The following is a 57,671-nucleotide window of genomic DNA, read 5'->3' as shown; positions in this document are numbered from 1 at the left end:
AATTTTGCTTAATAATCATTATCATCTAAATCAATGTTTTGAATATAGACATCACGGGGTTTAGCCCCATTTTGTGGTCCAATTACACCATTTTCTTCTAAAGTATCCATTAAGCGACTAGCGCGATTATAACCAATCGAGAATTTCCGTTGGATTAATGATGTTGAAGCTTTTTGATTTAAAATAACAAAGTTTTTAATTTCTTGATAAAGGGGATCTAATTCACTAGTTAAATCACCATTATTACCCCCATTATGATTATTTTCAATATTTAAGAAATCTTCATCATAACTAGTTTCTTGTTGTGATTGGCAATATTCAACTAAGCGTTCAATTTCATCATCAGAAATATAAGCTCCTTGGGCACGGGTTGGAATATTTTGTCCAGCTGGAGCATATAACATATCACCATACCCAATTAATTTTTCGGCCCCACTTTGATCTAAAATTGTTCGTGAATCAATTGATGATGCAACAGCAAAAGCAATACGAGATGGAATATTTGTTTTAATAACTCCTGTAATAACATCTGTTGAAGGTCGCTGTGTTGCAATAATCATATGAATTCCAGCTGCTCGTGCTAATTGGGTAATACGCATAATCGAATCTTCAATTTCTTTCCCCGCTGTCATCATTAAATCAGCTAATTCATCAATAATAATAACAATATAAGGTAATTTTTCTTCCGGCGCTACTTTCAAGTTAAAAGCTTCAATGTTTCGTACCCCACGCGCTGATAATAAACTATAACGACGTTCCATTTCAGCAATAACTTTTTTCAAAGCTGGATTAGCTAATTTAGTGTCAGAAATAACTGGGGCTAGTAAATGCGGTAAATTATTATATACTGCTAATTCAACTTGTTTTGGGTCAATTAATAATAACTTCACCTCTGATGGTTTTGTTCGTAGTAATAGCGAAGACAGAATTGTGTTAATACATACTGATTTCCCACTCCCCGTTGAACCAGCCACTAATAAATGCGGCATTTTATCTAATTCAACAAAGATAATATCACCATTAACACTACGACCAATTGCCACCAATAATTTTTTATCTTGTTTTTCTAATGGAATTCGTTCCATGATTTCCCGTAAAGTAACTTTATTACTAATTTGGTTAGCAATTTCAATTCCAACCGCTGATTTCCCTTGAATTGGTGCTTCAATTCGAATCGCTTGGGTTGCTAAGGCATATTTTAAATCATTTTCTAGACTCATAATTTTATTAACTTTAACCCCTGGTTGCATTTGAATTTCAAACTTCGTAATTGTTGGGCCAATATTAACCCCTTGGACACTAGCGGCAATATTAAATTGTTGGAATACTTCATTAATTTTTAACGCCTTATTATGGGCTGCCATTTTATTTTGTTCATTATTATTAGCATTATCTTGCTTTTCATTTAATAAGGTTAAATTTGGTAATTTATAATTGGGATTATTAAAGACTGGGGGGCGACTAGTTACGACTGGTTCACGTTTATCAATCACAACGTTCCGACGTGGTTGCTCAAAAATCTCAACTTTTGGCTGTGGTTTTGGGGGAGCTGTTCAAAAATCATTTCCTGGTCTTTCAACCTCAGCAGTTGACTGGATTGGTCCATTATTAATAAATGTTTCTGGTTCTCGCGGTTGATTAAAGTCTTTTACCTCCCCACTTTCATCATAAAGTGATGTTTGTTCAACAGCTGGTGATGGCATTTGTTGACCCTCGCGTTTAATTTTTCCAAACGGAGTAATATCTGCTTGCGAATTTAGTTTATTACGCGCTTCATTTAAGTCGACATTCTGACCAAAAGCTGACGAATAAACTGGTAAATCATTAATATTACGATTATCATCAAAACCAGAATTTAACCCACTACGACGATTACGCGGTTGAATATATTGTTCAGGTTGAGGAACAACTGGTTTTTTAGTCCCTCCTGTGCGGGGATATGAAAAATCTTGGGGCGAAGTAAAATTGTTATCCCGACGTTGTTGGGGTGGTTGATTATTATAGTCATCAAATTTAACATAATTCTGTTTTGTTTTTTTCTTCCCAACAAAATCATCAGCAATTAAATCTTCAATTAACTGTTGGTCATGTAAAGCCGTATATGAAGGCATTTGAATTGTAATATCCGATGATTCTGTTGTATGCATTACTTGTTGAGGGGTAAAAAATTCATCATCTGGAACATTTAACGATTGATAAATTGAGTTATTCCCTGGTTTTTTAATTTTTTTTGCCTTGTTTGATCATAACTTTGTAACACGAATCCCTTTATTAGCTCGGCGTTTTTTTGGTAAAAATAGCCCTCAGAAACTCCCTGTAAAAACTCAACTAAATCAACCAAGATATAAAATTACACACAAAACTACTGATCCAAAGATTGTTAGATAAGAAAAAACTCCAGCTAAAAAGTTTCCAATAATTCCCCCACCGGCTCCTAAGGTAATTCATTGACCATTAAAACCAACAAAAGTAATTGATTTTAAAGCTTCTGGTGAAAAAATTGAAGCATTTTGTCAATTTTTAATATAGGCTTTAATAATCTTTAAAAATGATTGTTGATCAAAAAATGGCATTTGGTTTTGCGAAAATTGGTAAATTAATAAAATTGCACTAACAAGTCAACAAGTTAAAATAATAAAACAAATTGTCATTCAACGAACTCTGCGTTTAATTTTAATTTTAACGCCCAAAAAAATTGTTAAACCAACAATTAAGCAACAAAAATACAATAAATATTTAAACCACCCAAAAAGGAAGGTGAAAATAACATCATCAATAAATTGACCAATTAATGTAATCCGTCCAACTGAAATAATTGTAAAAAAAACTACTAATAACGCTCCAATAACTCAACCAATCGCATCATTACGGCGCGGTTTTTTTTCCACTTTAATAATTGCAGTCGTTTGATTTTGATCATTGAGAGGGTGATCAGTATAAGTTCTTTTCTTCATTTAATAGCCCTCCTAATTAAAATTTTAGCTCTGTAGTTTAAATGACCATACTAAAAAAATAAACTACTTTACACTATAAATATATCACAAAATTAGATTTCATTCACGATTGCTAAAATAATTGGTGTTTTTCCTGTTTCCGTTTTAACAAATGTTGCTAATACCGAACGAATTTCATTTTTAACTTCGTTAATATCATACATTTCTCCAGCAACAGCACGACCATGATGTTTTTCAACAATATCAGTAATAATTTTTTGCATTTTTTTAAAAATATCATTATTTTCTTGAATATAAATAACTCCACGCATTTGAGTATCAATTAAAGAAGCAATTTCCTTTGTTTTGCTATCAACTGAAACACCAACAATGACAACCCCATCAGTTGCTAATTGCTTTCTTTCATTTAAGACTACAGCGCCAATGTCACCAACCCCAATTCCGTCGACATATAAGTCAGCGGTTTTGATTCGATTAGCTTTTTTAGCAAAAACCCCATCAACAAATTCAACATTTTCACCATTATCACATAAAAAGATGTTTTCGGGATTAACCCCCGCTTCAATTGCTGCAGTTTTTGCTCAGACAAAATCTTTGTATAATCCTTTAACCGGAATAAAGTAAGTTGGTTTAACAATTGATGTCATTAATTTAACATCTTCAAAACTAGCATTCATTGTTCAAACTTTTTTTGCTGATAAAGCAATTGTTTTAGCAACTGTTCTTGCTAATTCATCTAAAACATTAGCATGGTTTAACTCACTTCCTGGTGTTGGTGGAGTTGCTAAAATAATCATGTCAGTTTCTTTAATATCTAAAATATCATCATTACCACCAGCAATTTTAATTAAACGACTGTATAAACGTTCTCCTGAACCAGTAACAATAATTAATGATTTTTCTTGGCTAACTGCTTCATGCAATGGAACAAGATTAATACCATCTAAGTTCATTTTTTTATTTTCCCGTAAAACTTTTAAGGCTTCCAATAATGTTTGCCCATAGATTCCAACTGAAATATTATTTTCACGAACTAAATCAAATAATTCACTAATTTTATGTAAATCTTGATCAAAACAAGCTAAAATAATGCGCCCTTTTGCTTCTTTAACTGCTCTTTCGACATAAATATTTATTTTATGATTAGGAGCTGTATAGTCTTGGCGTGAAGCCGCTGTTGCTTCTGATAAAAATAATAAGATTTTTTGTTTAGCAACAATACTTTGCAAATGTTGTAAATCTGTTGAAAAGTTTGTCTCAGCTTTTGCATCAAACATATAATCACCAGTATAAATAATTGTTCCATCTGGGGTATGTAAAGCAAAACCAAAACTATTTGGCATACTTGTTGTTGTTAAAAACACTTCAATTTGGCATTGACCAAAATCAATGATTTGTTTAGCTGAAATTGGGGTAAATAATTCCTCTTTCCCTCTCACTTTAAAACGTTGTAAATGAAAGTTTAAAATGCTACATGCCAAATCACTCCCATAAACTTTTAATGGTAATTCTTTTAAAATATATGTTATTGCTTCTGAACATTCATCAGATGGTTTTGAGATAAAAATCCCTTTAATACGTTGTTTATTGTCCTTTAAGTAATCAAAATTAGGAATAACAACATCAATCCCTAAAATTCCCCGTTCTGGGTTTTTTGTTCCTGCATCAAAAATGAAAATATCTTGGTCCACTTCAACACAGTATAAATTTTTCCCTCGCTCGTCTAGTCCCCCAAGGGCGAAAAAATTAATTTTTGCCATAAAATAATCTCCTTATTATCTATTTCCTCATATTTACAATTTATTATGTTAAATGGTGAACAATTAAATGTTCTATAAATAAATGTAATCTTGTTTTATTATACATTAAGTTATAAAATTATTAAAATAAAATGTAAAAATTAATTTGAAGTTTTATTATGCCAAAATTATAGTGATTTTTGACAAGAAAGGTCCCCAAAATTTTATGAAAGCAATGTTTCCTGGCAGTTTTGATCCAATTCATGATGGCCATCTTAATATTATTAAAAAAGCAATTAAATTATTTCCAACCCTTTATGTTGTTGTTTCAAATAATTTGGAGAAAACAGCCCAAACAGATATTAATTTACGGGCCGCAAAAGTTAACGCAATGTGCGCGGAAATCAGCCCAAATATTACTGTCTTAATTAATGACACAATACTAACTAGTAGCTTGGCCGAACAATTAGGGATTAGCTATATTATTCGTGGTCTGCGCAATAATGACGATTTAAAATATGAGTTAGAACTTTCTTATGCCATGAAAAAATTAAACCCACAATTAGAGACAATTTTCTTAATTGCGGACTATGGGTTAAATGAAATTTCATCAACTTTTTTAAAACAAATTAATAAATTAAAAAAATAAAGGATTGATATCAATCCTTTATTTTTTTCCTAATAGTTTAAACATATTAAGTTTGTAAACTTCAACACCTGGTTGGTCAAAGGGATTAATCCCTAACAAATAAGCAGACATTGCACAGGCTCTCATAAATCAATATGATAAGTAACCGAACATTTTGGCGTCCATTGTTTTGAATTCTAATAAAATCACTGGTACGCCCCCAGTTTCATGATGAGCATTGATAACCCCATCAATCGCAATACTGTTTACTTGATGCAGTGTTTTACCTGCTAAGTAATTTAAGCCATCAAGGTTATCCTGATCAGCTGTTAATGTTAAATCTAATTCTGGTTGATTTACTTTAATTACTGTTTCAAAAAAGATATTTTTCGTTCCGTCTTGAATAAATTGACCTAATGAATGTAAATCAGTTGAAAAAACACAGGATAATGGTAGTAACCCCTTACCATCTTTTCCTTCTGATTCGCCAAATAATTGTTTTCATCATTCAGTAACCATTTGTAGTTGTAACTCATATGTAACTAGCATTTCTGCCAAATAATTTTCGTTGTGATTTAAAAGATAACGGCCAACAGCATATTTATAAGCTTCATTTTTCGTTAAATCATCACTTAGGGTATCTTGGTACGCTTCTTGTGCACCTTGCATCACTAAATTAATATCAATGCCAGCAACAATCATGGCAAAAATCCCAACTGGTGTTAAAACCGAGAAACGTCCCCCAATATCATCAGGAATAACAAAACTAGCATAACCTTCTGTTGTTGCCAACTCTTTTAATGCTCCCCGATGTTGATCAGTAACTGCGACAATTCTTTGTTGGGCAATTGCTTTGCCTTTTTTGGCTTCTAACAGCTCTTTAAATAAGCGAAATGCAATTGCTGGTTCTGTTGTTGTTCCTGATTTTGAAACAACACAAATTCCAAATTCTTTATTTGCCAGGAATTCTAAAACCTGTTTCGTATATGTTGAAGACATTGTGTTTCCAACATAAATTACTTTAACTTTTGGTTCGGAAGATAGGCCATTAATCATTTCAATTGCCGCGCGAGCGCCAAGATAGCTGCCCCCAATCCCAATTACTACTAAGACATCAATTTCAGTTTGTAATGCTTTTCCTAATTTTTCCATTGCCATAAATTCATCATGAGGATAATCCTTTGGTCATTCAACTCACCCTAAAAATTCATTGCCCGGTCCGGTCTTATTATGAATCATTTGATGAATTTTCTTAACTTCTTGGTGATAATTTTCAAGCAGTTTTTCGTCTATTGCCTTTGCTAAATTTACTTTAATCATAATTTAAAAGCATCACTTTCCATTATTTTTATACATCTTTGATATTACTATTTGTCAGTTAATGAACTTAATTTATCACGCAATGGTTGAAATCCTGACCCAGTTTCTTGAATCTGGTTATTGTTCTTTTTCAACAATTCTGGACGACAACTCTTATAACTTAACTTCACTTGTTTTTTATTTGGATCAAAGTCAAGAACTTCAACTTCTACAGAGTCTCCAATATTTACAAAATCTTTAATGTCACGTACAAAAAAGTCTGAAAATTCACTAATGTGGATTAATCCTGAAGCGTTTTGTAATTCACAGAATGCTCCAAAAGGAGTAATGTTAGTTATTTTTGCAGTAACCATTTGTCCTTTATCATACATAGTACTTATCCCCTTTCTAAACTAACCCAATTATATAATTAAAACAATGAAAATAATTTTCATAAAGATAAAATATTTTCTTAAATAATTTTAATGCGATATAATCCGTTTTGATCAGTATTTTCGTTTTCCGCTTCTTGCCCAGCATTATTCTTTGGTTCTTGGTACGAATCAGTGTATTCACAATTTGGATAATTCGTACAAGCTTTAAAACGCTGATAGCGTTTATTAAACTTCAAAATAATTTCCCCAATACCACAATCAGGGCACTGGCCAAATTTTGGCCCAGTTTGATGAATATAACGACATTTTGGAAAACCTGAGCAAGCAATAAATTTACCATACTTTCCATACCGATAAACCAAATCAAGGCCACAATTAGGACAGTCAATCCCAGCTTTTTCAATTGGCACTTCTTCCATTAATTCCATTGCCGCTTCAATTCGTGGTTCAAAGCGTTCCCAAAACTCTTTTAATAATGGCTTTGGGTCTAACTCTCCGTTTGAAATAACATCTAATGATTCTTCAATTGAGGAAGTATAAGTTTCATTAATAATATCATTAAAGAATTCTTGTAGCTTATCACTTGTTAAAATCCCTTTTTCTGTTGCTTTAATACTTTTATTTTCAACAATAATATAGCCACGTTCTTTTAATGTTCGCATAATTGGGGCATAAGTTGAAGGACGACCAACCCCAATTTCTTCTAGCAGTTTAATTAATTTTGCTTCTGAATAACGACTTGGAGGTTTTGTAAAATGACGAAGCCCATATAAGTCATCTAGTTCAATTGTTTTATCAACTTTTAAATTTGGTAATTTGATAATTTCATCGTCACTTTCATCATCAAACGCATAGCATTTTAAAAATCCGCTAAAAGCAACTGTACTTCCTGTCATTTTAAATTCATAACCATTATTTGTTAAGAAAATTGTTTTCCCAATTAATTTTGCACTTGCCATTAAACTTGCTAAACTACGGGCATAAATAATTTTATATAATCGTAATTGATCGCGGGTTAAATAGTCTTTTGCTTGTTCAGGAGTCATTGTTAAATCAGTTGGGCGAATTGCCTCATGGGCATCTTGCACATTTTTCTTTTTTGCACTAGTTTTTACTTCGCCAAGATATTCTTGGCCATAATTAATAGTAATATAATCAAAAGCATCTTGGACAAATTTCTCACTTAAACGAATTGAATCTGTTCGGGGATAAGTAATAAATCCCGTAATATTATCACTAACTTTAATTCCTTCATATAATTGTTGGGCAATTAACGAGGTTTTATTTGAAGCAAAACCTAATTTACTGCTGGCCTCTTGCAACATTGTTGATGTTGTATGGGGATTTGGTGATTTACGTTGACGCTCTTGTTCTTTAATTTCTGTTACAAGGAATTGATTATTAATTTGTTTTTTAATTTTTAGAACTTCCGGTTCTGTTTTTAACTCTAGTTTTTGATTATTATATTTACTTAATTTAACCGCGGCCTTTTTATATGTTCCTTCAATTGTTCAATATTCTTCTGGCACAAAACTTTGTCATTCTTTTTCCCGTTCAACAACTAATTTTAAAGCAACAGATTGCACACGCCCTGCTGATTTTGATCTAATCTTTTTTTGTAATAATTTACTTAAACGGAACCCAATAAAACGGTCTAAAATACGGCGTGCTTCTTGTGATTTTACTAAATTCATATCAATTTCAGTTTGGTTTTCAAATGCCGTTAAAACAGCATCTTTAGTAATTTCATTAAATCGAACGCGCTTTGATTTATCTTGGCAACCTAATACTTCATTTAAATGATAAGCAATTGCCTCTCCTTCACGATCAGGGTCAGTTGCCAGAACAACTAATTGGGCTGTTTTAGCTAACCCTTTTAGTTCTTTAACAAGTTCTTTTTTATTACGTTCCATCTTATATTTTGGTTCAAAAGTATTAATATCAACTCCTAAGCCAAATTCGCCAGTTGTTGCTAAGTTTCGAATATGACCTTCCGATGATAAGACAATAAAACCTTCGCCTAAATATTTTTGCACAGCTTTAGTTTTAGTTGGGGATTCCATAATTACTAATGTGTTTGACATGTCCTTGTCTCCTTGTTAATTTATCAATTACCTAAATATCATTACATATTATACCGAATAATTAAAAAAACAATCATAATTTGATTGTTTTATTTAAATATTGTCTTAAATCATCCTTCAAATAAGTCATGGACACTTGGAACTGTAAAATATAAGATGACAGCAATAGCACATAACAGAATTATAGCTCCTAAAATACCTAAAAAGACATATAAGGCAATTCGTTTTTTGGTTTTATGGGAAGTATTTACATATTCCACATCATCAGCACTGATTTTTTTAGCCGCTTTACCTATATTATAAAAATTATCAATTAATTTATTATATTGTTTTTCGGTAATGCCAAACGTTTCCATTACATCAAACTGACTAATCTTTTGTTCTCCATACTCATCAAACATTTTTTGATAAATCTCACTAGCTGAAATCTTTCCTAAGGCTGTTTTTAGCTCATAATCCTGATAGGTTGGTTGCGCTGGGGCGGAATCAAGGACTTGGCCTTGTAATCCAGATAAATCAATAAAATCAGTTTCAAATTCACTTAGTTCATTGCTATTAGTAAAATCAGAAATGTCAGTTAAAAAATCGGGATTAGTAATTAAATTATCATTGTCTTGAATATTAAAGTCACTCTCAATATCACTTAAATCTAAGAAATTAAAATTATTTTTTGAATCAACCGCTAAGTTTTCTTTGATAATTTCTTTATTAATTTCGCTACTAATTTCCTTATTAATTGCAGTATCATTTGCAATAACTGATTCAGGTAAACCTGGATTAGCAATGACGTTATTAATTGGTGAAACTTCTTGACGGATAGGAGGGTTTAAATCAACAGCTAATTTTTGTTCTTTTTCTACTCCCACTGATTCATTAGGCCTAACTGGTGGTAATAAATCATCAGTTACAACTGGGGTTGTTTTAAAACGTGCTAAGGAAGTTTTAACATTAGTTTGTAATTTTTGATAATCGCGATCATGGCGAGTATGACGGTCACGATTAATAAATTCATCTAAAATATCTGAAATATGAACTGCTCAATTATATTCTTCTTCAACATTAAGTGGTTTTTGTAAATTACGCTGCCCATCAGGACCAAAATTTAAATCTTTTCGCTGATGATCAAAATAATTTCCCCCAGTTCCTAAATTATTATATGGGGGATATACTGGTTGTTGAATAATTGGTTGAATTACTGGCATTATTTGGGGTGGTAATTGTTGTTGGGGATAATATTGCATTGGCATTTGGTACGGATATCCCATATTCATCATTGGTGAATTTTGGGGAATTGAATAGCCCACTAACGGATTATTTTGAACACCTGGTTGTGGATAAGAATAACCTGTTTGAGGAGGATATGGATAATATGAAAAAGGCTGCATTTGATGTTGATGCCCGCGACAGTTATTATCACATTGATGTTTGTAATGCTGTGGATAATTGTTCTTCATTAATATTTCACCCGTACTTTGTATTTTACCCATATATTATAACATAAAAAACGGCAAAATAAAAACGGGAATACCCGTTTTTGGCTAGAGTAGACTATAAAGTCTAATCTCTAATTTCATTATATAATATTATTTTAAAAATTAAAGTCTTTTTAAATAATTACTAACGAAATTTTTTGTTAGATTTACCAGATTTTCCACCACTTTTTCAATTCCCAGGCGCACTCTTTTTAAAGTTAGAATGTCATCCACGATTTGATGAGCGATTTGAATTGTGTGATTTTTCTTGTGGTAACATTGATAAATCAAGGTTATACAATTCAGTTTCTTTTCTTTGGTATTTTTCAATACTTTTTAAATGTAAGAAATCTTTTCTTGTACTAATAATTGAAATAGCAACCCCTTCGGCTCCAGCACGAGCTGTTCTTCCGATACGGTGAGTATAAACTTCTTGTTCTAACGGTAAATCATAGTTATAAACATAGTCAATTCCTTCAACATCAATTCCACGAGCAGCAACATCGGTTGCAATTAAAACTTTAACGTTTCCGGCACGGAATTCTCGCATCGCACGAACACGTTCACCTTGAGTTTTATCCCCATTAATAACTGTATTTTTAATTCCTTGTTCTAACAATAATTTTGACAATTGATTTGTCATTATTTTTGTATTAGCAAAGATAATACTTAATTGTGGATTAGTTGCTTTAATTAAATTAATAAAAGCATCAGTTTTATTGTACCCTTGGGCGTTAACATAATATTGTTTAATATTATTTTGTTCACGATCTTGGTGACTAATTTTAATTTGCACTGGTTCTTTTTGATATTTATCAACAATTTCCAATACCCCTTTTGGCATTGTTGCTGAAAATAATAGCGTTTGATGTTCATTAGGAATATTACTAAAAACTTGGTCAATATCCTTTTTGAATCCCATTTTTAACATTTCATCGGCTTCATCTAAAACAATTGTTTTAATATTGTTTAATCGTAAAGTACGACGGTTTAAGTGATCAATAACTCGCCCTGGTGTTCCCACGACAATGTTACATTTTTTTAACCCATAAATTTGGTTGGCCATATTTGACCCTCCACAAATTAATGTTGCATTAACTCCTTGTAAGAATTGGGAAAACTTACGAATTTGGTTAAGAACTTGAATTGCCAACTCACGAGTTGGACATAAAATAATAGCCTGCGGACGTTTAAATTCTAATTGTAAGTTACTTAAAATTGGTAATAAAAAAGCGGCAGTTTTACCAGTTCCAGTATGACTTTTTCCTAATAAATCTTTATTATCAAAAATCACAGGAATTGATTTAGCTTGAATTTCAGTTGGATTGGTGTATCCTTCTTTTTCAATTGCACGTAGCAATTCTGGTTTTAAATTTAATTGATTAAATTCCATTTTTTCTCCTTTATATAATATTGTAGAGAGAAAATAAAATCTGCGATATTATAAAAAACTTCTTCCTTAATAATTTCTGGTCTAAAACTCCCGACAACTTTTATAATCATATACTATTTGCTTAAAAAGTCAAACAAAATAATTTTAACCTTACCCGAGTCTTATTTAACCTAAATAAAAAAGGAATTTCTTCCTTTTTCTTATAATTTAATTGTTGTTCCAGCTTTACCAGCAATTGCATCTTTTGCTTGCGCTAAATCAGCAATAATTGCTGTTTTATCTTTTCCCAGTTGGGCAAAACGCATTGCAGCCTGGACTTTTGGCAACATACTACCTGGGGCAAATTGATTTTGGCTAATATACTCATTTGCTTGGCTGATTGTCAAATGATCAAGCATTTTTTGCTCTGGTTTACCATAATTAATTGCAACTTGGGGAACAGCTGTTAAGATCATTAAATAATCTGCTTTAACAACTTCTGCTAGTTTGGCACTAGCAAAATCCTTATCAATTACCGCTGGGACACCATGTAAACCGTCGGGTGCATTAATCACTGGGATTCCTCCCCCTCCGACAGTAATAACAATATGACCAGCCGCAAGTAAATCTTCAATAATTTGTTTTTCAACAATTTTTAACGGTTGGGGTGAAGCAATTACTCGTCGTCATCCCCGCCCCGCATCTTCTTTAACGGTAAAATTATTTTTTGCCGCGAGAGCTTTTGCTTCTTGTTCGGAATAAAAAGCTCCAATTGGTTTAGTTGGATTTTGGAAAGCAGGATCTTTGGGATCAACTTCCACTTGCGTCACAACTGTAACAACATTTTTTTTAATTTGACGTTTTGTTAATTCGTTTAGAATCGCATTTTGCAAATGGAAACCAATATATGCTTGTGACATTGCCCCACATTCTGGAAATGGCATTAGCGGGATTTTATTGTTAACTTTTGCTGCTTCTTCAAAAGCATTGTTAATCATTCCAACTTGTGGACCATTTCCATGGGCAATAATTAATTCTTGGCCACTAGCAATAATATCAACCATTGCTTTGGCGGTTTCTTTCACGATTTCTTGTTGTTCAAGAGGAGAATTCCCTAAGGCATTTCCTCCTAAGGCAACGACAATTCGAGCCATAATGTTAATTCCTTTCTCTTATTATTAACTAATAATTAGAATCAAACTCCACCATTTGAAATTGGTAATAATGATCCTGTTGCTAATAAAATAATTGCTAAGCCTACAATTCCAACAATGACTGGTCAAGCGGCTTTTAAGAATTTATCATATGAAACTTTTGAAATTGACAATGCCGCCATTAAGATCGCACTTGTTGGGGAAACTAAATTAATAATTCCGTTGGCAAATGAGAACGCGGTAATTGTTCCTGATGCTAGTCCTGATGTAACACTATTGGCAACTGGTCCTAAAATTGGGAAAACTGCAGTTGCAAATCCTGATGTCGATGGGATAACAAACGAAATAATCAAGAAGAAGAGGAAGGCAACAATAATAAATCCAGTTGTTCCTAATCCTGACATTGGTGATGATAACCCATTAACTAATTTTGTTTGCATTCCGGTATTTTGCATAATATAACCAATACCAGCTGCAAAAGCAATAATTAAACATACTGATAAAATATCAGCAGACCCTCGAACAAAACCATTAACTAATTTTTCTTCCCCTTTTCAGTCAAAAGCAGCAATAACAATTGAAGCAATGAAGAATAAAGCGGCAATTTCTAAGAAATATCATTTTCCCAATGGGACATAGAAATTAGCAATTCATGGTGCATGTTCACTAACTCAATTTGTCATTGAGTCAAAAGCACTGACGCCAAATTGGCTTCAAGCAATTAATGAGAAAATCATTAAAATAAAGGTAATGGTAAATAACCCCATAATTGCTTTACGTTTTTTTGTATACTCTGGTAAGTTTTCAGCAATCGCAAATTCTCCTTCATAGAAGTCTTTACGGCTAAATAATGGTGATTTTGTTGGGTCACGACGAACACGTAACGCATATCACATTACAAAACTAATCCCTCCTGCAGTAAGCAATACTCAAGAAACAATTCTTCAAACAATCCCTGTTGAAGAAGTTAATCCTTCAACTCCGGCATTATCAACGGCAATTTGCACGACAAAAGGGTTTAAAGTTGAACCAATAACTCCTAATCCGGCTCCTAATAGAATTGTCATAATCGCCGTTAGGACATCAAATCCAGCGGCTAATAAAACTGGAATAATAACAGGATACAGGGCAATAGTTTCTTCTCCCATTCCGTAAACTGTTCCTCCAATTGAAAATAACACCATGATAATTGGAATTATTCAAACTTCACGGCCTTTCATTTTCGCAACTAAGCGGCCAATTCCAGCATCAAGGGCTTTAGATTCAATAACGATTCCTAAAAATCCCCCTAAGACTAAAATAAAGACAATGACATCAACTTTATCACGAAAACCATACATTGGCGCTAAGAATAAGTCAAAAATCCCGGCAGCACCACCTTTGTGCACTTCATTATTACTATCTGTTCATGGTCCAGTTGTGTTTGGAATTCATGAAATAATAATAATTAATAACGTAATTCCTAATAAAATTGTAAAGGCAGTCGGTAATTTAAACTTAAACTTCTTTTTATTTTTCGGTTTTAAGTCACTCATAATTAATATTTTTCTCCTTTCTATTAATTAATCGTAATATTAGTATACATTATTATCCGCGAATTGTTGCTAACATTACGGCTTTAATTGTATGTAAACGATTTTCCGCTTCTTCAAAAACATGTGAATAACGTGAATTGAACACTTCATCGGTTACTTCTAATTCTCCTGTTCCCCCAAATTGTTTAATAACATCTTTGGCTGTATCAGTTTTGTCATCATGAAAACTTGGTAAACAATGTAAGAAAATAACATCTTCTTTCCCTTGTTTAATTTTATCCATTGTTACTTGGTATGGCGTTAAATCTTTAATTCGTTGCCCTCAAACAGCAGGGTCTTCTCCCATTGATACTCAGACATCTGTTGCAATTGCATCAGCTCCAATTGCAGCTGTTTTAGGATCATCAGTCATAACAACTGAACCGCCATTTTCTTTTGCAATTGCTTGACATTCTTTTAACAGTTTTTCATTTGGTCATAAGTCTTTTGGGGCACATCCAACAAAATGCATCCCTAATTTAGCACAAACAACCATATAACTATTCGCCATGTTAAAGCGTGAATCACCAAAGTAAACAAATTTTAAGCCTTTAACATTACGAATTCCTTTTGCTTCTTGGATTGTCATAATATCCGCTAACATTTGGGTTGGGTGAAATTCATCGGTTAATCCATTTCACACTGGTACACCAGAATATTTTGCCAAATCTTCTACATCAGCTTGTTTATAACCACGGAATTGAATCCCATCAAACATACGTCCTAAAACTTTTGCCGTATCTTCGATTGATTCTTTTTTTCCCATTTGGCTACCACTTGGGCCTAAATAAACGGGGTGCATTCCTAAATCAAAAGCACCTACTTCAAATGCACAACGAGTTCTTGTTGAGTCTTTTTGAAATAATAAGGCCACTGATTTTCCTGCTAATGGTTTTTGTTCAACCCCAGCATATTTTGCCTCTTTTAATTGTTTTGATAAATCTAATAAATAATAAATTTCTCTTGGGGTGAAGTCTAATAATTTTAGAAAACTTCTTCCTTTTAAATTAACTGCCATTTTCTAAATCTCCTTGTTTTTCATTCTCTTAAATATCTTCTCGCCAGATTGGCATTGACATACAACGAGGTCCACCACGACCACGTGATAATTCTGATGAAGCAATTTCATGCACTTTTACTCCTGCTTTTTTCAAAATTTCCACTGTAATATGATTACGGGAATATGCAATAACTTCTCCTGGTTTAATTGTTAGAACATTTGTTCCATCATTTCATTGTTCTCTCGCTTGTGCAATTGGGTCATCTCCACCACATTTTAAGAACTGAACTGGTTTCCCAACTTGTTCTGATAAATAGTCTTCTAATTTTTTATCAATTTTATTCATTCCAGTTTTTGTAATTTCAAAAATTTGGAATTCATTGATGTTTTCAAAAATTAGCGGGTGAGCAATAAATTTATCATAATCAATGTTTGTGAAAACGGTATCTAAATGCATAAAAGCACGGTTTTTTGTTTTTAAATCTAAAGCAATAACTTTTTCATATGAAATTGAGCTATCAGCAATAATTCTTTCCGCCACTTTTTTAATTGCTTCTAATTCTGTTCGTTGTGAAACCCCAATAATTAAGGCTTTTTCATTTAAAACTAAAATGTCTCCCCCTTCAATACTGTGGTTTTCTTCGCGATCATATCAAAAGTTTACTTGGTCTTTAAAACGGGCGTGATGTTTTAAAACAAGATCAATAAATAAAGTTTCTCGTCTTCTTGTTACGGTAAACATATGGTTAATTGTTGCCCCATTTCCAATTGAGGCAAATGGGTCACGTTGGAATAAAATATTTGGAAGAGGGTCAACAACTAATGGATAACCATCTTTAACTGGTACCCCTAGTTCATGTTTTGTTACTCCCGCAATCATTTTATTTACTAAGTCCTTGTTAGATAATTTTTGTAAATATTTTTTTAATTCTTCTAAATATTCCTTATTTGCTCCAGATTCTGCCAAAAATTTTGTTAATAATTCTTCACGTAAATGTGGATGCTCTGTAATAGTTTCTTCAGTCAACTTTTCAATATATAATACCTCAACACCATTATCTTTTAACGCTTTTGCAAAAGCATCATGTTCTTGTTGCGCTACCACCAAATCAGGGGTGTCATCAAATAACAATCTTTCTAAAAGATCTGGTGACAAATTAGCCAACTCATCACCGGGACGGTGTAATAATACTGTTTTTAAATTTCCTATTTCCGAATATACATTAATAGCGTATTTACCTGCCATAAATACATTCCTCCTTCTAAAACTACCACTAATGCTAAGTTAATATACCTAAATGCTTTAGTTGGTACACAATAAATATTTAAAGAATAAAATTAGGCGCATTAAAAAGTAAATTACATGCGTAATTGTTCCACATCTTTAGTTTTATTTTATAATTTGCCTAACTGTGAGTACAAGTTAGTTTGCTAATACTACGGTTTTATCCTTCTAGTTTTAGAATACTCCTTTTTATTTGTATTTGCAATAATTTTTTTCAAAAAATTCCGAAAATAAAAGGAAAATTTAATAAAAATTTTCCTTTTATTGTTTATCTGAATTGATAATATTAGTTGCGGTTAGAATTGACATTAATAAGTCATGTAAGCACTGAATAATTTGAACTAACGGCAAGACACGATTACGATATTCGCTTGTTTTTTCGACGATTTCGTTACGTTGTTCAGCAGTTAATTTTAAAACAAAATCATGATAAGCTTTAATTTCCCCAACAATTTTTTCTTTATTAAATTCTGGTAATTTTACTTTTCCCGCCTTATAATCTTGCTCAACTTTATCAAGGTTTGCTAGTTGGGCATTTAATTTTTCGGTTTCTTTTGCTTCGGAAAAATTAGCTAAACTGATGTTTCGTTGTAAAAATAGTCCTAATTGATTAATTAAATTTCAAATTTCCAAGGCATCAGTTGATTTATTAATATCTTCCAGACACTTATCAACGGAAGGATCCAAGCCTTTAATACTTTCATCATACATTTTAACCAACTCAGTCACTTCTAATTTCATCATTGCAACAAATAATTGGTTTAGATCAACTGGGCTTGATTTTTTAGCACTTTCCATAAAATCATTTAAAAAACGTGGTAAGGGAATTACTGCATTAAAGAATTTACTTACTTCAATTAAAGTATTTATTTTGTTTTGTTCAACTTGTTCAGGGTTTTTATCATTAAAATAGTCTTTTCTTAACTCATCAAACAAGTTTTTAATTTCACTCTTTGTGTAATTAAATAAATCTTCAAAGCCCTCTTTCTTTGCAATTTCTCCTAAAAAGGCATCAACACGGGGATCTTTTGCCACATTATTGCTGTTATAATTTGTTTTAAAAGCCTCTAAATATTTTGTTAGATATTCTAACATTCCTTTTTCAACATCAGTTCAAAAATTATTTTCTGCCATTATATTAAAATCCTTTCATCTTGTTATAATTTAATTTTACCGCAATTTTAAGATTTAATTAATTAAATTGCGGTTATTTAATTCTTTTTTTAAAATAATTAGATTATTGATTCGAATAATAATACTAATTAAGAAAAAGAGCATAATTGCTAGCGTTACTAAATATAAGATATAGTATTCGGGATGACGAAAATCTTGGAAAAAATATGGGACATAGTAATTAATCCCTTCGGTAAAAGCCCATAACTGACTATCAACGGGTAATATTAATAAAACTGCTTGGCGAATCGCAATTAAAATAGTATATAACATTGGATGCAAATAAAACTTATATAATGTATTGCGATAAAAATTTTTAACATTAACAGTTTGTTTTACAACAAATAAAGCATAATAAAGGATAAAAAGAATCGGGCATAGTCAATGCTGAACAATTGTAAAAAATCAATATAATCCTAAATTACCATTTTTTGGGACAAAATTCACTTTTGTAATAACCCCGACAATGATACTAACAGTAAAAAAGAGCATTGTTAAAATTGCCGCAAATAAGACATAAAGAATAAACCCATAGCTCTGCGCTAATTTACCCTTAATTTTTGGTAAAAAAGCTAGTAAATTAATTAGACCAAATAAAAGAATCACAACATCAGTTTGCACACTTCATCAACTAATAAAATAAAAGAAATAATTTACGACATTTAGCTTATAGCTCAAAACATAATATAAAAATGAAGATAATAAAACAGCAAATTCTAAGCCACAGAATAATACTAAAAATGAAAATTTAGCTTTTTGTTTCATTGTCTTCATCACCTATACTTTTATGATACATATTATATAAAATATTTTTACTAATATCATATTTATTTGCAATAATATCAATTGCTTGCTTAATTCGATAATTATTATTTTTGATTAAAAAATCAACTTCCTCGACAAGTTCGAAATCTCCTGGCCTAGCTTTATTAGTTGCTAAATCATAACCCGCTACAACAATAACATATTCCCCTTGTTCAAGATTTGCTTCTGTTGGTAAGATTGTTAATAATTCAGTAATTGGTCCGCGATAAAACTGCTCATGAATTTTCGTTAATTCTTTGACAACACAACACAACCGATTACCTCATTGTTGCTCAATTAATGCTAAAGTTGCCAATAGCCGGTGCGGACTTTCATAAAAAATCGTTGTGTATGGAAATTCGTGTAAACTAGCCAATTGTTCTTTTTTCTTAACCCCTTGTGCTGCTAAAAAACCATAAAACAAAAAGTGGGTCGGATTTAACCCTGAAGCAACTAAAGCATTTAAAGCCGCATTAGCCCCTGACACCGGGACAATATTACAATTCTGATCAGCAATTAAGTTATTGATAATATAATAGCCAGGATCACTAATTAATGGATAACCAGCATCACTAACAATGGCAATTGAAAGATTATTAGCTAAATCCCCGGCAATCTTCGTATAACGTTCTTTTTCATTATCTTTATTTAATGAAATTAATTCCTTATGAATCCCAAAATGGTTTAAGAGCTTTAGGGTATTGCGCGTATCTTCACAATAAATTTTTGCCACTTGATTTGTTAAAACATCAACAGCCCGCGGTGTCATTTCCCCTAAGTTTCCAATTGGGGTCGCCACTAAATAAACAGTTGGTAATGTACTTTTAAAACTATATTGTTTAACCCTATTTGCCATTATACTCACTCATTAACTTTTCAAAACTAATATTTTGTTCAAGATATTTTCCAACTAATTCGGTTGTTTTAACAAAAACTTCATTTTCTAAAGTTCCTAATTCTTGTGGTGAAAACTTGCCAAGCACTCAATTATGCATCGCAATTAACCTATTATTGCCAATCCCAATTTTAATCCGACAAAATTTTTCTGTCCCTAACTTATTAATTAAATCTTTAATCCCATTATGACCAGCGCTTGATCCTGTTGGTCGTAATTTAATTTTGCCAAATTCAATATCTTTATCATCATAAATAATTAATAAATCACTTGTTGGAATTTTGAAAAAATGTTGCATCGCCCCAACACTTTTCCCACTTAAATTAATATAAGTTTGGGGTTGAAGGAAAAATACTTTTTCCCCATTAATTTTAGTTTCCCAATATAATCCATCAAAACCTTGCTTTGGGCCTTGCGCTTGGTATTTCGCCACTAATCGATCAATCGCTAAAAAGCCGACATTATGGCGCGTCAACTGGTATTCTCCCCCTGGGTTTCCTAATCCGACAATTAATTTCATTTTTTCATCCTTATCCTAATACCCGTTGATAAATTTTATCAACATTTCGTAAAAAGTATTTTATGTCAAACAATTCTTCTAATTTTGCCAATGGGTAATATTTTTCAACACCATTGTTAATTAAAACTGTTTTAAAGTCTTGTTGCTCTGCTTGCGCTAATAACGTACACTTCTGAATAAAATCATAAATTTCTTCGCGTGAATAATTTGTTTCTTTGATAATCGCTGTTAAAATAACTTGGCTAAAATAAATTCCCCGTGCTTGCGTAATATTATTAGCAATCCGTTCTTCATTAACAACAATATTAGTAATAACATTTATCATTCGTTTTACCGTATAGACAACTAAATGATAAGTATCCGGAATAATAATTCGTTCATTACTACTATGAGAAATATCACGTTCATGTCATAATAAATTATTTTCAAAAGTAACTTGCATATTACTACGAATTAATCGTGCTAAACCACAAATGTTTTCGGAACTAATCGGATTTTTTTTATGAGGCATTGAAGATGAACCTTTTTGTTGTTTACTAAATCCTTCTGCTAATTCTCCCACTTCTGTTCGTTGGAAATGACGAAACTCAATTGCCATTTTTTCTAATAAACTAGCAATTTGACCAAAAGCAGTAAATAAACTAACATGGCGATCACGTGAAGTAACTTGGGTCGTAATTGGATCACTGGCCATTCCTAATTTTTTGGCGACAAATTCTTCAACAGCAGGTTCAATATGAGCAAAGTTTCCAACAGAACCAGAAATTTTAACAACAGCAACATTCTTTGCTCCTTGTTTAAATTGGGCTAAACAACGTTGTAATTCCTCATACCATAATAAAAATTTTAAACCTAGTGATGTTGGTTCAGCAAACATCCCATGGGTGCGACCCATAATCAATTGGTGACGATATGCTTCGGCCTTAGTTTTTAAAATATTACTTAACTGTTGTAATTGCTCTAAAACAATTAAGTTTGATTGCATCATTAAATAGTTTTGGCTTGTATCAACAATATCTGTTGAAGTTAAACCAAAATGGATTCAGCGTTTTTCCGCTTCTAATGATTCTGATAACATCCTTGTAAAAGCAACAACATCATGTTTTGTTTCTTCTTCAAGCTCTAACATCCGGGGCAAATCAACTTTTAAGTTAGTTGCCATTTTACCTATATCACTTGCAGGGATTATCCCAAGCGCAGCTCATCCTTCACAAACAAGCAATTCAATTTTGGCTCAAATTGCATATTTATGATCATCATTTCAAATTGCACTAATTTCTGGAACTTGATAACGTTCAATCATTAAAAAATCTCCTCATCTAATAAAATTGTTTGTTTACGATCGGGCCCAACCGAGAATAAACTAATTGTCACTCCAACAATTTCGGCTAATTTATTTAAATATTGTTGCGCGTTAAGTGGCAATTGGCTAAAAGCCGTAACATTTGTAATATCTTCTTTTCATCCAGGCATTGTAATTCAAACTGGTTCACATTTTTCATATTCTTTAATCGTACTTGGAATATAGTCAATTGTTTGACCATTGTATTGATAACCAACACAAATTTTAATTTCTTCAATTGTTGTTAAGACATCTAATAACATAATTGCCATACTTGTATAACCACTAGTACGTAGTGAATGCTTCATTAAAACAGCATCAAATCAGCCAATTCGACGGGGACGGCCCGAAACTGTCCCATATTCTTTTCCAACTTCGCGGATGTAGTCAGCAGTTTCCCCAAAAATTTCAGATGGAAAAGCTCCTGTTCCAACACGAGTATTATAAGCTTTTACAATCCCAATTACATTATTAATATAGCGCGGTGCAATCCCAACTCCCGTTGGAATTGATGCTGCTGAAGGATTTGATGATGTAACAAATGGATATGTCCCATGATCTAAATCTAACATTACCCCTTGGGCTCCTTCAAATAAAACCTTTTTCTCCGCCTTGATAGCATTATCAATTAAAAATGATGTATCTGTAACTAATTCCTTAATTTCCGCAAATAACCCTAAATATTCGTCATAAATTTCTTGGGCTGAAAATGGTTCTGCCCCAAAGATTTTTGTTAATACTTCGTTTTTAAATTTTAAATTACGTTCTAACTGGGTATAAAAGTTTTGTGGATCAAATAAATCCCCAACTCTAATTCCAATTCGTTCCGCTTTATCTTGATAACATGGTCCAATCCCTTTTTTTGTTGTCCCAATTTTTTGATCTTGACGATATTCTTCTTGTAGTTCATCAATTTTCATATGATATGGAAAAATTAAATGAGCACGATTACTAATACGTAAATTTTGACAATTAATGCCATGTTCTTTTAAATATTTAATTTCTGTAATTAATTTTCGTAAATTAATTACACATCCTGTCCCAATTACATTAATTGAGTTTTGATTAAAAATTCCCGATGGTACTAAACTTAACTTGTATTTTACCCCATCAATCACTATCGTATGGCCAGCATTATCCCCACCAGCTCAACGAACAACAAAATCAGCTTTTTGAGCAAAATAATCGGTAATCTTCCCCTTCCCTTCATCTCCTCATTGACTTCCAACAACCGCTAGGGTTGAATATTTTTCTGTACTCATTTGATTTCCTCCTCTAATCTTTTTTTCAACTATTTTAATAATATTACAAAACGGGGGAAAAAGATATTTTTATCAACGATAAATAAAAAAAATTCATAAATTATGAATTTTGATTTTTTGTAATCGCTGCTTTAATGAAACCATTAAATAACGGATTTGGTTTATTTGGTCGCGAAGTAAATTCGGGATGATATTGCGAAGCGATAAAGAACGGATGATCTTTTAATTCAATAATTTCAACCAAGTTTTCTTTTTCATAAATCCCACTAAAAATCATTCCAGCGGTTTCTAATTGTTCACGATATTTATTATTAAATTCATAACGATGACGATGACGTTCTAGCACTTCTGTTTGTTGATAAAGTTCAGCTGCTAATGTTCCTGGTTGTAAGGTTGCTTTATAGTTTCCTAAACGTAAAGTTCCCCCAAGAGCATCATCTTTTGCTTTTCCTTCAATAATATCAATTAACGGATTATTTGTTGTTTTTAACTCGGAACTATTTGCATCACTAATTCCACAAACATTACGAGCATATTCAACAACCGCTGCTTGCATTCCAAAACAAATTCCTAAAAAGGGAATTTTATGTTCCCGAGCATACTGAACAGCAAGAATTTTGCCTTCAAAACCACGTTCTCCAAAACCACCAGGAACTAAAATTGCCATTGCATCTTTTAATATCTCATCAACATTGTCAGCAGTAACATCATCAGCTTTAATTCAATCAATTTTAATGCGGACCCCATTTTCAAAGCCAGCAATTCGTAGTGATTCACTAACTGACAGATAGGCATCTGGTAATTCGATGTATTTCCCGACTAATTTAATCGTAATTTCTTTTGCTGAGCAATCAATTTTACTTAAAAAGTTTTCTCATGCCCCCATATCGGTTTTTGTAATGTTTAAATTTAACAAGTCACTAACAACATGTTGAGCATTTTGTTCATATAATTTTAATGGGACATCATAAATTGTTTTTGCGTCTGCCGCCACTAAGACATGTTTACTACTAATATTACAGAATAAAGCAATTTTATCAATTACGCTTTCTTCTAAGTGATGTTCAGTTCGGGCCACGACAATATCAGGTTGAATCCCTAATGATAATAATTCCCGAACTGAATGCTGGGTTGGTTTTGTTTTCGCCTCTTGTGAAGCAGCAATATAAGGAACCAATGAAACATGCATAAAAATAACATTTTTACCACCTTGCTCCATTTTTACCTGACGAATCGCCTCAATAAATGGTAGCGATTCAATATCACCAACTGTTCCACCAATTTCAGTAATAATCACATCAGCGCCTGATTTTTCGGCTGCTGAATAAACTTTATTTTTAATTTCATTAGTAATATGGGGCACAACTTGCACAGTTTGTCCTTCATAATCACCACGACGTTCCTTTTCAATCACGTTTTTATAAATTAACCCTGATGTAATGTTTGAATCACGTGTTAAATTTTCATCAATAAAACGTTCATAATGTCCTAAATCTAAGTCCGTTTCTGCTCCATCCGCTGTAACATAAACTTCACCATGCTGATAAGGACTCATCGTTCCCGGGTCAACATTTAAATAGGGGTCAAATTTTTGCATAAACACTTTTAGGCCACTAGCTTTCAACAAGACTCCTAGTGACGAAGCCGTTATTCCTTTTCCTAACCCTGAAACAACTCCCCCTGTTACAAATATATATTTTGCCATTATCTATATCCTACCTTCTTAAAATATTAATAAAATTTTAATTAGTTTTTTTATAATATTTTAATTATTTTCTTCCATTTCTTTTTCCAAAGCTTTTCAATCAATTTCTTCAGTAATTCCTAATTTAGCCGCAACAGTCTCATCATCGTCATCAACTGAGTAATCTGTTTCTCCTAAATCATCAACATCAATTTCAACAAAATCTTCTGTTTCATCATCATTGTCATCTTCAACATCTTCATCAAACTCTAAACTATCAATTAGATCTTCTTCATCTTCATATTCTTCATCTAAATCAATATCTTCAAATTCCTCTGTTGTTTCAAACTGATCAGTATAATCATATTGTTTTTTAATATCATCATATTTAATAAGTTCACGTAATGCTCACATTCCTTCACTTGTTAAAACAAAACGATTATCTAACACTAAATCGGTATATAATTCAGCAATAATGTCTTCTTTACTATTTCCGTGGACTGTGATATCACTTTTTGATGCAATTTCATTTCAAATATTTTCAAATGTATCACTTTGTTGTGAATTTTTTAAATAGTCATATACTAAATCTAATAATTCTATATTATCGTTCATTAATTTTTCCCCTTTTATTATTAATATTCTTTCTATTTTAGTACTGCTCCAATTGTAAAATAATATTTTTTATCATTAGCCATTGATTTAGTTGAATCAATAATCTCTGATACTTCATCAAACAACTTTATCCCATTTTTTGTCGCAATATAAATCGGCTTTACTGTGCTATTATATAATTTCACTGATTTTAAATCATAGGAAACCATAAAGTAATTATAATCGGTTTTGTATTTTTTTTGCAATTTTTTTGCAATTTCTTCGTGATTTATTTTTTCGCTATCAACTAAGCGGAAAAAATTCCTTGTTGTTAACATCATTACCAAATCTTGTAAAATTTCATCATCTTCTGTTGCTAATTTTTTCAAAGCGCTAAATAAACTATAATCATCTAAGTCACAATAAGTTTCCACATCAAGCATTTCGCCCGCTAATAGTGGTTTTAACAACGTAATTATCTCCTGATTTTTAAAACAATAATTTCTTTGCTGTAAATCATATAACCGTTGAAATAATTGGCGGAATGTTAAATCAAACCCTAAACTAATTGGATGTAAATAGATTTGTTTGTACATATGGTAACGTCCAATTAAATATGATTCAATCGCATACAATACTTTTTCTGGAAAAACTAGCTTATTTTCCATAATTGCCACATTACGAATAATTCATTGCCAATCTAAATGACCATAAGCCACCCCACTTGTCATCGCATCGCGTAACAAATAATCCATCCGATCAGCATCAATTTGCGATGATACTAAGGATGATAAAATTGGGTCTTGATGATTTCCTTCAATCATTTGACATAATTCTTCAATTTCAGAAGGTTCTAAATATTTTTGCAAAATTTGGTTAACTTCGGTTGAGGGTGAACTAATAATTAATGATGAATAACTTTCATGGGAAATATTTGTTTTTGTAACGATTCCGATTTGTTCAAAAGTATGGGAAAAAGGACCATGGCCAATATCATGCATTAACCCTGCCAACTTAACTAATAATTGTTGCCGTTCATTATACTTTTCATAAAATGGTTTTGTTTGTAAAAACTTTGAAATTAAATAATAAACTCCTAAACAATGTGAAAAACGGGTATGCGAAGCACTTGGAAACACAAATTGCCCACCCGCCAATTGATTAATCCGACGTAAACGTTGAAATTCTTTACTATTAATTAATTCAATTGCTACTTGTTCTTTAATTGTCATATCCCCATGAACACTATCGCGAATTATTAGCGGTGGTTTAGACATCTTTACTAATTAAGTTATTAATATTGTTAATAACTTGCTCTTTCCCAATTAAATAAATAACTTTTGCTAATTCTGGTCCATGTTCTTGATATGAGGTAAAAATACGAATTGGCATAAATAAATCTTTCCCTTTTAACTGATGTTTTTGACCGCATTCAGTAATTAAAGTCTTAATCGCCCCTTCATTTCAATCACTAATTTTGCTTAAATCATCACGAAAACTATTCAATCATTGATGATCTCCTGGTAAAGATTTTAACATTGTTAAGGTTGCGGGATTTAAACTTGTTGGCGCAACAAAAAACGGTTTTGCCAATTCGACAATTTCTTGACCATATTGTAATTCTTTTTTAAAGATTAGCATCAGCATTTCTAATCATCCTTCACTTTTATTAGTTAAATCATAAGCTGCTGTTAAAAATGGGCGGACAAACGCTAAATAATCTTCATCAGTCATTTTTTTCAAGTATAAACTATTTATTCATGTTAATTTTTTAACATCAAACATACTTGGTGATTTACTAAAACGCTCTTCATCAAAAATTTTAATTAATTCTGTTTTTGTAAAAATTTCTTCTTCCCCTTTTGGTGATCAACCTAATAAAGCAATAAAATTAAAAATTGCTTCTGGTAAATAACCTAAATCACGATATTGACTAATAAATTGCATTAAGTGCCCATCGCGTTTTGATAATTTTTTATGTTGTTCATTAACAATTAACGTTAAATGACCAAAAATTGGTGGTGTTACTCCTAATGCATCATAAATCATTAATTGACGCGGAGTATTTGAAATATGTTCTTCCCCTCGAATAACATGTGTAATTTCCATTAAATAATCATCAACCGCAACAGCAAAATTATAGGTTGGTATTCCTGACGATTTTAAAATAATTCAATCTCCTAAGTCTTTCGCTTCAAAAGACACCGCCCCCCGAACCATATCATTAAATTGATATGTTTGATTTTCAGGAACATGAAAACGAATGCTTTTTGGTGTCCCCAATGCTAATTGTTCGGCAACTTGCTCTGGTGATAAATGATAGCATTTTAAATCATATGTTGGCGCAACATTCCCATTAGCAATTTGTTCTTCGCGGGATTTTTCCAACGCTTCTGATGAACAAAAACAATAATATGCTTGTTTTGCTGCTAAAAATTGCTCAGCATATTTTTGGTAAATATCAAGGCGTTCTAATTGACGATAAGGACCATATTTCCCTGGTTTATCAATTGTTTCATCTGGTTCAATTCCTAATCAGCGTAAATTATCTAACTGTGATGCTTCCGCCCCCTCAACGTTTCGTTCTGTATCAGTATCTTCAATTCGTAAAATAAAATCGCCATCATAATGTTTGGCTAATAAATAATTAAATAATGCTGTCCGCGTATTTCCAATGTGTAAATAACCGGTTGGACTTGGTGCATAACGTAATCTAACTTTGTTTCCCATTTTTTCATTCCTTACTGTTAACATTTATCTTTTCTCTTTTATTATAACTAAATTTTATAATTTCTGTAATAAAACCACTGCTTGGGCTTGAATTATTGTTGGAAAGTTTTTTTCGGTTGTCGTAAATTTCAAATTAATTTGCTTATCACTAAGTTCTAATAATTGCCCTAAATTTGCTTTTATCTTTTCGCGAAAAGGACTTAATTTTGGTTCATCAATGATGACGGTCGTATCAATGTTGATAATTTGATAACCATCTTTTTTTAATAACCCTAATGCATGGTTAATAATTTTAGTTGATGAGAATTTTTCGGTTGTTGGTTTAAATCATTGTCCTAAATCACCATAACCTAAAGCCCCAATAATTGCTTCCCCAATTGTATGTAATAAAACATCACCATCTGAAATTGCTTCAACAGCAAAATTGGTAGGAATAAAAATCCCTCCCAAATAAAAACCTGTTCCTGGCAATAAATTATGGAGATCATAACTATGACCTATTCTCATTGCTTAGCCCCCTAAACATTAAATTTGAAGAAGCAAACATCACCATCTTGCATAATATATGTTTTTCCTTCACTACGTAAGCGGCCATTTTCTTTGACAGCTTTTTCACTACCATACTTGATTAAATCATCGTATGAATAGACATCGGCTTTAATAAATCCTTTTTGGAAATCAGTATGAATAACCCCAGCACATTCAGGAGCTGTTGAACCCTTTTTAAAAGTCCAAGCGCGTAATTCTTGCTTCCCAGCGGTAAAGAAAGTTTCTAAACCTAATAAATAGTATGATTTACGAATTAATTGGCTTAATCCTGATTCAATAATTCCATATTCAGCCATAAAAATGGCTTTTTCATCAGCGCTTAATGAAGATAATTCCTCTTCAATTTTTGCACAAATGGTTACAACTTCAATCTGATGTTTTGCGGCATACGCTTTCACTTTTTGGACATGCTCATTATCACCAGCTTTTAAGTCTTCTTCGCTAATATTTGCAGCATAAATAAACGGCTTAATTGTTAACAAGTTAAAGTTTTTAATAACTTGGTATTCTTCCTCTGTTAAAACTAAATCTTTCAATAATAAGTTTTGATTTAATTGTTCTTCCAATTTTAATAAAATATTGTATTCAATCACATCATCTTTTTGTTTTAAAGTTTGGGCACGTTTTGCGACTTTATCTAACCTTTTTTTAATTTGTTCTTGGTCAGAAATCATTAATTCCAAATTAATAATTTCAATATCACGAATCGGATCAACTGTTCCTTCAACATGGGTGATATCTTTACTATCAAAACAACGAATAACCATACAAATTGCATCAGTTTCACGAATATTTTGTAAAAAGGCATTCCCTAATCCTTCCCCTTTACTAGCTCCCGCAATTAATCCGGCAATATCATAAAACTCAAAAGTAGTATGAATTGTTTTATTTGGTTCAAAAATCTTGGCCATCGCATCAAGACGCTCATCTGGCACTTCGACTGTTCCAACATTTGGATTAATTGTCGCAAACGGATAATTGGCCGCTTCAACTTGTGAGTTTGTAATTGCATTAAATAACGTTGATTTACCAACATTTGGTAAACCAACTATTCCCATTTTTAAAGACATTTCTTTTCCTACCCTACTATTTTTTTAATCATCTGTTAAACCTAAAATTTCTAAAATACGGTTTAAATCTTTGACTCCAACATAATTAATAATAATTTTTTTCTCTTCAACTGTCACTTTTGTTCCTAGTTTACGCATGATTTTATTTTCCAAAAACTCATTAATTGAACGCTTTTGAACTTTTTTAGCAGGACTTGTTTTTCCCCCACCTTGTTCTTTTACTAAGTCTTCAACTTGACGAGCACTAAGATTATCAGTAACAATTTTTTCCACCAAATTTTTTAGTTCACTATCACTTAACTTTAAACTAATTAAAGGTTTAACTTGTCCCATTGTTAATTTTCCAGTTAAAACATAGTCTTGTACTTCTTTTGGCAAACTTAATAGCCGAATTGTATTAGCAATATGACTACGTGATTTCCCAATTCTTTCACTTAACGCATCTTGGGTTAATTTTAATAACTCAAGTAATTCTTTATAAGCAATTGCTTCTTCAATTGCGTTTAAGTCAACACGTTGAATGTTTTCAATCAACGCTACTTCTTTCATTTGTTGATCATTAAAATCAACAATAATTGCTGGTAATTTTGTTAAATTAGCTAGGCGGGCAGCCCGTACTCTTCGCTCTCCGGCAACTAAGTAATAACCATTTGTTGTTTTTTTAACAATAATTGGTTGAATTAAACCATGTTCAACAATTGATTTTGATAATTCTTTTAACTCGTCATCATTAAAAACTTTTCGCGGTTGGTGCGGATTTGGTAAAACTTCTGCTAAGATAATTTCTGTTGCACTACTTTTTAACTCTTCATTATTTTCGATTTCGTTAATAACATCAGTAATCCCTTCACCAAAAATTTTATCTAAGCCTTTTGCACTTAATCTACTTTTATTATTTGCCATTATTTGCTAACACCTCTTTCACTAATTCTTCATAGGCCACAGCTCCGGCTCCACCTTTGTCATAATCAAAAATACTTAAGCCATGTGAAGGTGACTCACTAATTTTAATATTGCGGGGAATATGTGTTTTATAGACTTTTTCATTAAAGTATTTTTTAACTTCGCTCATTACCTCAAATGATAATTTTGTTCTTGAATCAAACATTGTTAAGACAATTCCTTCAATTGTTAAATCTTTATTAAACATTTTTTGGACAAAACGAATTGAACTCAATAATTGGGCTAATCCTTCTAAGGCATAATACTCAGCTTGAATTGGAATTAAAACTGAATCAGCACATGCTAAAGCATTACGATTGATTAATCCCAATGATGGGGGACAATCAATTAAAATAAAATCATAATTATCTCGCACTGGTTTAATTCGTTCTAATAAAATATTTTGATTTTCTTCCGAGTGTTCCATTAAGTAAACATCAGCTCCCGCTAATGAAATTGTTGCTGGCGCTAAATCAATGCTTTCAATCACATCTGGAATAATAATACTCTTTAAAGTTGCTTGGCCAATCAAAACATCATACATGCTTTCTTGGATTTCATCTTTATTGGCCCCTATTCCGGTTGTTGCATTTCCCTGAGGATCAATATCGATTAAAAGAATTTTTTTGCCATGACGAGATAATCCCGCTGCTAAGTTAATTGAAGTGGTTGTTTTTCCAACCCCTCCTTTTTGGTTTGTAATTGCAATAATTTTTCCCATAAATTCCTTCCTTTTTCTTCGTTATTTAACAATTGTTTCATAATATTATTATATAACAGTTTAGCCAATTGGGCTTTTTTTTATTTGATTAAAATGACGAGGGTATTTTAACGATGTTTTTTTAACTTTTGTAAAATAACAAAAATAACGTTCCCCAATTTCAGTGACCATTTCATGGTCGGTTTTTGTTAAAACAAAATTTAATTCCCCCAAAGTCTTTTGGGCACTGTTAATTTCTTCGTGTACTTTTGGACCCTTATAACAAATAACTGTACCTGTTACTTTTACTAACTGGGATACAAGTTCTAATAAGACACTCAAATTAGCAACCGCGCGAGTTAAAACAAGATCAAATTGTTCTGGATGCAAACGACTATACTGTTCAACACGATCATGAATAATTTCAACATTACTTAAACCAAGCGTTTGGACTAAATTCCTTAAAAAACGACACCTTTTTTCAAGGGCTTCAATAATTGTTAATTTTATCTGTGGGACAAAAATTTTTAAAACAATCCCTGGGAAACCAGCGCCACTCCCAACATCACAAACTAGGATATTATCGGTAAACTGATATTTTTTTAATAACAGTAAAGAATCTAAAAAATGTTTATAATAAACTTCTTCTTCATTAGTAATTGTTGTTAAATTCATAACGGCATTTTGTTCAATTAAATATTGATAATATTTTTGAAGTTGTTCGGCTTGCTGGGTTGTTACTGTTAACTCTGGCAAGTGTTTTTTAATTATTTCAATCATTTAATCCCCACTTTCCAACTGCTTTCTTATTATATCAAGATATTTTTGATATTATTATAAGTAATTAGGAAAATAATAAAAGCGAGGAAATAAAAATGAAAAAAGCTCTAATTGTTGTTGATTATCAACATGATTTTGTTAATCCCACTGGCTCATTGTATGTTCGGGATGCCGAAAAACTTTTACCAAAAATTAAGGCCTTAATTGCACAATATCACCAAGAAAATAATCTTGTAATTGCAACAAAAGATTATCATCCGGAAAATCACTGTTCTTTTACAATTTGGCCTCCTCATTGTCGTCAAAATACTCCGGGAGCAGAACTATATCATCTGCCAGAAACAACTTTTGCTAAAATAATTACAAAAGGAACCCGTCAAAATTCCGATAGTTATAGTGCTTTTTTTGATGACGATCAGACAAGTAATGGCTTGCATGAATTCTTACAAGCAAACGAAGTTACCATGATTTCAATTATTGGCGTTGCTTTAGATGTTTGTGTCTCAGCGACTTTAAAAGATGCCATTAAATTAAATTACCAAGGAGAAGTATTATTAGATTATTGTGTTGGGTTAGAAAATAAAATTACTTTTTAAAAACAAAAAAACAGTTCAAAGGAACTGTTTTTAAAATTCATCAAGATTTTCATCTTGTCACTTTTCAATATTTTTAACCCGTTGAACAAATTCCCCATTTGGTAATCGTCCAATCCGCCCGTCTTTACCACTTTCTCATTTTACTTGATAATAAATGATTCCCTGAGCGTGTAATAATTTTAAGATTTCAATTCAATTATAAATTTTGCCATTATAAACTCAGCGCTTTTCACTATGGGCGGCAACTAAGTCACGATTATAAAAACTATGGGGATGTGATCACATTTTAATTTGGCGACGAGTATTTTCTTTTTTAGTAACAATTTCAAGGTTAGCAGCGCGATTATCACGAGGATTCCCATTAATATGGTCAATTGTCATATTTGGCGGAACAGGACCGATAAATAATTCAACCATAATTTTATGTAAAAACTTTGTTTTAATTTTACCCTCATCTTTGCGTCGTAAAACATAATAATTACTATTTTTTGGTCGTTTTACTTCTTTGATTTCTTTTGTTATTTTATTCCTAACTTGTCCTAAACTACTAAACTCATAATAGGGAAACTCCGGATGAGTTTTTCAGACTTCTTCGTGTTCTTTTTTATTACTCACTTTATTTTATCCTTTCGATACAGCCTTGCTATCTTTAATATAAAACCGATATGGTTTTGTTTTATAATTCGTCGCATAATCAACATTAATGCGCTTTGTTCTAATAATATTTGCCAATGGAACAGCAAGATTATCAATTAAATATATTTCCTCACTAGTTATTAAATCAACACGATCAAGGCCACGAGCAATTGCTAAATAACGGGAAAACTTGCCTGGCCCGTTAGCTAATTGCGGATTTGTAACAAAGTTAGGGTCTCGTTCATCAATAATAATTTCCCCAGCCCGAATTAAAACAGCACTGGGAATATCGTTTTGGTCAGTAATTACATTAAAACAATTATGACAACCATAAATCAAAAAAACGTGGGCAAAACCTCCCGCCCAAAATAGTGGTTCATTGCGAGTTGTTCGCCGATTGTTAAAGCCGTGATTTGCATCATCCTCAGCGCCATCATATGCTTCAACTTCAACAATTTTTGCAACAATCCGCTTACTATCAATAACACGCACGAGGTATTTTCCTAATAATTGTTCAGCAACACTACAAGCATTAGCTGTAAAAAATGTTGTGGCCGTAATTCGGTTTTTAAAATTAATCATTGTTCCAAGAAAAAAAGAAAGTTAAAATACTTTTAACCTAATTTTTCGCACTGGTCAAATTCAACTTCTGTTGGGGTCAAACGACCAAACATTTCAAGAGTAACTGTTGCGATCCCTTTTGAATTATCTAATTTTGTAACTTGTCCTTCCATATTGATAAATGGTCCTGACAAAATTTTAACATAGTCATTTAAATCAAAATTTGCGACAAAAACTTTTTTCACTTTTTTTGCCGTTTTTTTATCTTCTGCTTTAGCGGCTAATGATTTTGTTAACATTGAGCGTGCTTCATGATCTGTTAATGGGAATGGTTTTGTTCCTCGTCCTGATGAACCAATAAATCCTGTAACACCAGTTGTATTACGGACAATATATCAAGCCTCATCATTCATAATCATATTAATAAAAATATACCCCGGATATAAGTTTTTTTCCGTTGGTTTTTTCCCTTTTTTAGCTGGGACAACTTCTTTTACTACTCTAATATCAAAAACAACGTCTTTCATATTTAATGATTCAACTCTCTGAATTAAGTCATCTTTTACCCGGTCTTCATGGCCTGAATAACAATTAATTACATATCATTTTCCTGGATATTTCATTAAGTCATCAGCTGTTTCTAACTGGCTCTTATTTGAATCTTGTTGTTCTTCTAAAATTGTTTTTTCTTCCAACATTGGTTTTACTCCTTTTATTATTTCTTTTTTTAGATAATTTTTGCTACATGTAATATATTAAATAGAACTTGGTCTAAGGCTAGATAAAAGATTGCAAAGGCAGCAATAAAAGCAATTGTAATTAGAAACTTACGTCCTAAGCTACCTTTACTTGCTCAACGAATTCGGCTAACTTCTTTTGCCATTTTAACTGGAAATTCACGGAAAGCTAATTTCCAGTTAACTTTTTCAGCTTTTTTCTTTTTCTCCGTTTTACGGTTAAAAAAACTTTTTTTCCCTGTTCCATCTGGCGCGTCTAAATCTGCAGGTCCTTTTTTACCAACATGAATCGATGCTTTAGCAGCTTGTTGGCGTTGAAAAACTTGGGCTGCTTTAGCATTTTTACGAGCAATTTTTTCAGCTTTTTTCGCTTCTTTTGATAATTTTGCTTTTGGCTTTCTTGTCTTATTGTCATCAACAATAACTTCAACAATTTCTTCTTCTATAATAACTTCTTGTTCAAAATCTTTGTTATTATCAATTTTTGCCATTGCTGTTACCTCGTTTCCTTATGTTTGGTATGTTTACCACAGGTTTTACAAAATTTACTAATTTCTAATCTTTCTTTTTGAGTCGTTTTATTTTTAAATGTCGAATAGTTACGTTGTAAACAATCAGGACATACTAAAATAATTTTTTCGCGCATAATATCACCATAATTAATTATAGTATATTAATTATAATAATGGTAGTGTAAGATTAACAATTTTTTGAAATTTGTTTTACTTTTCGAATAATTCGCTGCATCGCATTATCAACTTGGCGATAATTAAGCCCTAGTATTTCACTAATTTTAGTAATTGGATAGTCCGCTAGCCATAAATCAAAAATTTGTCTTTCTAAAGCCGATAATGTTAATTTAATTGCCCCAATAAGACGTGTCTTTTCTTCTTGCTCAAGTAAATCTGCGGCCAAATTTTCCGGGCTAGCAACATCAAAACCTTCTTGAACCTGATAATTCGCACAATAATTAAGAACTTTATGCTTAGCACTTAATAATTTGCGAATATGCTTATGGATATCTCAAACATAACGTTGAAAAATATAATCTTTTAATTTCTTTTTCACCCGCATATTGTAATTACGGGCGCTTTCTAAAATTGATCAGTATTTTAAACTCTCTAAATCACCTAATTCCATTGGAATTAAAAAATACTTATAAAACGTTTGGCGTTTAACAATTTCTAATTCTTTTTGGTATTTTTGATACAAAGTAAAAATGGCTTTTTCATTCTGCTCTTCTTGATATAAATAAACTAATTCATATTCATTAATAACATTTCACTGCCTTTCTAATTTGTTATAATTCTTGCTGAAGCATTTTAATTTGGTAAATTAAAACTGCCGTTGCAACAGACACATTTAAAGAATCTAAGTGGCCAGCGGTTGGAACATAAACATTAAAATCAGCATGTTTTAGTAATTTGGGACTAACCCCTTTCCCTTCATTACCAACAATTAAACAAACTGGGGTATCATATTTTAAATCCCCCACAGGCGCTGCTTTTGCTGATAATTCAGTGGCATAAATTCAAAACCCTTTTGTTTTTAAATACTCAATTGCATTGGTTAAATTATTAACTTCACTAATCGCCACATGCGCAAATCCCCCTGCTGAAGCCTTCACTGCGCTTGGGGTTAATGATACTTGGCGTTTATTTAAAATAATAACCCCATCAACATTAAACATATCACAAGTTCGTAAAATAGCTCCAAAGTTCTGGGGGTCAACAACTTGATCTAAAACTAATAGAAACGGATGAGGGTTTTGTAACGATTGGTCAACTAATTGTTCAATTGCCACTGGTTTTGGCATTTTAATTGCTAACAAATAGTTTTGATGATTATTACTATTCGCTAATTTTGTTAATTGTTCTTTTGAACAATAGTTTATTTTTAAATGCCGTTTTTTTGCTAAACTTAAAATTGTCTCGTTTTCATTACTTGTTTTAACAGCATATAATTCTACAACAAAAATTTTATCATTTTGTAAGCTTTCAACAACTGGATTGATTCCGTAAATGTAAAGATATTCTTTCATACTTTCCCCTCTTTTATTCTGTTTTATTTATTAATAACATTTTTAACTCTTCCTAATTTTACACAATTAATTATCGTTTAAATGATATTTTCCGACAATTTCTTTCATCCTTGCGATTGCCCGGTCATAAATTGCTAAATTCTTTGTTTGTTTATCGGTAAAATTACCATTAATGGTTGGTAATAATCCAATATTAGCTTTCATTGGTTTTAAATCTTTATGTTTTGGATTTGTGACATAATTCAATAACGATCCTAAAACAGTTTCATTGGGAAATTGAATTAAAGGCTGATTGGTTAAATACTGATAAACATTTAACCCACAAGCTAGCCCACAAGCAGCAGATTCTAAGTAACCCTCAACACCAGTAATTTGGCCAGCAAAAAAAATATTACTATTCCTTTTTGACTGTAAATATGGATTTAATAATTTTGGGGAATTAATATAATTATTTTTATGCAAGACCCCATAACGATGAATCACAGCTTTTGATAAGCCCGGAATATAGTTATTAATAATCCGTTTTTGCTCTGGTCAAGTTAAGTTTGTCTGTCAACCAACTAAATTATACAGTGAATCATGAACATCATCTTGACGGAGTTGGACAACAGCATATGGGTCAGGACCACCATCTTTGCCCAAATGATTAGGGCTCATTGGACCATTTAATAAAATCTTTGGCGAAGTTTTTGCCATTACTTCAATTGGTTGACATCCTTTAAAATACTTTTCGAAATTTGCTAATTCAACAGTTTCTGCTGTTACTAATTGCTGATGCAATAATTCAAATTCTGATTTAGTCATTGGGCAAATTAAGTAATCTTTTTCTTGATTATGGCGATTTTGATAGTAAACTTTTGAAAAATCTATTCCATCTTTATTAATAATTGGAGCTGAACCATCATAATAGTAAAAATTCTTCTTACCAATGATTTTTTCCAATTGTTGCTCTCACTGTGATGAAGATAATGGTCCTGTTGCAATAACCGTCACTACCCGTGGATTAATTGTTAAGAATTCTTCTTCATAAATCGTAATTAGCGGATGGTTTTTTAAAAAGGTTGTAATATCGTTTGAAAAATTAACGCGATCAACTGCTAGAGCATCATCAGCAGGTAATTGGTTTTGTCTCGCCATTTTTAAAATAAATGAATCTAATAAATCTAATTCATACTTTAAAATTCCCACGGCATTTTCTTTTGACATGCTACGAAAAGTATTTGAACAAACTAACTCAGCAAATGTTGGCAATTTTTGGACGGGATTTTGACGAACGGTTTTCCCTTCATACAAATTAACTTTAATTCCCCGCTTTGCTAATTGGTATGCAATTTCACACCCCGCTAACCCGGCACCAATGACATTAACTTCTTTTGTTTTCATTTTATAAAATATTCTTTTCTACTAATTGTGTCCGAATTTTATCAGCTTTAACAAAATCCTGGGCCGTTTTAGCTTCTTGTCATTCTTCAATTAATGCTCTAATTTCTGGGCTAATCACTGGTAAGGTAAAATTAAAATTTAACAGGTTAAAAATAATATTATAAAAATCACCAACAATTGTTAAATCAAGATTATTATTCCGTAACTGTTGATTAATAATTTTTATCATATCATTAATAATTGATAAAACATTAGGCGTATTCAAATTATTATTTAATTGTTCTAAAGCTTTCGCAACATATTCCCCTTTGACACTTAAATCCCATTTTAAATTATTTGTTGCTAAAAAAAGATTAATAGTTTTTAAAATATTAAAAATTTTTGTCGTTTCTTTTTGGGCAAAAGTAATAACAGTTTCTGTGACATTTAGTGGTTGGGAAAAATTAGTTGAATAAAATAAATAACGTAAAGTTGCAGGGTCATATTGTGCAATAAAATCACGAACTAAAATTGTATTACCCAATGATTTACTCATTTTTTGTTCTTCTAAATTTAGATGACCATTATGAAGTCAAATTTTAGTAATTTCACAATTATTTTTTGCTAAATATTGAATTCGTTCATTTTCATGGTGGGGAAAAACTAAATCGATTCCCCCTAAATGAAAATCAATTGTCTGATGATCAAAAAATTTATCAATTAGTAAGGCACACTCTGTATGTCACCCTGGACGCCCTTTTCCTCATGGCGAATCAAATAAAATTCCAACGCTTGTTTTTTTTCACAACGTAAAATCATTAACATTACGTTTGTTTATATCCGCCTCAACTCGTTCCCCTGGATTTAATTCAGCAATCGCTTTATTACCTAATTTACCATATTGTAACGGAAATTGGTCAATTGCAAAATAAACATTGCCATTACTTTCATATGCCGCTCCGCGCGCTACTAAATCGGCAATAAAAGCAATAATTTCATCAACATAATTACTGATTGCTAAATTTTGATTTGGTTTACGGATATTTAAGGCTTTAACATCTTCTTCAAAGGCATTAATATAAAAAGCACTAATTTCTGCTTCTGTCTTGTTTTCAGCAAGCGCTTTGTTAATAATTTTGTCATCAATATCAGTATAATTTTGGATGTAATTAACTTCATACTCTTGAAATTCTAAAACGTTAACTAATAAATCAGCATTAATAACTGCCCGGGCATTTCCTAAATGAATATAATTATAAACTGTTGGACCACAAGCATAAATATTAAATTTTGTTTGGTTAATTTCTTCATTTTTTCGCGTTAACGTATTATAAACTTTCATCTTAGTGCTCCTTAATTATTCAGTCCATACCCAATTTTTTTTAAATGAAATAGTAACATTTGAATATCAGCCGGTGTAATCCCCGAAATTCGATTAGCTTGGCCAATTGAAACTGGTTTAATTTTTTTAAATTTCTCTCTGGCTTCTAAGGCTAAGTTTTCCACTAAGTCATAGTTTAAATCACCAGGAATTTTTTTATTTTCTAATTTAATTGCTTTGGCAACTAACTCTTTTTCTTTATTAATGTAACCTTCAAAACGAATATTAATTAATAAATTTTGTTTTAAAAATGGTTTTAAATTTTTAAGGGCCAAAATTTCTGCTTCTAAATATTTTAAATCAAGATCTGGGCGTTTTAATAACTCATACGCCGTTACTTTTGTTGCGGTAATTTTAATTCCTTGGGCATTTAAATTTTTTACAAAGTCAGAATTAATTGTATAACTTGTTGCTTTTAAAATTTCAATAACTTCTTGCATTTCTGCTAAATTTGCCTGGTATTCTGTTCATTCTGAATCAGACAGTAAGTTAAATTCTTTCCCATAATGTTTTAAGCGTTCTTCGGCATTATCATTGCGTAGTAATAAACGATGTTCAGCACGAGAAGTTAAAAGACGATATGGTTCATCTGTTCCTTTTGTTACTAAATCATCAATTAAAACACCAATATAAGCTTCATCGCGCCGTAAAATAAATGGTGGTCGCCCATCAATACTTAAACTTGCATTAATTCCAGCCATTAAACCTTGGCAAGCTGCTTCTTCATAACCACTTGTCCCATTAATTTGCCCAGCCGTATATAAGTTTTTAATTTTTTTAACCTCTAAAGTATGATGCAATTGTGTTGGCACAACTGCGTCATATTCAATTGCATAAGCTCATTTTAAAACAACAACATTTTCAAAACCAGGTAATGAACGAAGCATTTTATCTTGCACATCAATTGGCATTGATGTTGAAAAGCCCTGAACATAAATGGTATCTAACTGTTTTGACTCTGGTTCTAGGAAAATTTGGTGACGAGGTTTATCGGCAAAACGAGTAATTTTATCTTCAAAACTAGGACAATAACGTGGCCCTGTTCCTTTAATGTTTCCTGAATACATTGCTGAAGCTGTTAAGTTTTCGGCAACAATTTGATGTGTTAACGGGGTTGAATGAATTAATCAACATAATTCTTGCTCTACTAATGGTTTAAATGTTTTTGTTGAATAAGAAAAAGCTAACTCCATTGGACTTCCTGGTTCTTCTGTTGCCTGTGAATAATCAATTGAAGTATTCAAAACCCGTGCCGGAGTTCCAGTTTTTAAACGGAATAAGTTAATCCCTAAAGCTGCTAATTGTCCTGATAAACCAGTTGTTGTTGCTTCTCCATCTGGCCCTTCCGAAATCTTTTTTGATCCTTGTAATACTAATGACTGCATATAAGTTCCCGTTGTTAAAATTACTTTTTTTGCTTTGATAATTGTTCCATCCGCTAATTTAACACCAGAACAAAAATTATTGTCCTCAATAATCAATGAACTAACAGTTCCTTCTTTTACTGTTAAGTTGGGTTGATTTTCAACAACTTGTTGCATATATTTTGAATATTCAATTTTATCAGATTGTGCTCGTAAGGCTCAAACAGCTGGACCCCGTGATGAATTTAATAATTTCATTTGTAAAGCCGTTTGATCTGCTGCTTTCGCCATTTCTCCCCCAATGGCATCAATTTCGCGGACAACAATTCCTTTTGCTGGTCCCCCAATTGAAGGGTTGCAAGGCATTAAAGCAATTTTATTTTTATTTAGCGTTATTAGTAAAGTTTCTTTACCCATTCGGGCAGGTGCTAAAGCTGCTTCAACTCCTGCATGGCCAGCCCCAATAACGATTACATCATATTCCATTTAAACTCCTCCCTATTTATTTAAATTGGCAATTTCGTCTTCAATGTTAAGACGTTGAAAGAGAATTTCCCCTTTTGTAATTTTTTTATTAAAATGAATATTTTTCAGATCATTAATATTATCAAAAGATAATGTTGCTAAATCAATTCCAAATTGATTAGCGATTTTTTGACTAGTGTCAATTAAAATTGGTTGTAGTAAAAAAGCACTAACAACAATTGCATAGGCTAAACTATATAAGGCTGCTTGTAATTCTGCTTGTTGGCCATTTTTTGCCAATTCTCATGGTTTACTAAATTCAATAAAACGATTAGCATTTTGACATAATAATAATACTTTCCCAATTGCTCGTGAAACATTATATTTGTCCATATAAAATTTAAAATTTGTAACTGTAATTTTTATTTCATGAATTAAAGCATTATCAAGATTTTCCACGGCTGGTAAATGCCCGTCAAAATATTTTTCAATCATATTTGTCACGCGTGAAGATAAGTTCCCAATATTATTTGCTAAATTAGTATTATAAGATTCTAAATATAAATCATAAGAAAACTTCCCATCATTATCGGTTGGAATTTCAAAACCTAAATAAAACCTTAGCACATCTCGGCCAAACTTATCAATTAATACTAATGGATCAATTACATTTCCTAATGATTTTGACATTTTTGCATCTTTAAATAAAATTCATCCATGCGATAAAATTTTGTCCGGTTGACGTAATCCTAAACTTTCTAACATACTTGGTCAGTAAATTGTATGAAATCTGGCAATTTCTTTCCCAATAATTTGCAAAATTTCAACATTATCATTATTTCAAAATTTATTAAATAATGTTTCATCTTCTGATAAATAACCTAACGCTGTTAAGTAATTTGACAAGGCATCAATTCAAACATAAACAATATGTTTTGAGTCTTCAATTGTTGGAATTCCTCATGAGAAAGATGTTCTTGTAACTGATAAATCAGTTAAACCGGGGTAAATAAAATTATTAAGCATTTCATTCTTTGTTGCTTCTGGTTCAATAAAACCTTGATGACTATTATAATAATTAACTAAAAAATCACTATATTTTGAAACTTTAAAAAAGTAAGTTTCTTCTTGCACTTTTTTTGGGACATTTTGACAAACTAAACATTGACTATTTTCACTATTTAACTGACTTTCGGTTAAAAATTCTTCACAACTAACACAATAAATCCCTTCATAATGGCCTTTATAAATGTCTCCTTTTTTATATAATTTTGAAAAGATTTTTTGAACTGCTTTTTCATGGTCATAATCAGTTGTTCGAATAAATTTATTATATTCAACCCCTAATTTTTCTCATAAATGTTTAAAATTAGCAATAATCTTTGTTGTAAATTCATATGGAGTAATACCATCTGCTTTTGCTTTTTTTTCAATTTTTTCGCCATGTTCATCACTACCCGTTAAAAAAAATGTTTCATAGCCATCTAACTTCTTATAGCGATTAATAATATCAGCTAAAACAGTTGTATATGAATGACCAATGTGTAAATGCGCACTTGGATAGTAAATTGGGGTTGTGACATAGAATAATTTTTCTGGTTTTGACATCTGGTATTTCCTCCTTTGGAATTTTTGATATTTTAAATTACAATTTCTATTATACCGAGAAATGGTTAATTTAAAAAGAAAGTTTTTAAAAACAACAAATAGAAATTTGTTGTTTTTAAACTGTTACGTCTGATAGTTTTCGTAATGAGATACTCATTAAAGCTTTTTGTAATAAATTTGTCATATGATATAAGATGAAAATAAAATCAATGTCTTTTAACTTATTTCCATATGTATCTTTTAAAAACTTTTTACTTTCTTTTTCTAAAATAACATAATAACTTTTTGTATCAACTTTTTCTTTAAAATAACTATAGGCTAACTCACGAATTGAAGTTAATAACCCACTAATTCGTAATGATAAGGTTTTATAAGAATCAGCTAAAATAATATTTAACTTATTTGTAAAATCAGTTATATCAACAACTCGACCTGAATAGCGTAAATTTTGTAAATGTTCATAAACAATCATAATCGGATTTGTTGAGTCAGTAATTTTTTCGTTATCAATAATTAGTTTTAGTTGATTTTTAATATCTTCATACATCTGTTTTATATTTTGCTGTGACATTGTTTAATATCCTCCAACTCTAATTTTTAATAATTACTTGCGCTATGTTATCATTTTAACATAAAAAAAGACCTTAATATCAAAGGTCTTTTAAAATATTTTTGTTATTTCTTAAAGTGATGCAAAGTGAACAACTGTTCTTACTAATTGTGATACATATGACATTTCATTATCATATCATGCATATACTTTAACTAATTGTTTTCCATCTACTTCAATAATTTTTGTTAATGTTGCATCAAAGATTGAACCATGTGATTCTCCAATAATATCTGATGATACAATTTGTTGTGTGTTGTAACCAAATGTTTCATTAGCTGCGGCTTTCATTGCTGCGTTAATTTCTTCAACTGTTACATTTTTGTTTAATTCAACTGCTAAGTCAACAATTGATCCTGTAATTGTTGGAACACGTAATGCCATTCCATCAAATTTACCTTTTAATTGAGGTAATACTAATGCAACTGCTGCTGCTGCTCCAGTTTTACTTGGAACAATGTTAGAAAAAGCAGCACGAGCACGACGTAAGTCATCATGAGCTAAGTCTAATAATCTTTGGTCATTTGTTACAGCATGAACTGTTGTCATATATCCTTTAACAATTCCAAATTTTTCATCTAAAACTTTTGCCATTGGTGCTAAACAGTTTGTTGTACAACTTGCCCCTGAAATAATTTTGTCATCTTTTGTTAAGATGTTATGGTTTACATTGTAAACAATTGTTTTAATTCCTTCACCTTTTGCTGGTGCTGAAATAGCTACTTTTTTTGCTCCGGCATTAATATGTAATTGAGCAGACTCTTGATCTGTGAATCTTCCTGTTGATTCAATTACAATATCAACTCCTAATTTCCCTCAAGGTAATTGTGTTGGGTCTTTTTCGGCACAAACAATAACTTTTTTCCCATCAACAATAATTGCACCTTCTTCAGCTGAGATTTTTCCTCTCATTCATGATCTTTGTGCTGAGTCTAACTCAAGTAATGTTGCTAATGTTTTAGCGTCTGTTAAATCATTAATTGCTACGATTTCAACATTTTTTTCTTCAAATAATTTTCTGAATACTAAGCGCCCAATACGCCCAAAACCATTAATTGCAATTTTAGTCATTTTAAAACTTCTCCTCTTTCTAAATTCCTACGATAAATAGTCTGTAATATTCATACCATTACAAAAATGGTAATATTGCATACTTATATTGATTTTACAACCAGTCATTTTATTTTGCAAGTTATTTGACTGCTTATCTAAAATTATTATTATCTTTTTCAAAAACCGCTGTTAACGGCGACTTTCACCCAATAGTTCAAATTCTGTTGCTAAGCCCTTAATTCGATCAACAATTCGTAAGGTTTTAATCTTATTAATATTGGGATCCATATTTTCCCCTTTAATATTGGCATAAATTAACAGTAACTGATTAATTGAAAAATTGGAAGTAAAGAAAACTGGTTTTTGACGACTAATTCGGTCATTTAAAATCCGGAATAATAAATCATCACGAACTCAGGGTGAAACTGCTTCCCCCCCAATATCATCTAAAAATAAAACATCAGCTTTTAATAATGTTTGAACTAAAAAAGAATCATCGTTATTAACATTATTAAAAGAATCCTTAATTTTATTAATTAAATTAATAACTGAAATAAAAGCTACTTTAAAATCTTTTTCCGCTAATTTATTGGCAAAACTAATCATTAAATGTGTTTTTCCAACACCTGGATTACCATAAATGTATAATCCTTTTTTACGTTCACCTTTAACAAATTTAACCATTTCAGGAATAATTGGTTGGACATTATGAAAATTATAATCTTTACTAATATCTTTTAGACGTAATTTTAATAACTCCGGAGCAAAATCATAATACAAATAATTATTTTGGACACGATTGAGTTCTTTAAAGGCTAGCATATGATTACATTCAACGCGGGTTAACATTAAAGTACCATTAACAAAGTTGAAATAATATTTATAGCCCTTAAAACTTTGCTGGCATAATTCTAAATTTGGATTTTTATCACAAAAATGATAATTACTTAAATACTCAGCAAATAAATCTGCGTATTTTTGATAATTATCATCACCTTGAAATTTAATTGTTGCCAAATTTTCTAACAACTCAGGGTTGTGATTAATTTGTTCTAACAATGCCGTTTGTTCCATAAAACTCCTATTTTAATTCTTACTCTCTTTTATAAGCTTTCTAATTCATTAATTAAAGTTTTTAAATCAACTTTATTATCCCCTTTATTATTATCACTATTTTGGTATAATTGTTCAAAATCTTGAACGGTTAATTTTCCTTTTTCTCTTCCAACTTTTTTATAATAGTTAACATTAGCACTTTCTTTAATTACTGCTTGTTTTACCCGCCCTTTTTGGGTTTTATTATAAGCGTTACGTAAATGATACATTGCACTTTCGACATTACTAATTTGTAATTGATTAAAAGTATTAGCAATTTTTTCACAATATTTACGCTCGATTCGACAATTATTTTTAAATCAAACATATTCAATTAAGCAATTAACAATCCCTGGTTGTAAATGATATTGAATAATTAAATCACGAATTAAATCAATTTCTAATGGTGTTGGTTTAACATTATCCCTCAATAATGTTAAGTACTCAATTGGATCAATTGAAGTCATTTCACTAATTTTAACTTCCATCATATTAGATGGTGCAATAGTATTATCGATTGTTACAACTAAATTCAATTGCTCTCCTTCTAAATGTTTTTTTAACACAATTTTTTGATAAGCATCTGATAATAAATTAGTAAATTTATCATAATTAAAAATTCGTTGGTTTAATTGGACTTCAATACTTTTATAAATATAGTTAGCAATATCTTTTGTTAAAATCCCATAGTAATTTGCCAATTGAATAATTTTTTCACGGTAAGGTAAATAAAGTTTATTATTAGCATTTTTCCCTAATAAATATTTATCAATATAAAGAAAATCTAAGGTCACATTTAAATTATTTGCAATAGGATTTGGATTTGATGGAGCGGCTAAGAATTTATTTTTTAACCGTTTAAACTTATCTTCCCCAATTTTATTAATTAAAAAATCAGATAAAACAGCATTTTCAAAGAAAGCTGAGGCAGACACTGGTAATTGTGGTTTTAAAATAATACTTCTTTCTTTACTTCGTCTGCTAATTTTTAACAAACCAATTGTTGCTAATTTATCTTTTGCTGCTTCTAACTCTTGTTCACTTAACTGTAAAATTGTTAAAAAATCATCAATTTCATATTTTGTATTGAACTCCAATTTGATGCCGTTAGCTGAAAATAGCAAATACAAAGATAAAGCTCTGTGGCCAATAATTGGTTGATATAAATATAATAATATTAAACGGTCATCATTACTTAAATTATAATCATATTTAATTAAATATTTTACTTCCTGCTCCATTGCCTTAGTTCTCCTCAAATAATTCTTTTGCTGTTTTTACTACGTCCATCCCTAATCTTCCTAATATTACAAGTAAACAACTTTATAGTAAATAAAAAAAGAATAAATCAGATTATTCTTTTAGTTATCCACAAAATAATTTTATTTTTTGCCATTAATAGCAAGAATTTTAATAGTTTTCCACATATAAACAACTTTTTTTAATTTACTATTGGGTATTTATTGTCTCTTGTTCGCTTAAAATAAAGTTCACCATGCTTTGTACACCATAATAACATATTATTTTTAGCTGTAATTAATTTATAAAGTAAACTAAAAGTTCCTAATGCTAAGGGAATATAAATTAGCATTTCAATTGGAAACTTAATTAATTTAACAATAAAAGCACTCCCCACAACAACACTATTTCAACCAATTGAATATAATCATAAGGTATTTAGTCCAAAAGAAATGACCATAAAGGTTAAAGTATAGAAAATAATCGCATTTAAATACCATAGTTTTTTGGCTTGGAATAGAAAAGCCAAGCTACCAACAAAACCATATAATACTAAATTTAAGGTAAATCCTCCATGATAACTTCCCGCAATATTAATCATGCTCCCTAGTAAATCAGTGGCAATACCACTTAAAACCCCTAAAAAAGGGCCAAATAGCATTCCAACAACAAAAATTAAAAAATTCCCCAAGGCTAAACGAATCCCCCCAAACCCAAAAAATGGCACACTATAACTAATTAAATTAGTTAATAAAACGGAGAGGGCAACTAAAAAACTTGTTAGGGTAATTGCTAAAATACTAATTTGCTTAATATTTTTATAGTCCATCCAAACAGCAAGGCCCATTAACAGGGCAATTCCTAATCATGCCCCAATATTTGTTAATAAATATAACATTTTGTTTACATCCTTTCTACATAAAATTTATAAACTAAGGGAATAAAATATAATGATCCACAAACTAAAATATTTTTATTTTTATTTTGCTTTAAAAATTGTTCTCATTTTTTAACTTTATTGTTAAAAACAACATCATCTATTTCTCAAGCCAAGGGATTTTTAAAATTAGTAATATATAATTTTGAACCAAAATGTTCTTTTAAAATTGCTAAAGCGCTCTGAAAATCTTTCTTTTTCGAAGCAGCATATAAAACAACGGTATTTTCTTTATCAAGATGTTCAAGTTCTTCAAACGCTTGAATACACGCTTCAATCCCCTCGACATTATGGGCCCCATCAATAATAAAATAAGGGCTTTTACTTAGAATTGTAAAGCGTCCTAATAATGGTGGGGTTTTAAAAAGATCATAATTAATTGGTAAATTATTATTTTTTAAAAAGGCAATAACTAATCCAACATTAAATTCTTGAAAATAGTTAATAGCATGTTGATATTTTTCGGCAACAGTAATTTTATCACCTGGAACAATTTCTTGAATTGTAGGTAAATATTTTTGACAACTATTGCTAAGATAAACTGGGCATTCTCCCCGTCATATCTTAATTTTTGATAAAGCAATTTCTTCAACAGTTGGTCCTAAGATTTCAGTATGGTCTAAGCTAACAGAAGTTAAGAGAACTCCTCATTGATTTGCAAAAACATTAGTGGCATCTAATTCCCCTCCAATTCCAGCTTCAATTACTGCCACTTCTACTTTTTCGATGATAAAGTAGCGAATCGTCATTAACACTCAAATTTCAAAGAAAGTTAATTGATATTCTTTTGCTTCCCCTTGCACTGCTTTTCATAATTTTTTTAAATTACGATCAGAAATAAAATCATTATTAATTTTAATTCGTTCATTATGCTTTAAAAAAGCTGGCGAAGTTAATAGCCCCACTTTCGGAAAACTGTTCATTAATTGTTTTTGCAAATAGTTAGAAACTGACCCCTTGCCATTTGTTCCAATCACATTAATTACCTTAATTTTATTTTGGGCATTATCATATTTTTCTGCCAATAATTTTTTTAAATTATAAGTTTTACTAAATAAATTACTTTTAAATATTTTTTTCTTAACGTCCATTATTTTTCCTTTATTTGTTTAAAATTAGTTTTAAATACTGACCAGTAAAACTAATATCACTTTTGTTAACAATTTGCTCTGGCGTTCCGGTTGCAACAACAGTTCCCCCGCCGTTACCACCTTCTGGTCCTAAATCGATAATATGGTCTGCTACTTTAATAACATCTAAATTATGTTCAATTACTAAAACGCTATCCCCATTATCAACAATCCGATTTAACACGACTAATAATCGTTTTACATCATCAACGTGTAAACCAGTTGTTGGTTCGTCTAATAAGAATAATGTTTTTCCTGTTGTTCGTTTTAATAAAAAGGTTGATAATTTTACCCGTTGGGCTTCTCCCCCTGATAATTCAGTTGCTGATTGTCCTAATTTAATATAGCCCAAGCCAACTTCTTGCATTGTTAATAATTTTTGATAAATTTTTGGTTGTTTTTCAAAAAATAGGGCTGCTTGATCAACTGTCATTTCTAAAACATCATAAATATTTTTTTCTTTAAATTTAACCATTAATGTTTCATCATTATAACGTTTCCCATCACAAACCTCACAATTAACAAAAACTGTTGGTAAGAAGTGCATTGAGATCTTAATAATTCCATCGCCTTGACAGTTTTCACATCTTCCCCCAGGAACATTAAATGAGAAACGCCCTTTTAAATAACCTCGGGCCTTTGCTTCATTTGTTCCCGCAAATAAATCCCGGATGTCATCAAAAACCGAAGTATATGTTGCTGGGTTACTACGTGGTGTTTTACCAATCGGGTCTTGGGAAATATTAATAACTTTATCAATATTATCAATTCCAACTATCTTATCATACGCTCCCGGTCGTTCTGTTGCTAATCCTAAATTCTTCTTAATTCCTTTTCAGATTATTTCATGCATTAATGTTGATTTTCCACTTCCTGATACACCAGTTAAACAAACCAATTTGTTTAATGGAATTGTTACATTAATATTTTTAAGATTATTTTCACGCGCCCCTTTAACTTCTAATGTTAAGCCATTACCCCCACGGTGTGTTTTTGGAACGACAATCTCCAACTCTCCAGTTAAATATTTTCCGGTGATCGAATTAGGATTTTGCATAATATCTTCTAGTTGCCCATAAGCGACAACTTCCCCACCATTAATACCAGCACGTGGACCAATATCAATAATATAATCACTTGCCCGAATTGTATCTTCATCATGTTCAACAACAATTAAAGTATTACCTAAATCTCGTAAGCTTTTTAGTGTTTCAATTAGTTTGTCATTATCACGCTGGTGTAAACCAATTGATGGTTCATCTAAGACATATAAAACTCCTGTTAATTGACTCCCAATTTGGGTTGCCAAACGAATCCGTTGGGCTTCTCCCCCTGATAAAGTGGCAGCACTACGAGCGAGTGTTAAATATCCTAAACCAACGCGCGATAAAAAATCAAGGCGATTAACCAATTCATTAACGATTAACTTAGCAATTTCTTGTTGATATTCGGTTAAGCGTAAATTTAAAACTTGTGATAATTCTTCTTCCACAGATAAGTTAGTAAAATCAGAAATACTTAAATCATTAATCTTAACAGCTAACGGAATTTCATTTAATCGTTGGCCATGACAAGTTGTACATTTTCGGTCTGACATAAACTGTTTATAATATTCGCGTGCTGATTCACTTGTTGTTTCAGTGTAGCGTCGTTCAATTAACTGACCAATTCCTTCAATATAATCATAACCTCGCATAATGTTACCACTTGCCGTTTTAAAATTATAATCAACTGTTTCATCACTTCCCCGTAGTAAATAATTTAACTGCGTTTTTGTTAAATCACTAATTGGTAAATCCAAGGGGATATGATAATGATTAGCTAAGACAGTAAATTTCTGTCATTCAATATTAGTAGTATTAATAATATTTTTTAAATAAACTATTCCCCCTTGTAAAACACTCAGGTTTGGATTAGGAATTAACAGTTCTTCATCAACTTCTAATTTAATTCCTAATCCCTTACAATCAGGACAAGCCCCATTTGGCGAGTTAAATGAAAATAGCCGTGGTTCTAATTCCGGGATAACAAAACCACAAATACTACATGCATAGTTTGTTGAGAACAACGCCTCTTTGTCTTGTTCTTGAAAAGCAATTTTGACTAAACCATTACCATATTTTAAAGCAATTTCAATCGCGTCATGAATCCGACTGATAATTTCTTCATTATTATGAAAAATAATTCGATCAATAACAATATCAATATTTTGGCGCTTATTTTTATCTAATTCAATATCTTCATCTAAATTACGTAATTCACCATTGATGTTTACACGAATAAAACTTTCTTGACGTAACTTTAAAAATAACTCTTTAAAACTACCTTTTTTATCACGAATAACCGGTGATAAAATCATAAATTTTTCATCTTCTTTTAGTTGCTGTTTTAAATTATTAATAATTTCTTTAATTGAAACTGATTTAATTACCCCATGACCGTTGATACAATAAGGGACTCCTACTCGGGCATATAATAAACGTAAATAATCATAAATTTCTGTTACTGTTCCAACTGTACTTCGGGGATTATTACTTGTAGTTTTTTGATCAATTGAAATTGCCGGTGATAATCCTTCAATCGCATCAACATCAGGTTTTTCATTGCCCCCTAAAAATTGACGAGCGTAACTAGAAAGACTTTCAATATAACGGCGACGACCTTCAGCATAAATTGTATTAAAAGCTAGTGATGATTTACCACTACCTGATAATCCAGTAAAAACTACTAATTTATCCTTTGGAATTTCAACATTAATATTTTTAAGATTATTTTCCCGGGCACCTTTAACAATAATTCAATCCTTTGCCATTTTTAACTCCTCATTTTTCTAGTTTTGCCTAACTATTATTATTGTATCTTTAATTTTATCTTATATTAAAAAAAAGTCTAATACAAATTGATTAGACTTACATTAAATTAGTTTAGTTCAACAAAAAATTCGCTTACTTTTGTATCAACATAATGGTTGTATTCTTTTACTAGATCTTCGCAACCTTCTAGGAAGAACAGAATTTTCATAATTTTTGTCTTTAATTCTGCTAATTCTTCATCTGAACTAAAACTTTCAATAAAATAAATTTCTACTAACTGCTCAGCAATTTCTTCATCTGCTACTGCTTGTTCATAATAATTGTTGTAATTTGCTTCATTAATAACTTCACCTAAGAAATCCCTGAAAATTACATCATCATTAATTTTTTCTTTAATTTGTAATAGCAATTCTTTTAATTCTGGTTTCATATGACCCTCCTACTTTATTGCACTATAGATACATTTTACTATAAAAATCGCAATCTACCTAAAAATTTGATTATAATTTGTTAAATACTCTTCCCGAGCTTTTTCGATCACAGTTAATAACTGCATTAAACTCTCAAACTTTAAATTATAAGGTTTTTTATCAGTAACAGTTATTTTTAATAATTGAATCGCAATTATCTGTAATCGAACAGCTAATTCTTGATTATCTAAACATTCAAAAACGGTAAAGTAAGCTTTTTGTAAATTTGAATTAGCTACTTTCGCAATAAACTCATCGCCACTTAACTTTGTTCGATATTTTGTTGCTAAATACTGTAATCGTTCATATTCTTCATCAAAAAAATTATGTTCAATATAGAAGTCAATTTCTTCTTCATATTCATCTTGATTACGTTTTTCACGAAAATTAAACTTCTTTCGTTGATGACCAGTAGTATAGCCTTTCCCGAGTAAATTACCAAAGTTTGTCGTTAAATCGACGTTTTCTTCTAACTTTGCTTTTAAGACAAATAAAAATCTTAAAGCATAGCTAGCAAAAATCATATTTTGTTTATCATCAAAATCATATTGTTTAATAATTTCAAGACAACTTAAAATATGTTCTTGGAAACTTTGTGAAGCATACTTATTATAAAGATGGTTTAATTCTTGGACTAATTCTGTTTTAATTTCCACTATTAACTCTCCAATCTTCTACTCTAATTTTATCTTTTTTTTATTTTATTGTCATTAAAATAAACATTTTTTGTCGCTAAAAAGTTTTCTTTCTCTGAACGAGTTAATTGCTTAAACTGATACTCACGCTGCATCGCTAATGATTTTGTTGGATAACTTTCTGAATAAATTAGTTGCAGTGGTTGACGCGTTTTGATTCTTGTATATTTTGCCCCTTGACCATTGCTATGGGCTAAAAACCGTTTTTCTAAATCAACGGTATAGCCAGCGTACAATGTATTATCGGCACAGTGTAAAACATAAAAATAAAATTTTTCTGCCATATTTAAATTAATTTTTCAAAATCTAAAACACGATCAGCTCAATTTGTACTGAAATTAATATCATGGGTTGTAATTAAAACAGTCCCTGGAAAAGCTTTAATTGCTTCTAATAACGCTTCTTTTGCTAAAACATCAATGTGGTTTGTTGGTTCATCTAGAATCAAGAGACTACATGGTTGTAATGATAATGCCGCCAAGCGAACTTTTGTTTGTTCACCACCTGATAACTGTTCCATTTTATTCTGCATTAAAGTATTTTTTACCCCAAAATTAGCAATTGTACTACGAACTTTACCCTCTTCCATATCAGGATAAATATTTTTAAGATATTCAATTGGGGTAAAGTCATTAACATTATCGATTTGATGAAAATAGGCAATTGAAACATTATTACCAAGCTCAAACTCCCCTGACAAAGGAGGAATAACACCAGCAATTGTATTTAAAAAAGTTGTTTTTCCAATTCCGTTATATCCCCGGACAATACATTTTTCCCCATCACGAATTTTAAATGTTAAAGGATCAATTAAAGGAAAACTATAACCAATTGCTAAATTGTTTGCACTAATAATTACTGTACTTGAAGGTTTTTTATATTTGAAACTAAATTTTGGTTTAGCCAAGGTTTGCTGTTTATCAAGCACCTCAATTTTTTCTAATTGTTTTTGTCGGGATTGGGCACTTTTTGCTGTTGATGCACGAGCCGCATTTTTTGCAACATAAGTTTCTAATTTTTTAATTAACTTTGTTTGGGCTTGTTGGCTTTTAGCATACTGGTCCTGTTTTAATTCACTTAATTCTAAATACTTATTATAATCCCCAACATAACGATTAATCTCTAAATTTTCAACAGCATAAATTATGCGGGCTGTTTTATTAATAAAATCAATATCATGTGATACTAATAAGTAGGCATTTTCATAATTTTGTAAAAACTTGGCTAGTCATTCAACTTGTTCAATATCTAAAAAGTTTGTTGGTTCATCTAATAATAGAAAATCATTTTTTGACAACAATAGTTTTGCTAAAATTATTTTACCGCGTTGGCCACCCGATAAGGTTGCTAATTTACGTTCTAAATGTTCAGGATCAATTCCTAACCCGTCAACTAAACTACGAATTTTTTTATCAATAATATCAAAATCATTTTGGTCTAAAAATTCTTGTAGTTTTAATGCTCTGACCAATAAATCTTCATCATATTCAACACTCATTTGCTCATATAAATCATGAATCTTTTTTTCAATATCAAATAAATCTTGATATGTTAATTTTAAAAATTGATCAACTGTTAAATTTCCATCAATTTCTTGATGCTGATCTAAATAACCAATTTTTGCTTTGGGATGAATTTCAATTTCCCCTTGATCGGGATTAATTTTTCCAGCAATGATATTTAACAATGTTGTTTTTCCAGCCCCATTCGCTCCAACTAGGGCAATATGCTCCCCTTTATTAATTTTAACTGCTGAATTTTTATATAATTGTTTCCCTCCATTTGCGTGACTTAAATTTTCTATATTAATTAAACTCATTATTCCTCCAATAATATTTTGCTAATAATTTTATACCATTATTAATTATACCGATTTTATTAAAAACTACCAATATATTATTTAATTCACTTTAAATAAAATATTGGTAGTTGCAAAATATATTAAGCAATGCATTTTATAAATAGGAAAAACTAAAAAACATCTGATAAAAAATTATTTTAATCACCATGTAACTGATAAAGCCGAGAGTCTGTTGCTGCTGCTAAAATGCTACCATTATCTAAAGTAAGCAAAGCAAAAATATTACCTTCAATTCTAATTTTATCTTTTACCTTATTGCGTATTTGCCCATCTAAATCTAGTTGGTAAACCTCTTCACTCCCTCCAACTAAAATAGTCATTTCATTAATTTGAGTAATTGAGTAAACCCTGTCTGAAAAATTTTGATCAATTGGTTGTATTATTTTCTCATTAATTCTACCATCAAAATTTAAACTATAGATTGACTCAGGCGTTAAAACAAAAATTGATTTATTTTTTAATTCAATAATTTGTAGAAGCTGCCCATCAAATTCTGTTCCTTCAACTTGATCTATTTTTTTAATTATTTCTCCTGTAGAATTTATTTCGTAGACACTCTTTGCAGTTATTGTTAAGATTCTATTATCGCTTAATTTAATAATACCGGCAACATCGCCATCAAATTCTAGCCCTTCTGGTTGATTAACTTTTTCCCTTATTGATCCATCAAAATTAAGTTTATAGATAGTTTTGCCATCTGCAGTTAAAATATTATCATCATCTATTTTAGCAATTGTATAAATATTACCTGAAATATCTGGTAATCTTATTATTTTTTTGATTTCCCCATTATTACTTAATTGATAAATTTCCCTAAAACCTCCCCCTAAAATTGTTTGACTGTCTACTCTTACGAGGCTAGTAAGAAAACCATTATTTAATACTTTATCTGATTTATTTTTAACTGTTCCTACATTTAAATTAAAAACACGATAATTTAAAATAAAACTAAGATTATCATTAATATAATATTCACTATCTTCTTTTACTTTAACAACAATTTCATTTTTTTCAAAAATAGAATTAATTATTTCAATCTCTTCTACAATTAAATTTGGATTTTTTCTTTTTGCTGCTTGTAAAATAGTTGGAGATTTTACATTTTTAATATCACCTAAATTATATTCAACTAAATCCTGACCGAGCATCTTTTTGCCAGTAGTACTAAAGTAAACAGTTAATTGATCATCATCAAGATAAATAATATTATTTTTTTTAGCTACTAAATCTGCTTTTAATATTTTTTCATCTTTATCAATATATTTTATATTTTGAACATTGACTCCTGATTTTATAAAATCTTTATTTTCTAATTTAACTTCCGACAAAATTGTATCTTCGCTTATATTATCTAAGTCTAAATAGAAATTTTGAATTTTAACATCTGTTTTTATTGTGATTTTTTTTGGACTAAATAAAACTTTAGCAAATGTATTATACTGATAAATTCGACTAGCTGATTTAACATAAATAAGCGCACTATTAGCTGTAATTTCTTTAACTAATAAATCTTTAATTTCTAATTTATTATTTTTTTTCTTTGCAGCTAATAAAATAGTTTGCTCTTTATTATCATCTAAAGATTCTAACTGATCATTAATTAAATGATCTTCTAATCTAATTTTGGATGAATCAAAAATTGGAGGTTCTAAATTTGAAATCCCTAAAAAATACCACCCTAAAAAACCACCAAGACTTCCTATTAATAAAATAAATATTAAACCAAAAATAATAAACAACTTGCGCATCTTGGTCATTTGAATCAAATGTTGACGGTTAATTCAACTAATTTGAGAATTTATTTTATTTAAATCTCCTTTATTAGTAACACCATGCGTTTTTGATGGCAACGATGGAATATTTATTAAATTACTATAATTACGGATTTTTTCAATTGTATCTTGTGATAAAATAATTGTATTATCTATCAAACTAATCTTGGGTGAGCCATCACCATTATATAAAGAGTCTTTTCAAAAAAAAGCATATGAATCATTTTTACAAAAAATAAAAGCTAATGGAATAACACCATTGTCCTCATTAATATTTCGACTTTTATCAACACGACAAAAAAATACTTCTAATTCAGCCAAAGTTTTAGTTGAATTCTTCCTAGCCAAATTAATAATTTTTTTAAACTTTTGTTGGCAATTACTACACATACCAGAATAAAAATTTTGAGCTTTATTTTCCATATTTAATTTTCCTCCAAAACAATACTAGTATAAAATACTAGTTAATTTTATCGAAAAAAATGTCGCAAGTCAATTAACTTAATTATTCCCAAAATTAATTTAGTTATTACAATAAAAAAATAGTAAGAATTAAAGATAATTCTTACTATTAAGCATAACTATAAATTAATTTTAACTTATTGAGCTCAAACCCCAACAATAATAGTTGGAATTGGTTGAATTAATTGAATTTCAACCCCATTGCCTTGATCATATGAGGGAATATCTCAAATATATCATTGGGCAATTAAAATTGCAGCTATAATCCCAGCAAATGGAATTCCTAACTCACTCAAAATGGCTCCAACAGCGCCAACGCCAGCGCCTAAGGCGTTTTGAATATAATTTAAAGTACTATGATTTAAAAACAAATTTGAATAAGCAAAATAATATTTAAAATCATTTTTCCCATCTTTTAAATTATTATTTGTTTTAGCAATTGGTTTTTCAGTTTGATAAAAACTTTTTGCACTAATTTCGTGCACCAATTGGTTAATTTCATCTTGATGTTGTTCAACAATTTTATTTTGGTTAACTTCGGTTGTTTTATTAACAACAACTGCTGAAATTGTTGTTGCTGTCAAAAGTCCCGTACTTAAATAAACTAGTAATTTTTTCATAATATATCCTTCTTTCTGTTGCTTGATAATATTTAAAAAATTAATTTAGTTTCATTCATGGGACCTGACACCTTCTTTTTACTCTTTTTAGAAAAAAATGCAAGGGCTTTTAAAAAATAAAAATAGAATTTAACAATTCTATTTTTTACCTCATTTTAATTA

The 57,671-nt window shown here is 30.8% G+C and carries 53 protein-coding genes (1 of these 53 cut by a window edge); 2 read left to right on the top strand and 51 right to left on the bottom strand.

What is annotated here, in order from left to right:
- Positions 1-8 precede the first annotated feature (8 nt).
- Both SSYRP_RS01005 and SSYRP_RS01000 read right to left on the bottom strand, forming a co-directional pair.
- Complete coding sequence (locus tag SSYRP_RS01005) at positions 9-2,954, bottom strand: DNA translocase FtsK (RefSeq protein ID WP_016340457.1); 2,946 nt, start codon at positions 2,952-2,954, stop codon at positions 9-11.
- A 92-nt stretch (positions 2,955-3,046) separates the two neighbouring features.
- The gene (locus SSYRP_RS01000) at positions 3,047-4,714 is read right to left on the bottom strand and encodes a ribonuclease J (RefSeq protein ID WP_016340456.1); all 1,668 of its coding nucleotides are present in this window, start codon (positions 4,712-4,714) and stop codon (positions 3,047-3,049) included.
- 205 nt (positions 4,715-4,919) lie between these two features.
- On the opposite strand from SSYRP_RS01000, the gene coaD reads away from it, so the two are divergent.
- Positions 4,920-5,342, top strand: coding sequence for a pantetheine-phosphate adenylyltransferase (gene coaD, locus SSYRP_RS00995; RefSeq protein WP_016340455.1), 423 nt, complete (start codon positions 4,920-4,922; stop codon positions 5,340-5,342).
- 18 nt (positions 5,343-5,360) lie between these two features.
- Here coaD and SSYRP_RS00990 read toward each other — a convergent pair whose 3' ends face one another.
- The 24 genes from SSYRP_RS00990 to rsmG form a co-directional block, all read right to left on the bottom strand.
- Positions 5,361-6,641 (bottom strand): glucose-6-phosphate isomerase, encoded by a 1,281-nt coding sequence (locus SSYRP_RS00990; protein ID WP_016340454.1) that lies wholly within the window; start codon positions 6,639-6,641, stop codon positions 5,361-5,363.
- Between the two features lie 47 nt (positions 6,642-6,688).
- A complete protein-coding gene (locus tag SSYRP_RS00985) occupies positions 6,689-7,012 on the bottom strand; it encodes a S1 RNA-binding domain-containing protein (protein WP_016338589.1) in 324 nt (107 codons plus the stop codon).
- An 80-nt stretch (positions 7,013-7,092) separates the two neighbouring features.
- Positions 7,093-9,099: a type I DNA topoisomerase gene (gene topA / locus SSYRP_RS00980; RefSeq protein ID WP_016340453.1), complete on the bottom strand. Its 2,007-nt coding sequence runs from the start codon at positions 9,097-9,099 to the stop codon at positions 7,093-7,095.
- An 89-nt stretch (positions 9,100-9,188) separates the two neighbouring features.
- Complete coding sequence (locus SSYRP_RS00975; RefSeq protein ID WP_236608049.1) at positions 9,189-10,553, bottom strand: hypothetical protein; 1,365 nt, start codon at positions 10,551-10,553, stop codon at positions 9,189-9,191.
- A 163-nt stretch (positions 10,554-10,716) separates the two neighbouring features.
- Positions 10,717-11,964, bottom strand: a complete 1,248-nt coding sequence (locus SSYRP_RS00970) for a DEAD/DEAH box helicase (protein ID WP_016340451.1) — start codon at positions 11,962-11,964, stop codon at positions 10,717-10,719.
- Positions 11,965-12,164: 200 nt separating this feature from the next.
- Positions 12,165-13,097: a carbamate kinase gene (gene arcC, locus SSYRP_RS00965; RefSeq protein WP_016340450.1), complete on the bottom strand. Its 933-nt coding sequence runs from the start codon at positions 13,095-13,097 to the stop codon at positions 12,165-12,167.
- A 35-nt stretch (positions 13,098-13,132) separates the two neighbouring features.
- Positions 13,133-14,632, bottom strand: a complete 1,500-nt coding sequence (locus SSYRP_RS00960) for a YfcC family protein (protein WP_016340449.1) — start codon at positions 14,630-14,632, stop codon at positions 13,133-13,135.
- Positions 14,633-14,684: 52 nt separating this feature from the next.
- Positions 14,685-15,689: an ornithine carbamoyltransferase gene (gene argF / locus SSYRP_RS00955; RefSeq protein ID WP_016340448.1), complete on the bottom strand. Its 1,005-nt coding sequence runs from the start codon at positions 15,687-15,689 to the stop codon at positions 14,685-14,687.
- Positions 15,690-15,717: 28 nt separating this feature from the next.
- Positions 15,718-16,917, bottom strand: a complete 1,200-nt coding sequence (locus tag SSYRP_RS00950) for an arginine deiminase (protein WP_016340447.1) — start codon at positions 16,915-16,917, stop codon at positions 15,718-15,720.
- A gap of 300 nt (positions 16,918-17,217) precedes the next feature.
- The gene (locus SSYRP_RS00945; protein ID WP_016340446.1) at positions 17,218-18,090 is read right to left on the bottom strand and encodes a hypothetical protein; all 873 of its coding nucleotides are present in this window, start codon (positions 18,088-18,090) and stop codon (positions 17,218-17,220) included.
- Positions 18,091-18,144: 54 nt separating this feature from the next.
- Positions 18,145-18,894, bottom strand: coding sequence for a hypothetical protein (locus SSYRP_RS00940; RefSeq protein WP_016340445.1), 750 nt, complete (start codon positions 18,892-18,894; stop codon positions 18,145-18,147).
- Positions 18,878-19,789, bottom strand: coding sequence for a 16S rRNA (cytidine(1402)-2'-O)-methyltransferase (gene rsmI / locus SSYRP_RS00935; RefSeq protein ID WP_016340444.1), 912 nt, complete (start codon positions 19,787-19,789; stop codon positions 18,878-18,880). Before rsmI ends, SSYRP_RS00940 begins: the two co-directional genes overlap by 17 nt.
- Positions 19,779-20,348 carry an aminoacyl-tRNA hydrolase gene (gene pth / locus SSYRP_RS00930; protein ID WP_016340443.1) on the bottom strand — a complete coding sequence of 190 codons (570 nt, stop codon included), beginning with the start codon at positions 20,346-20,348 and terminating at the stop codon, positions 19,779-19,781. Before pth ends, rsmI begins: the two co-directional genes overlap by 11 nt.
- Positions 20,349-20,358: 10 nt before the next feature.
- Positions 20,359-21,651 carry an adenylosuccinate lyase gene (gene purB / locus SSYRP_RS00925; protein WP_016340442.1) on the bottom strand — a complete coding sequence of 431 codons (1,293 nt, stop codon included), beginning with the start codon at positions 21,649-21,651 and terminating at the stop codon, positions 20,359-20,361.
- Positions 21,651-22,952 carry an adenylosuccinate synthase gene (locus SSYRP_RS00920; protein ID WP_016340441.1) on the bottom strand — a complete coding sequence of 434 codons (1,302 nt, stop codon included), beginning with the start codon at positions 22,950-22,952 and terminating at the stop codon, positions 21,651-21,653. The genes purB and SSYRP_RS00920 overlap by 1 nt, the downstream gene beginning before the upstream one ends.
- A 100-nt stretch (positions 22,953-23,052) precedes the next feature.
- Positions 23,053-24,657, bottom strand: a complete 1,605-nt coding sequence (locus SSYRP_RS00915) for a CTP synthase (protein WP_016340440.1) — start codon at positions 24,655-24,657, stop codon at positions 23,053-23,055.
- Positions 24,658-24,717: 60 nt separating this feature from the next.
- On the bottom strand, positions 24,718-25,251 hold the full coding sequence (rpoE, locus tag SSYRP_RS00910) for a DNA-directed RNA polymerase subunit delta (RefSeq protein ID WP_016340439.1): 534 nt from the start codon (positions 25,249-25,251) through the stop codon (positions 24,718-24,720).
- A 32-nt stretch (positions 25,252-25,283) separates the two neighbouring features.
- Complete coding sequence (locus tag SSYRP_RS00905; RefSeq protein ID WP_016340438.1) at positions 25,284-26,507, bottom strand: HD domain-containing protein; 1,224 nt, start codon at positions 26,505-26,507, stop codon at positions 25,284-25,286.
- Positions 26,500-27,960: a glutamate--tRNA ligase gene (gene gltX / locus SSYRP_RS00900; RefSeq protein ID WP_016340437.1), complete on the bottom strand. Its 1,461-nt coding sequence runs from the start codon at positions 27,958-27,960 to the stop codon at positions 26,500-26,502. The genes SSYRP_RS00905 and gltX overlap by 8 nt, the downstream gene beginning before the upstream one ends.
- 54 nt (positions 27,961-28,014) lie before the next feature.
- The gene (gene ispF, locus SSYRP_RS00895; protein WP_016340436.1) at positions 28,015-28,467 is read right to left on the bottom strand and encodes a 2-C-methyl-D-erythritol 2,4-cyclodiphosphate synthase; all 453 of its coding nucleotides are present in this window, start codon (positions 28,465-28,467) and stop codon (positions 28,015-28,017) included.
- An 11-nt stretch (positions 28,468-28,478) separates the two neighbouring features.
- Entirely contained in the window at positions 28,479-29,579 is a 1,101-nt protein-coding gene (gene ychF / locus SSYRP_RS00890; RefSeq protein ID WP_016340435.1) for a redox-regulated ATPase YchF, read from the bottom strand.
- Positions 29,580-29,603: 24 nt separating this feature from the next.
- A complete protein-coding gene (locus SSYRP_RS00885; RefSeq protein ID WP_016340434.1) occupies positions 29,604-30,482 on the bottom strand; it encodes a ParB/RepB/Spo0J family partition protein in 879 nt (292 codons plus the stop codon).
- Positions 30,472-31,242, bottom strand: coding sequence for a ParA family protein (locus SSYRP_RS00880; RefSeq protein WP_016340433.1), 771 nt, complete (start codon positions 31,240-31,242; stop codon positions 30,472-30,474). The genes SSYRP_RS00885 and SSYRP_RS00880 overlap by 11 nt, the downstream gene beginning before the upstream one ends.
- Before the next feature lie 60 nt (positions 31,243-31,302).
- Positions 31,303-32,001, bottom strand: a complete 699-nt coding sequence (gene rsmG, locus SSYRP_RS00875) for a 16S rRNA (guanine(527)-N(7))-methyltransferase RsmG (RefSeq protein WP_016340432.1) — start codon at positions 31,999-32,001, stop codon at positions 31,303-31,305.
- Positions 32,002-32,096: 95 nt separating this feature from the next.
- Between rsmG and SSYRP_RS00870 the strand changes: the two genes are divergently transcribed.
- The gene (locus SSYRP_RS00870; RefSeq protein ID WP_016340431.1) at positions 32,097-32,597 is read left to right on the top strand and encodes an isochorismatase family protein; all 501 of its coding nucleotides are present in this window, start codon (positions 32,097-32,099) and stop codon (positions 32,595-32,597) included.
- Between the two features lie 30 nt (positions 32,598-32,627).
- On the opposite strand, the gene SSYRP_RS00865 is transcribed toward SSYRP_RS00870, so the two are convergent.
- The 25 genes from SSYRP_RS00865 to tpiA form a co-directional block, all read right to left on the bottom strand.
- On the bottom strand, positions 32,628-33,212 hold the full coding sequence (locus SSYRP_RS00865; protein ID WP_016340430.1) for an HNH endonuclease signature motif containing protein: 585 nt from the start codon (positions 33,210-33,212) through the stop codon (positions 32,628-32,630).
- Between the two features lie 6 nt (positions 33,213-33,218).
- On the bottom strand, positions 33,219-33,815 hold the full coding sequence (locus tag SSYRP_RS00860; protein WP_016340429.1) for a DNA-3-methyladenine glycosylase: 597 nt from the start codon (positions 33,813-33,815) through the stop codon (positions 33,219-33,221).
- Positions 33,816-33,847: 32 nt separating this feature from the next.
- The gene (gene nusG / locus SSYRP_RS00855; RefSeq protein ID WP_016340428.1) at positions 33,848-34,492 is read right to left on the bottom strand and encodes a transcription termination/antitermination protein NusG; all 645 of its coding nucleotides are present in this window, start codon (positions 34,490-34,492) and stop codon (positions 33,848-33,850) included.
- Positions 34,493-34,521: 29 nt separating this feature from the next.
- On the bottom strand, positions 34,522-35,022 hold the full coding sequence (secE, locus tag SSYRP_RS00850) for a preprotein translocase subunit SecE (RefSeq protein ID WP_016340427.1): 501 nt from the start codon (positions 35,020-35,022) through the stop codon (positions 34,522-34,524).
- A 5-nt stretch (positions 35,023-35,027) separates the two neighbouring features.
- Entirely contained in the window at positions 35,028-35,177 is a 150-nt protein-coding gene (gene rpmG, locus SSYRP_RS05180) for a 50S ribosomal protein L33 (protein WP_083932347.1), read from the bottom strand.
- Between the two features lie 53 nt (positions 35,178-35,230).
- The gene (locus SSYRP_RS00845; RefSeq protein WP_016340426.1) at positions 35,231-35,743 is read right to left on the bottom strand and encodes a hypothetical protein; all 513 of its coding nucleotides are present in this window, start codon (positions 35,741-35,743) and stop codon (positions 35,231-35,233) included.
- A gap of 88 nt (positions 35,744-35,831) precedes the next feature.
- A complete protein-coding gene (gene rlmB, locus SSYRP_RS00840; protein ID WP_016340425.1) occupies positions 35,832-36,572 on the bottom strand; it encodes a 23S rRNA (guanosine(2251)-2'-O)-methyltransferase RlmB in 741 nt (246 codons plus the stop codon).
- A gap of 66 nt (positions 36,573-36,638) precedes the next feature.
- A complete protein-coding gene (gene trmFO / locus SSYRP_RS00835) occupies positions 36,639-37,955 on the bottom strand; it encodes a methylenetetrahydrofolate--tRNA-(uracil(54)-C(5))-methyltransferase (FADH(2)-oxidizing) TrmFO (protein ID WP_016340424.1) in 1,317 nt (438 codons plus the stop codon).
- A gap of 1 nt (position 37,956) precedes the next feature.
- Entirely contained in the window at positions 37,957-39,276 is a 1,320-nt protein-coding gene (cysS, locus tag SSYRP_RS00830) for a cysteine--tRNA ligase (protein ID WP_016340423.1), read from the bottom strand.
- 11 nt (positions 39,277-39,287) lie between these two features.
- Positions 39,288-41,165: a tRNA uridine-5-carboxymethylaminomethyl(34) synthesis enzyme MnmG gene (mnmG, locus tag SSYRP_RS00825; protein WP_016340422.1), complete on the bottom strand. Its 1,878-nt coding sequence runs from the start codon at positions 41,163-41,165 to the stop codon at positions 39,288-39,290.
- Between the two features lie 12 nt (positions 41,166-41,177).
- Positions 41,178-42,788 carry a methionine--tRNA ligase gene (gene metG / locus SSYRP_RS00820; RefSeq protein ID WP_269077139.1) on the bottom strand — a complete coding sequence of 537 codons (1,611 nt, stop codon included), beginning with the start codon at positions 42,786-42,788 and terminating at the stop codon, positions 41,178-41,180.
- A gap of 79 nt (positions 42,789-42,867) precedes the next feature.
- Positions 42,868-43,323 carry a hypothetical protein gene (locus tag SSYRP_RS00815; protein WP_016340420.1) on the bottom strand — a complete coding sequence of 152 codons (456 nt, stop codon included), beginning with the start codon at positions 43,321-43,323 and terminating at the stop codon, positions 42,868-42,870.
- Positions 43,324-43,434: 111 nt separating this feature from the next.
- Positions 43,435-44,433 carry a type I glyceraldehyde-3-phosphate dehydrogenase gene (gap, locus tag SSYRP_RS00810; RefSeq protein WP_016340419.1) on the bottom strand — a complete coding sequence of 333 codons (999 nt, stop codon included), beginning with the start codon at positions 44,431-44,433 and terminating at the stop codon, positions 43,435-43,437.
- Between the two features lie 171 nt (positions 44,434-44,604).
- Entirely contained in the window at positions 44,605-45,489 is an 885-nt protein-coding gene (locus SSYRP_RS00805; protein WP_016340418.1) for an ATP-binding protein, read from the bottom strand.
- Positions 45,490-45,518: 29 nt separating this feature from the next.
- A complete protein-coding gene (locus SSYRP_RS00800) occupies positions 45,519-46,751 on the bottom strand; it encodes a DnaD domain protein (protein WP_016340417.1) in 1,233 nt (410 codons plus the stop codon).
- Between the two features lie 200 nt (positions 46,752-46,951).
- A complete protein-coding gene (locus tag SSYRP_RS00795) occupies positions 46,952-47,647 on the bottom strand; it encodes a folate family ECF transporter S component (protein WP_016340416.1) in 696 nt (231 codons plus the stop codon).
- A 5-nt stretch (positions 47,648-47,652) separates the two neighbouring features.
- Positions 47,653-48,777: a bifunctional folylpolyglutamate synthase/dihydrofolate synthase gene (locus SSYRP_RS00790; protein ID WP_016340415.1), complete on the bottom strand. Its 1,125-nt coding sequence runs from the start codon at positions 48,775-48,777 to the stop codon at positions 47,653-47,655.
- A 10-nt stretch (positions 48,778-48,787) separates the two neighbouring features.
- Positions 48,788-51,628: an excinuclease ABC subunit UvrA gene (gene uvrA / locus SSYRP_RS00785; protein WP_016340414.1), complete on the bottom strand. Its 2,841-nt coding sequence runs from the start codon at positions 51,626-51,628 to the stop codon at positions 48,788-48,790.
- 107 nt (positions 51,629-51,735) lie between these two features.
- Positions 51,736-52,059, bottom strand: coding sequence for a hypothetical protein (locus SSYRP_RS00780; RefSeq protein ID WP_016340413.1), 324 nt, complete (start codon positions 52,057-52,059; stop codon positions 51,736-51,738).
- Between the two features lie 54 nt (positions 52,060-52,113).
- Positions 52,114-52,755 (bottom strand): hypothetical protein, encoded by a 642-nt coding sequence (locus tag SSYRP_RS00775; RefSeq protein ID WP_016340412.1) that lies wholly within the window; start codon positions 52,753-52,755, stop codon positions 52,114-52,116.
- A 29-nt stretch (positions 52,756-52,784) separates the two neighbouring features.
- Complete coding sequence (locus SSYRP_RS00770) at positions 52,785-53,078, bottom strand: GIY-YIG nuclease family protein (protein ID WP_016340411.1); 294 nt, start codon at positions 53,076-53,078, stop codon at positions 52,785-52,787.
- Between the two features lie 2 nt (positions 53,079-53,080).
- Entirely contained in the window at positions 53,081-54,613 is a 1,533-nt protein-coding gene (locus SSYRP_RS00765; RefSeq protein WP_016340410.1) for an ABC-F family ATP-binding cassette domain-containing protein, read from the bottom strand.
- A 179-nt stretch (positions 54,614-54,792) separates the two neighbouring features.
- Positions 54,793-56,850, bottom strand: coding sequence for a hypothetical protein (locus SSYRP_RS00760; protein WP_016340409.1), 2,058 nt, complete (start codon positions 56,848-56,850; stop codon positions 54,793-54,795).
- A 176-nt stretch (positions 56,851-57,026) separates the two neighbouring features.
- Positions 57,027-57,509, bottom strand: coding sequence for a hypothetical protein (locus tag SSYRP_RS00755; RefSeq protein WP_016340408.1), 483 nt, complete (start codon positions 57,507-57,509; stop codon positions 57,027-57,029).
- Positions 57,510-57,668: 159 nt separating this feature from the next.
- A protein-coding gene (gene tpiA, locus SSYRP_RS00750) for a triose-phosphate isomerase (protein ID WP_016340407.1) crosses the window boundary here: on the bottom strand, positions 57,669-57,671 show its 3' portion. 735 nt of this gene lie beyond the right edge of the window; only the last 3 of its 738 coding nucleotides appear in the window; the start codon falls outside the window, past its right edge — the gene reads right to left on this strand; it ends in the stop codon at positions 57,669-57,671.

This window comes from Spiroplasma syrphidicola EA-1, assembly GCF_000400955.1.
Classification (GTDB): Bacteria; Bacillota_I; Bacilli_A; order Mycoplasmatales; family Mycoplasmataceae; genus Spiroplasma; species Spiroplasma syrphidicola.
The sequence above is the reverse complement of the archived record's forward strand: the minus strand, read 5'-3'. Positions and strand labels throughout refer to the sequence as shown.